The organism is Pseudomonas sp. KCJK9111 (assembly GCF_046231935.1).
Lineage (GTDB): Bacteria > Pseudomonadota > Gammaproteobacteria > Pseudomonadales > Pseudomonadaceae > Aquipseudomonas > Aquipseudomonas parafulva_B.
Genome location: NZ_JBJJMO010000022.1, coordinates 1 through 55,445 on the forward strand (window position 1 = coordinate 1; position 55,445 = coordinate 55,445).

Sequence of the window (55,445 nt, forward strand, 5' to 3'; positions counted from 1 at the left end):
TGTGATAAGCATTTATAAAGCTTTGCAACGTACAAACCTTGCAGAGCCTTAGGGTATACTCTCTCCCTCACGTTTCCGTGAGTGCTAATTCAGAAATTTATGGATTTGCACGGTGTCTATTCGCTCTGTCAGAATCTCAAGGTAGAAATCTCTCGTGAAGATCTTAGTAACAGGTGGTGCCGGCTTCATCGGCTCGGCAGTCGTGCGGCACATCATCTCCAACACCACGGACTCAGTCGTCAACGTCGACAAACTCACGTACGCGGGCAATCTCGAATCGCTCCAGTCAGTCGACCAGAGCGACCGTTACGCTTTCGAACGCGTCGATATCTGCGATCGTGACGCCCTAGACCGCGTGTTCCGTGAACACCAGCCTGATGCCGTCATGCACCTCGCTGCTGAGTCGCACGTTGACCGTTCGATCAGCGGCCCCTCCGAGTTTATCCAGACAAACATCATCGGCACCTACGCGCTGCTGGAAGCAGCACGTGGCTACTGGAGCTTGCTGGACGAGAACCGCAAGGCTGCCTTCCGCTTCCATCACATCTCCACCGATGAAGTCTATGGCGACCTGGAGGGGCCAGAGGATCTGTTCACTGAGACGACCCCTTACCAGCCAAGCTCACCCTACTCCGCCAGCAAGGCTAGCTCGGATCATCTGGTACGCGCCTGGGCGCGCACCTATGGGCTGCCCACGCTGGTGACCAACTGCTCCAACAACTATGGCCCGTTCCACTTTCCAGAGAAGCTGATCCCACTGGTCATCCTCAACGCCTTGGAAGGCAAACCCCTGCCGATCTACGGCAAAGGCGACCAGATCCGTGATTGGTTATACGTCGAGGACCACGCTCGCGCGCTCTATAAGGTGGTCACAGAAGGTGAAGTAGGCGAAACCTACAACATCGGCGGCCACAACGAAAAGCAGAACATCGAAGTGGTACGGACCGTCTGTGCACTGCTCGACGAGCTGCAGCCTGACTCCAAATTCCGCCCTCACGTCAACCTGCTGACCTACGTGCAAGACCGCCCAGGTCACGATCTGCGCTATGCGATCGACGCCAGCAAGATCCAGCGTGAACTGGGCTGGACACCGGAAGAAACCTTCGAGTCTGGCATCCGCAAGACCGTGCAGTGGTACCTGGACAACCCTGAGTGGGTTGCCCACGTGAAAAGCGGCAGCTACCAGCAGTGGATCGACAGCAACTACGCCAAGCGCACGGACAAAGCATGAAAATCCTGCTGCTCGGTAAAAATGGCCAAGTGGGTTGGGAGCTGCAACGGGCGCTGAGCGTGCTCGGTCAAGTCGTGGCGCTCGATCGTCATCATGCGGCTACGGACTATGGTGATCTGGCAGGTGATTTGTCAGATCTTGACGGTCTTCGGGATGCCATCCGCGCTGTTTCGCCTCAGGTCATCGTCAACGCGGCTGCCTATACAGCCGTCGACAAGGCCGAAAGCGAGCGAGAGATGGCCCACACCGTCAATGCGCTGGCTAGCCAGGTTATGGCCGAAGAAGCCAAGCGCCTCGATTCCTGGTTGGTTCACTACTCCACTGACTACGTTTTCGACGGTACAGGCTCCGCGCAGTGGAAGGAGACCGACGACGTTTCGCCGGTCAACCACTATGGTGCGACCAAACTCGAAGGCGAACGACTGATCCAGGCGTCGGGCTGCAAGTACCTGATTTTCCGCACCAGCTGGGTGTATGCCGCGCGGGGTAACAACTTCGCTAGGACCATGCTGCGCCTGGCCAAAGATCGCTCGACGCTCAACGTCATCGCCGATCAGGTCGGGGTGCCGACAGGGGCTGATCTGCTTGCAGATGTGGCGGTGGCTGCGCTTCAGCAAGCCCAGCATAAGCCTGAGTTGCGTGGTATCTACCATCTGGCGCCTTCGGGCGAGACAACCTGGCACGGTTACGCCAGCTACGTTATTCAGTTTGCTCGGAAACATGGCGAAGCGCTTGCGGTCGAAGCCGTGAATCCGATCGCCACGACCGAGTATCCTACCCCGGCCAGTCGCCCATTGAATTCCCGCTTGGATACCGCCAAGCTACGTCACTCGTTCGCACTGCACCTGCCTGACTGGCAATGTGGTGTCACCCGTATGCTCATGGAAGTACTGAATAAATGAACGCAACCAATCGTAAAGGGATCATTTTGGCGGGTGGCTCAGGCACTCGTCTTCACCCCGCCACCCTCTCGGTTTCCAAGCAACTGCTGCCAGTTTATGACAAACCGATGATCTACTACCCGCTGAGCACGCTGCTGCTCGCCGGCATTCGGGATATCCTGATTATCTCGACACCGCAGGACACCCCGCGTTTTGAGCAGTTGCTGGGGAACGGTCACCAGTGGGGCATCAATCTGTCATACGCTGTTCAACCTAGCCCCGATGGGCTGGCACAGGCGTTCACCATTGGTGCTGATTTCATCGGCAACAACCCTTCTGCGCTCGTGCTTGGCGACAACATCTTCTACGGTCACGACTTCCAGTCGCTTCTGCTCAGTGCAGACAAGCGCTCGTCCGGCGCGTCGGTGTTCGCATACCATGTGCACGACCCTGAGCGCTACGGCGTCGCCGAATTCGACGACAGCGGTCGCGTGCTCTCGTTGGAAGAGAAACCGGCGGTTCCTAAATCGAGCTATGCCGTGACAGGGCTGTACTTCTATGACAATCAAGTGGTCGACTTGGCCCGCGAGCTCAAGCCTTCGGTGCGCGGCGAGCTGGAAATCACTGACCTGAACAACCTTTACCTGCAGCAGCAGCAACTCCAGGTCGAAATTATGGGCCGTGGTTACGCGTGGTTGGACACCGGTACCCATGACAGCCTGCTCGAGGCCAGCCAGTACATCGCAACCATGGAGCGCCGTCAGGGGCTGAAGGTCGCCTGCCCTGAAGAAATCTGCTACCGCGCTGGCTGGATCACGGCCGAGCAAGTAGAGCGTCTAGCGCAGCCCATGCTGAAGAATGGCTACGGCAAGTATCTGCAAAATCTGCTGAAAGAAAAGGTGTTCTGATGCAGGCCGTCCGCTTGGCTATCCCCGATGTCTTGCTGCTCACCCCGAAAGTTTTCGGCGACGACCGCGGCTTCTTCTACGAAAGCTTCAACGCCCGTGCCTTCGAAGCCGCCACCGACCTGAACCCGGACTTCGTGCAGGACAACCACTCTCGCTCGGTCAAGGGCGTACTGCGTGGCCTGCACTACCAATTGGCACCCCACGCCCAGGGCAAGCTCGTGCGCGTGGTCCAGGGCGAAGTCTTCGACGTGGCGGTGGACATCCGTCGTGCCTCGCCGACCTTCGGTCAATGGGTCGGGGCCGTGCTGTCCGCCGAGAACAAGAACCAGCTGTGGATCCCGCCAGGGTTCGCGCACGGTTTCGTCACCCTGAGCGACACCGCCGAGTTCCTCTACAAGACGACGGACGTCTACTCGCCCGAGTGCGAACGCTGCATCGCCTGGGATGATCCGACCCTCGCCATCGAGTGGCCCATCGATTACGCACCCAGCCTGTCCGGCAAGGACCAGTTGGGCGTGGCGTTGACCGACGCCGACGTCTTCGAATGACGGACAGCGAGGCTGTGGCATCTGCCGCAGCCCCGCTTCGTCGACCGCGCTCCGTTTATCACGCCTTTCGATAGGGATAAGGCGCATTGACAGGGTCTTGCGCAGGGTCCAGCATTTCCCCCTTTGTCCCCGCCAGTGATCCCGCACATGCCCGCTGCATCCCCCTCGCCCGAACGGCTGTATACCCTCGATACCCTGCGCGGCCTCGCTGCGCTCAGTGTGGTGTTCTGGCACTGGCAGCACTTCTTCTTCGTCGGTGATAGCCCGGCCGCCTTCGAGGTCGCGCGCCAGCCTTTTTTCAGCCTGCTCACACCGTTCTACCAATACGGTGGGCTGGCGGTGCAGCTGTTTTTCTCCATTTCAGGGTTCGTGTTCTTCTGGCTGTTCGGCCAGCGCGTGGCGGCTGGGAGCCTGGGCGTGCGCAGTTTCGTCGTGGACCGCTTCAGCCGCCTTTATCCGTTGCATCTGCTCACGCTAGGTGGGGTTGCCGTGCTCCAGGCGCTTTACTCCACAGGCCATGGCACCTATTTCGTCTACCCCTTCAACGACGCCTACCATGCCGTGCTCAACCTGCTGCTCGCGCCCGCCTGGGGCCTCGAGCGGGGCTGGTCATACAACGCGCCCATCTGGTCGGTCTCGGTCGAGGTCCTGCTGTATGTCCTGTTCTTCATCCTCTGCCTGGCCGGTCGCTGGCGTTGGCTGCTGGCGGCCAGCGCCTGTGGTGCAGGGTTCGCGCTGTATCCAGGCAGCTACAAGATCGGCAGTGGGCTGCTGTGCTTCTTCGCCGGTGGGCTGGCCTATGGCGTGCTCTGGCAACTGCGGCGTAGGTGTGGGTCGGGCCTTGCGTTGCTGGTGTGTGGCTGCATCGCGTCAGGTGCATGGGCCACGCAACTGTGGTTGTGCGAGACGCTCAACGTCTACCTGGTGATGGGACTGTGTTTTCCTGCCACGCTGGCACTGCTGGCGGCGGCCGGGCCGCACTGGCCTGGGCTGTGGCGCCGTACTGGCTGGGTCGGTGATATCAGCTACTCCTCCTACCTGCTGCACTTTCCGTTGCAGATCGTGTTTGCGCTGGCCTTCGACCGTCTGGGCTTCGATCGCGCGGTCTTCTATCAGCCCTGGATGATGCTGGCATTCTTCGTGGTGCTGCTCCCCATGAGCCTGGCCTGCCATCGGTGGGTCGAGCGTCCTGCGCAACGCTGGTTGCGCGGCAGCCGTCTGGCAGATGTTCGACAACCTGGCGAACGGGCCGCAGTATAGCCCTGTGACACCTGACGTTCTCTGGTATCCTCAGGCGTTTTTTTCGGCAGGCTGCACCCCGATGGCAGGCAAGGGCCTGCACCGGGCTGGCATGCGTGCAGACGGCCCAGTGGCGTGCGCGTGATGTCCGTTGTCGTCCCCGAAGGCTTCGACACGGCCTTTGCCTGGTGAGTCATCGACCTCATCCCCTGTCTGTCGGCACATCGCCTCTTCCCGACCCTGAATCGGTGAGGACGACGGCTACAGCCACCCGCGAAGAAAACTGTCAAGCTGCCGGAGTGGACCCGGCAGCCGTTCAGCAGGTGCTGGGCAACCTCGGGCTGAGCGAAGAACCAACGCACTGAAACAGCGTCTCATGGCGCTCCAGTACCTTAAGAAAGGAGATCACATGTTTGGATTATTGAGAGGGCTATTCAGCTATCGCAGCTTTATCGCCACCTCGATCCGCAACGAGTTCGTTTCTCGATTCTCGCGGAGTAGCCTTGGCGGGCTGTGGATGATCATCAACCCCTTGGCGAACGTGCTGATCTACGCGCTGATCCTGTCGAACGTGCTGGCGGCGAAGCTGCCGGGCATCGACAACAAGTATGCGTATGCCCTGTATCTGATGGCCGGCACCCTGGCCTGGAGCCTGTTCTCCGAGATCGTCAACCGCTGCCTGACGCTGTTCATCGAGAACGGCAACCTGATGAAGAAGATGAAGTTTCCCAGGATCACCCTGCCCTTCATCGTCCTGGGTTCGGCGTTGCTCAACAATTTCCTGCTGCTGCTGTCCGTGCTGGGCGTGTTCATCTGCCTTGGCCATCTGCCGACCTGGCAGATGCTGTGGGCGGTGCCCTTGATCCTGACCGTGGCCGCGCTGGCGATGGGCGTGGGCCTGGTACTGGGCGTGCTCAACGTCTTCGTCAGGGACATTGGCCAAGTCGTACCCATCGTGTTGCAGATCCTGTTCTGGTTCACCCCGATCGTGTACCCGATCAACATCATTCCCGACGACCTGCAGTCGCTGATCGGCTACAACCCCATGCTGCCCCTGGTCACCGCCTACCATGACGTGTTCGTCTACGGCCTGTCTCCCGACTTCATGGCGTTGACCAGTACGATTGCGCTGACCCTCGTGCTCCTGGCATTGGGTCTTTACATTTTCCGCCGTGCGGCGCCTGAAATGGTGGATGCCCTATGACCCTGTTGAGCGCCAAAGACCTCGGCAAAGCCTACCGTACCTACCGAAGCGAATGGCAGCGTATCGCACGCTGGCTGGGGATCAGGATCGCCCCGCGCGAAGAGCACTGGGTGCTGCGGCACATCAATTTCGTCATCAACGCTGGCGAAGCGATCGGCATCGTCGGTCAGAACGGCGCCGGCAAATCGACCCTGCTCAAGATGCTGACCGGCACGCTGCAGCCCACCACGGGTGAGGTGAAGGTCAATGGCCGGATCGCGGCCATTCTGGAACTTGGCATGGGGTTCAACCCGGAGCTGACCGGGCGCCAGAACGTCCGTCACGCTGCCGGCCTGATGGGCTTCAATGCCCAGGAGATCGAGGCGTTCATGCCGGAGGTCGAGGCGTTCGCCGAGGTCGGTGAGTACTTCGATCAGGCGGTGCGGACCTATTCCAGCGGCATGCAGATGCGCGTCGCGTTCGCCGTGGCCACGGCACGGCGCCCGGAGATCCTGATCGTCGACGAGGCGCTCTCGGTGGGCGACAGCTATTTCCAGCACAAAAGCTTCGATCGCATCCGTGAATTCCAGGAGCAAGGCACCACGCTGCTGATCGTGTCCCACGACCGCAGCTCGATCCAGGCATTGTGCGATCGCGTGCTACTGATCGAAGGCGGCACCGTGATCAAGGACGGTGCGCCTGAAGAAGTGATGGATTTCTACAACGCCATCATCGCCGAAAAGGAAAACGCCACCGTTCAGGTCCACACGCTGGCCGACGGGACCGTGCAGACTCGCTCGGGCTCGGGTGAGGCGACGATCGAAAGCCTGGCCCTCTACAACGAAGTGGATGCGCCCATCGAATTCGTCAGCGTGGGGCAATTGGTGAACCTGAAGATCAAGGTCAAGGTGAACCAGGCGATCCCCGAACTGGTGGTGGGCTACATGATCAAGGATCGCCTGGGTCAGCCCATCTACGGGACCAACACCCACCATCTGGGCAAGAAGATGGAGCACCTGACTGCCGGCGCCGAGATGGAATACACCTTCACGTTCGAGGCCAACATCGGCGTGGGCTCCTATTCCATCGCAGTAGCGCTTCATACCGCCGATACCCACCTCAGTGCCAATTACGAGTGGCGGGATCTCGCGCTCGTGTTCAACGTCATCAATGCTGACAAGGTGCCCTTCGTGGGTTCGGCATGGATCCAGCCCACCGTGGAGTGCGCCCAATGAGCCAGTTCTATCGCGCTTTCGAAGATGAACACCGTGGTTCCCACGACACCATCAAGCAGCGCCTGCAGGTCTACCTGCCGTTCATCACACCGCTGCTGAAGCTCTACCCCGAGTGCCGGGCGGTCGACGTCGGCTGTGGCCGTGGCGAATGGCTGGAGACGTTGATCGAGAACGGTTTCGACGCCACTGGCGTGGACTTGGATGAAGGCATGCTGGAAGCCTGCCAGGCACGCTCGCTGCCCGCCGAGAAGGCAGAAGCTGTCGCCTACCTGCAATCCCTGCCCAGTGAGAGCCTGACCGTTCTGAGCGGCTTCCACATCGTCGAGCACATTCCGTTCGAGGCCCTAAAGGCATTGGTCAGCGAAGCGAACCGGGTACTGAAACCCGGCGGCTTGTTGATCCTGGAAACGCCGAATGCTGAAAACCTGATCGTCGGGACCCAGAATTTCTATCTGGACCCTACGCACGAGCGGCCGATTCCGCACATGCTGCTGGAATTCTTGGTGAAGTTCTGTGGCTTCCAACGCTCCAAGCTGATGCGTCTGCAAGAAAGCCCAAGGCTGGTCGACTCGCCCTCGCCGACCTTGATGGAGGTGCTCGGCGGCGCCAGCCCCGATTATGCGATCGTCGCTCAGAAAGCACCCGATTACGTCGACCTCTCCGCGTTCGATGCCGTGTTCGAGACCAACTACGGTCTGAGCCTGGCGGACCTGGCGCAACGCTATGAAGCGAGTCTGGCGACCAAGACCGAAGAGCAGCGACAGCGTTGGGATACCGATACTGCAACGCTCAGCCAGCGCCTGGACGCGCTGGAGTACGACAATGCAGGCCTCCATAAGCGGGCGGATTTCGTTGAGCACGAGAACACGGTGCTTCATAACCGTGTGGATTTCGTCGAGCATGAGCATGCGGCGCTGCTCACCCAGATGCATGACCTGAAGGTCTCGGTGTCGGACCTGCGATTCGATGAGCTCAAGCTGGCCAACGAAGCGCTCCAGCGCTCGTTGGACGAGTCCCTGAAGAATGCCCACCACTGGTATACCGAAGCGGTTGCTCATCAGCAGCATATCGCGGCACTCGGCGACGCCCACGCCCATCAGCATCAGACGGTCAGCGCGCTGACGGACCAGATCCAGCAGCTCAGGAAGAGCACCTCGTGGCGAGTGACAGCTCCAATGCGGCAGGGTGTCATCGTCACTAGGAAGTTGGTTTCCTCACCGAGACAGACGTCCAGGCACCTCGCTCGTACAGCAGTAAAAAAGATCCTGGACCGGCCAAGGCTTCGCACGCTCATCAAGAAGGTCCTGGTGCGCCATCCGCCGACCTACGCCCGCCTGCAAAAGCTGGCGGCGCGTTTGCGCGCCGCACCGGCCGCGCCCTTCCAGGGCGTGCCTTCCACGGCACCCCAGGCCTCTACGACAGCCGAGTCGGGTCATGCGCCGGCAGCGCCGGCCCATCTCTCCGCGAATGCCAAGGCGATCTACTTGCGGTTGAACAGAAACGAACCACGTAAGGATGTGAAGTGATGCGCGTAGTCATTGACCTGCAGGGCGCTCAAGCCGAGAACAGAAATCGGGGCATCGGGCGTTACGCGCTTTCCTTCACCAAAGCCTTCATCCAGAACGCCGGCGACATCGAAGTGTTCATCGTGCTCAATGGCCTGTTCGGCGAGTCGATCAATGCGATCCGCGACGAGCTGCACGGTGTGCTGCCTGAATGTCGGATTAGGGTATGGACACCGTGCAGCAAAGTCAGCGCCTTGCCGCCCGAGCACCGCTGGAGTACAGAGGCATCGGAGCGGGTGCGGGAGGCCTTCATCGGCGAGCTACATCCAGATCTGGTGCTGGTCACCAGCCTGTTCGAAGGCCTGGTGGACGACGCCGTGACCAGCATCAAGGCGCTGGACTCGACGGTACCGACGACAGCCATCGTGTACGACCTGATTCCGCACATCAACCCTGAGACCTACCTAAGTTCAGCGCCGGTCCGCCAGTGGTACGAAGCGAAGCTCAAGCACCTGCGCCGTGCCGATCTGGTCCTGGCCATTTCGAATTCGTCCCGCTCCGAAGTGATCGATCACTTGGGCTTCCTGCCCGAGCGCGTGGTCAACATCTCGACGGCGATCGACACGAACCACTTCAAGCCCACGCTCGATGATCTGCAGGGTGCAGCGCTCAAGGCTCGCCTGGGTATCGACCGCCCGTTCGTGATGTACACGGGCGGTATCGACCCGCGGAAGAACATCGAAGGGCTGATCAGCGCCTACGCAGCACTCGAGGCACCGCTGCGCCGCGCACACCAGTTGGTCATCGTCTGCAACATCCGTCCTGAGGATCGCTCACGTCTCGAAGGTCTTGCCCTGGCCAACGGTTTGAAGAAAGGCGATGTCTGCTTCACCGGTTTCGTCAGTGAAGAAGACCTGCTCGCGCTCTACAACCTGTGCACGCTGTTCGTTTTCCCGTCCTTGCACGAAGGCTTCGGCCTGCCTGCACTGGAGGCGATGGCCTGCGGCAAGCCTGTGATCGGCTCGAACACCTCCAGCCTGCCCGAAGTCATCGGCAATGCCGAGGCACTCTTCGACCCCTACCAGGTCACGTCCATCACGACGAAGCTCGAAGCGGTACTCGGCGACGAGGCCTTGAGAGCCCAGATGGCGTCGCTGGCGCTCGAGCAGGCGCGTCTGTTCAGCTGGGAGCAGACAGCGGTCACGGCCGTGGAGGCCGTTCACACGCTCCTCGGCGAGCTCACCCGCCGCTCCCATACCCTGCGCTCGACCAGACGTCCTCGTCTGGCATACGTGTCCCCTCTTCCGCCGGCCCGCAGCGGCATCAGCGACTACAGCGCAGAGCTGCTGCCTGAGCTTGCGCAGTACTACGAGATCGATGCCATCGTGGCCCAGGAGTCGGTTTCCAGCTCGGATGCCGGCATCAACTATGCCGTTCGTTCGGTGGCGTGGTTCGAGGAGAATGCGCATCGGTTCGACCGCGTCATCTACCACTTCGGCAACTCCTCCTTCCATGAGCACATGTTTAGGTTGCTGGAGAAGATTCCGGGCACGGTGGTGCTGCACGACTTCTTCCTGTCAGGTGTCGTGGCAGACATCGACGTCAACAAGGGGCAGTCAGGCTTCTGGACAGACGCCCTGTACCATAGCCACGGCTACAAGGCCATCGAGGAGCGCATCAACGGGCTGGACAGCGCCGATGCGGTCTGGAAATACCCGTGCAACCTGCGCGTGCTCCAACAGGCCGAGGGCGTCATCGTTCACTCGAACTATTCGATCCGCTTGACGCACGCCTGGTATGGCGAGCACATCGGCCGCGACTGGAGGGAGATCCCGCTGCTGCGCACGCCGCGGTTCCCCAACGCGCGCAAACGGGCTGCCGCCCGGGACACGCTCGGGTTTGGCGAGCACGATTTCATCGTCTGCAGCTTCGGCCTGCTCGGCCCGTCCAAACTGAACGACCGCCTGCTCGAGGCCTGGCTTGCGTCCGAGTTGTCGAAGGACGAGCGCTGCCACTTGATCTACGTCGGCCAGAACAATGAAGGCCTGTACGGCGAACGCCTGCTCAAGCGCATCAATGGCAGCCACTGCCGCGACCGTATCATGATCACGGGCTGGACCGATGCCGAGCTGTTCAAGGCCTATCTGGACATCGCGGACGCCGCCGTTCAACTGCGCACCTTGTCACGAGGCGAAACGTCGGCAGCCGTGCTGGACTGCCTGAACTACGGCATTCCCACGATCGTCAACGCCAACGGCAGCATGGCTGACATTCCTGAAGCCAGCCTCATCATGCTGCCCGACACGTTCGAGGATGGCGCACTGTCCGAGGCGCTGAACCTGTTACGCAATGACGTCTCCACGCGCGAGCGGTTGAGTGCTCAGGCGCAACGCCTGATTCATACCGACCACGCCCCTCGTGCCTGTGCGGCCCTGTACCGTGATGCGATCGAAGCCTTTCACGAAGACGCCACCCATTCCATCGCCGGGACGATCGAGGCGATCGCAGAGCTGGACAAGGCCCACTTCACGTTCGAGCACTCCGTGGCCCTTGCCCAGTCCATCGACGAAAGCCTCACGCCGCCGATGACGAAGCCACAACTGCTGGTCGATATTTCCGAACTGGTCAACCGGGATGCCAAGAGCGGCATTCAGCGGGTCGTTCGGAACATCCTGGGCATCTGGCTCTCGACGCCTCCTGACGGCTACCGTGTAGAGCCTGTCTATGCGACCGACGACAGCGCAGGTTACCGATACGCGCGGCACTTCACGCTGGGCTTTTTGAACTGCCCTCAGCATCTGCTGCAGGACGAGCCTGTGGTGGTGCGCCAGGGTGACCGTTTCATCGGCCTGGACCTGCAGCCTTCCATCGTGCCGAAACAGCGCCACGCGCTGGCAGAGATGAGGCGTCGGGGTGTGAACGTGCAGTTCGTGGTGTACGACCTGCTGCTGAAGAAGCTCTCGCATTGCTTCGTCGAGGGCGCAGCGGACGCGCTCGACCGTTGGCTGGACGTCGTCTCGCAATCGGATGGCGTCGTCTGCATCTCCAAGGCCGTGGCCGATGAGATGGAAGAATGGGTGGCCGAGCATCGGCCACCCAGCAAGCGTCCATTTTCCATCTCCTGGTTCCACCTGGGCGCCGACATCGTTGCGCCTTCGCAGTCCAAGGCTACCAACGTCATTCCAAAGCAGGTGCTCTCGCAGCTGCAGGCGCGCCCGTCTCTGTTGATGGTAGGTACCCTCGAGCCCAGGAAAGGCCACACCCAGGTATTGGATGCGTTCGAACTGCTCTGGGCCGACCAGAAGGACGCGAACTTGCTCATCGTCGGCAAGCAAGGGTGGATGGTCGAATCGCTCGTGCAGCGCCTGAAGAGTCACCCTGAGCAGGGCAAACGGCTCTTCTGGTTCGAAGGGGTCGACGACGACTATCTGTGCAACCTGTATGCACAGGCCGACGCGCTGATCGCCGCTTCGTTGGGTGAAGGCTTCGGCTTGCCACTGATCGAAGCCGCGCAAGCCAACCTGCCGCTCATCGTGAGAGACATCCCCGTGTTCCGCGAGGTTGCAGGCGATCATGCCTTCTATTTTGAAGGCGAGCAGCCAGAGGCGCTTTACGCGTCCCTCGTCACTTGGCTGGATCTGCACAATGCTGGCCGACACCCCTCGTCTACGGCGATGCCATGGATCACTTGGGAACAGAGTGCACAGCAGCTGTCTGCCGCAATCGAGGCAACGGTAAAGTAGCGCCGAAACCGGTGTCTCCCTCCTGGTCCAGGAAGGAGACACCGGGCTCCTTACACCGCTACCTTGACGCTAGCGACAGAAAAGTAGCGCTTTTTCATGTCCAGCGCAGGCTTCTCGACGAAGTGCCACGACGCGGCACCGACCAGCGCGGAGAGCGCCAGCGACAGGAATGTGAAGGCGTACACGTCGGTCAGGTCGGGGAACAGGCTGACCAGCATCTGCTGGATGACGAAACCGTACACATAGATCCCATACGAATAGTCGAACCGGTTCAGAAAGCTCATCTTCTTCGCCAGTACGCAGATCGAGATCAGGCAGTAAGGCCACAGCACCAGATAGAAACCTGCGGAGAAGTGCCAATCACCACCGTTGTTGAAGAAGGCCCATATGATGAGAGCCACGGCCGGTACCGTGATGAACCAAGACATGTAGACCTTGTCCTTCAGGTGCGCCAGCAGCGCGCCGTACAGGAACAGATAGCCCAGCTCGTTGAGGAACAGTTTGGACACGGTGAAGACGTAGCTGTCTCGCATGAAGGTGTCATGCAGGTGCAAGGTCAGCATCACCAGCATGGCCAACAGCACGAACCGCCAGTTGAACGCCTTGGTCCAGGCGAGCACCAGAATACCGAGGTAGCACAGCACTTCCAGGGGCAACGTCCACAGGCAGCCATTGATCACCTGCACGGGGTTTTCAGTGAACACGCCAGGTATGAAGGGGTGCAGGTCGAACAGAGTAGCGTTGCGCAGGTACTGCCAGGTTTCCCCTAGCGCCAGGTACTGCGAGTAGCTGGGCGTGAACAGACCGAGTACCAGCATCGTCACCAGTACAGACACTATCAGGCCGGGGAAAATGCGCGTCACGCGATTAGTGAAGAAGGTGACCAGGCTCTGGCCTCTGAGCATCGACAGCGTTACTAGATACCCGGAGATCACGAAGAAGGCATCGACGCCAATCTTGCTGAAGCCGATCAATCCATTTCGTTCAAAGACGTCACCGTGGTCCAGGCCGAGCACGACGTACGTATGAGTAATGATTACCAACGATGCGGCAATGAGCCTCACCATAGTAAAGCCATTTCTCTTATCAGTAATCACGTTTTCTTCTCCATCGGGAACCCTTAAAGATGCCTACCTGTGGCCATATTTCAACATGTGACCGTCAACACTCAGGCGGGGATCTTTATACGCACTTTGAAAGCGTCGGCCAACTGACGGCCGACGCAGGTTAACTGAGGGCGCTTATGTCCTCGACTAATCTGGGTTTCACGCAGCCCGAAGGTTGGCTTAATTTTTAATCAGAAACTCTATTTCGGCTAAACGCTGGATCGTCAGTGCCTCATTACCGCGGCTTTCCACGTTCAGGCGCAGCAGGGGCTCGGTGTTGGAGCCGCGCAGGCTGAAACGCCAATCGGCGAAGGCCACGCTGATGCCGTCGGTGCGGTCGACGCTGGGATTTTGCGGCAGGTAGTGGTTCAGGATCTTGTCGATGGTGCCTTTCACATCGGCCACTTCGTAGTTGATCTCGCCGCTGCACGGGAACTTGGCGATACGCTCGTCCACCAACTGAGCCAGGGTCTTGCCGGTCACGCTCATCAGCTCGGCCACCAGCAGCCACGGGATGTTGCCGCTATCGCAGTAGGCAAAGTCGCGGAAGTAGTGGTGGGCGCTCATTTCGCCGCCGTATAGGGCGTCTTCGGCGCGCATGCGCTCCTTGATGAAGGCATGGCCGGTCTTGCTCTGGATGGCCACGCCGCCGGCTGCTTCCACCTGTTCGATGGTGTTCCAGGTCAGGCGTGGGTCGTGGATGATCTTGCTGCCAGGGTGCTTGACCAGCAGCATCTCGGCCAGCAGGCCGACCACGTAGTAGCCCTCGATGAAGCGGCCCTGGTTGTCGAAGAAAAAGCAGCGGTCGAAGTCGCCGTCGAAGGCGATGCCCATGTCGGCGCCGGTGTCGAGCACGGCCTGACGGGTCAGGTCGCGGTTTTCCGGCAGCAGCGGGTTGGGTATGCCGTTGGGGAAATTGCCGTCCGGCTCGCCGTTGATCAGGGTGATGTCCAGGGGCAGGCGTGCCTTGAGCAGCTCGATCACCGGGCCGACAGCGCCGTTACCAGGGTCGGCCAGCACCTTGAGCGGCTTGAGGATGTCGAGGTTGACGTAGGTGAGCAGGTGGTCGATATAGGCGGTCTTGTCCAACACCTCGCGCACCTGGCCCGGCTGGGCGGCAGGCTCACCCAGGCTGCCGGCTTCGACGCGCTGGCGGATGTCGTTCAGGCCCGTATCGCCGCTGATCGGGCGCGACTGCTCGCGCACCAGCTTCATGCCGTTGTAACCCTTGGGGTTATGGCTGGCGGTGATCATCACGCCGCCGTCGGCCTGGTGGTGGCTGGTGGCAAAGTACACTTCTTCAGTACCGCACAGGCCGATGTCGATCACGTCGGCGCCGCCTTCGGTCAGGCCTTTGATCAGCGCCAGCGACAAACCGGGGCTTTCCAGGCGCATGTCACGGCCCACCACGTAGGTGCGCCCGCCAAGCTCGGCCACCAGGGCGCGGCCAATGCGGTAGGCCACGTCATCGTTGAGGTCAGCAGGCACTTGGCCGCGGATATCGTAGGCTTTGAAACAACGGGTCTGGATGGGTGGGTACATACGTCTCACTCAATGCGGTGGCGCCAGGGGCGCCGACAGTCTGAACAGGGATAGCCGGCCACGGTGGGCGACCGAAGACCGGCCCGGTGCCTGGCCAGGCACGACGGGCCGACGGGAAAGCCTGGACTCAGGCGTCGCAACGACCGTAATTGTCCTCGAAACGCACAATGTCGTCTTCGCCGAGGTAGTCGCCGCTTTGTACTTCGATAAGCACCAGGTCGATCACGCCCGGGTTCTGCAAGCGGTGCTTGTGACCGGCGCGGATGAACGTGGATTCGTTGGTGTTGAGCATCAGTTCCTTGTCATCGTTGACCACCACGGCCATACCGCTGACCACGATCCAGTGCTCGCTGCGGTGATGGTGCATCTGCAGGGACAGGGACGCCTTGGGCTTGACCACGATGCGCTTGATCTTGAAGCGCTCGCCGTCTTCCAGGGTGGTGTAAGTGCCCCAGGGGCGATGCACGGTGCGGTGCAGCAGGTGCGCCGAGTGGCCGTCGCTTTTCAGGCGCTTGACGATGTGCTTGACGTCCTGGGCGTGGTCCTTGTGGGCGATCAGCAGGGCGTCGGGGGTGTCGACCACCAGCAGGTCCTGCACGCCGACCAAGGCCGCCAGGCGGTCTTCGGTGGTGACGTAGTTGTTGCTCGACGCATGGGCCAGCACTTCGCCTTCGAAGCGGTTGCCCGATTCGTCCGGGGCGGTCAGTTCGCTGACGGCATTCCACGACCCGATGTCGCTCCAGCCAATGTCGCAGGGAATGGTCGCGACCTTGCGCGAGCGCTCCATCAGGGCGTAGTCGATGGAGATGTCGGGCACATTGGCGAAGGTGTCAGGGTCGAGGGCCATGCAGCTGTAGCCCTTGGAGGTGGTGTGGCGCGAGGCCTCCAGCGTCTGGGCCACGGCGTGCAGTACGTCGGGGGCGTGTTCCTGGAACTGCTCGATGACGGTGCCCACCTGGAAGCAGAACATGCCGGCGTTCCAGAAGTAGTTGCCAGCAGCCACGTAGGCTTCAGCGGTGGCGGCATCGGGCTTTTCGACGAAGCGGGCGACTTTCAGGCCGCCATCCAGCGCGCCATCGGCGGACGCTTCGATGTAGCCGAAGCCGGTTTCCGGGTACTGGGGCTTGATGCCGAAGGTGACCAGCCAGCCTTGCTCGGCCAGATGCACTGCACGGTTGACGGCTTGGGAGAAGGCCGCTTCGTCCTGGATCAGGTGGTCGGCAGCCAGCACCAGCATGTAGGCCTGCGGGCCATGCACCTGCTGGAGTTGCAGGGCGGCAGCGGCCACGGCGGCGGCGGTGTTGCGGCCGAACGGTTCGAGAATATAGCCCTGGGGATGGCCCTGGGTATTGATGGCGCGGTATTCGTCTTCGGTCTTGAACAGCAGTTCGCGGTTGGTGACGGTCAAAACTTCTGCAACGCCGTCCAGTTTGGAGGCACGCAGGAACGTCTTCTGAATCAGGTTTTGCCCATCGGGCAGGGTCATGAACGGCTTGGGGTGAGCTTCACGAGAAACAGGCCACAAACGGCTGCCAACGCCACCGGAAAGAATAACCGGGATCAATTCCATATTCGGATCCTTTTTAAGCCAGTTGAAGGTCTTCAATTGGCAAGCATGAGTCTTATTTCTGATCGTCGTCGCGCACAGCGCAACGCCGCTAAGTTACGCGCCTAGCGTGAGTAATCCCTGGCTATCCATAGGCTCGAGACGCAAGCATCACGGCGAAGAATACCAGAGAATACGCTTTGTAGCTTGCGCAGGCTGCGGCCGAACTGGCCGACATGCCCTACCTGGTGATCGCCTCGGGCAGGTCGCGCGAGGGGGTGGTGAGCCGTGGTGTGTATCAGACAACGTCGGCGCCCATCGTTCCGTGAATCGCTCGCATTATCTTGCGATTTCCACCTGGGTTGGCCAGCCAAGCGCCCGCGTGCGCCGCAGCAACGCCTGTGCCAGCGCAGTTTTTGCACCGGCCCGGCCATGCACCAGCAGGATGCGCGCCGGGGCACGCTCGCTGCCGGTGGCAAAGGCGACCAGGCCGGCCTGGTCGGCGTGGCCTGAATAGCCACCGAGGGTCAGCACCTTGGCCCAGATGCTGTAGTACTGGCCCTCCAGATCAACCTGGTCCAGGCCCTGCCCCCGCTCGCTGGATTGGATCACCGCCCCAGGCGTCCCCTTGGCCTGGTGGCCTACGAACATCACTTCATGCCTGGGGTCGCCCAGCATGCCCTTGAGGTAATTGACGATGCGCCCGCCCGAGCACATGCCGTTGCCTGCAATGACGATGGCGGGCCGGCCGGTGCTTTTTAGGTAATTGACCACCTGCTGGTGACGGGCGTGAGTGTCTACGCTGATCAGCTGGCCGAATGCGAGCGGGTCGCGGCCACCTGCCAAGCGCGCCCTGGCCTGCTCGTTCCAATAAGGGTGCAGGTCGCGGTAGGCCTGGGTGATGCGCTGGGCCAGGGGCGAATCGAGAATGATCGGCAGCTGCGACCAATCCACGGGCTCGCCTTGTGGGGAGGGACCCGTCTTGCCCAGCAGGGCCTTGCGGTGCAGGACATCTTCAAGATCATGGAGCAGTGCCTGGGTGCGCCCCAGGCTGAAGGCCGGGATCAGCAAGGTGCCGTGATCGGCCAGCGCGCGGTCGATGGCCGCTTCCAGTCGCTGGATGCGATCACCCGTGGGTGGGTGAAGGCGGTCGCCATAGGTGCTTTCCAGCACCAGCACATCGGCACGCTCCGGGGGCTGCAAGGGGCGCAGCAAGGGATCGTTGCCGGGGCCCAGGTCACCTGAAAATACATAGCGCGTGTTGTTTGGCCCGTGCTGGATGTCGCATTCGACGTAGGCAGAACCCAAGAGGTGACCGGCACGCTGCAAGCGAATGGCGCAGGCCACCTGCGGGTGCTGAACCACGGCGTGCCAGTGCCCGAATGGCAGGGGCACGATCAGACTGTGCACCAGGGCGATATAGCGGGCCACCTGGGCAGGTGCGCTGTCGATGCCAAGCTTGAAGGCGTCTTCGAGCACCAAGGGCAGTAATTTGGCAGAAGGCTCGCTGCAATAGATAGGGCCGCGGTACCCCTCGGCCAGCAAGGCCGGAATACGGCCTACGTGGTCCAGGTGCACGTGCGTGACGATCAGGGCCTGGATGCCGGTGATGGCGAACCCGAGCGCGCTGCCCTGCGCGCCCGGCATCACATCGGCGCCCTGCTCGGCACCGCAGTCGACCAGCAGGCTGACGCCATGGCCCAGATGAAGCTGATGGCAGGAACCCGTCACGCCGCGTACAGCGCCGTGGTGGGTTAGGCCGGGGTAATCCATGCTGCGCACTCTCGCCGGGGCTAAAACGAAGTGGGCAATTAGTCCATGGTGACCGTGGCTTTAATAGGCAGGCATTTCTTAAAGCACTATAAGAAAAATCCTTACTTGCCGCTCAGCGCCGCTTCACGGGCAGAAGCCCGGATTTTGCGCTTGCTGCGCTGCACGCCATAGGCGCCCAGCAAAGGCCCAACGGCCAGGCCAATGATCAACGCGGCCAGCACGACCACTGCCACCGGCACCTGTGGCGCAACCCAGCCAAACAGAGTCAAGGCTACGGTCTGCTGGTTTTCCAGCACGAAGAACAGCACTACAGCCGCCAGCAGCAGGACGAAGACAGCTGCCAGTGCACGCTTGAGGTTACGCATCGGGTTGCTCCTAGGGAATCAGGTGTGGGCCTCGTCTTCTTCATTGACCCGATCACGCAATTCCTTGCCGGGTTTGAAGTGCGGAACGAACTTGCCTTCGAGGCTGACCGACTGGCCGGTCTTGGGGTTGCGACCTACCCGTGGTGCCCGATAATGCAGCGAGAAGCTGCCAAAACCGCGGATCTCGATGCGATCACCGGTAGCAAGGCATTGTGACATCTGTTCAAGCATGGTCTTGATGGCCAGCTCTACGTCCTTGGACGAGAGTAGCCCTTGATGGGTGACAATACGTTCGATCAGCTCCGACTTCGTCATGATTTTCCCTTCGTTATCAAGCAGCTAGATCATTGCTTAACCAGTTTGTAGCACGGTGCGAAGGATTTGAACAGGTCGGTTCTTGACTTATTCGAAGAATTTTGGTCCAGCCTGCCGGGCAAGAGTGGACAGCAATGCGTCGTACCTGGGCGCAGCCAAAGGCCTGGGCCGATGTGCAGCATATAGATAGCACCGAGTGCCGTGGCACGCTTGGAACATTGTGGAAAGAACCCACAAGGAGCTCCACGCATGTCCTCTGCCCTCCCCCCTCCACCTGCACATGACCTCAATCGTGCCATCGCCCTGCGCTTTGCAAGCCGCCCCACCTTGCGCCAGGTGGTAGGCGAGCAACTGATGAACCTGATCATCGCGCATTACCCCAAGGTGGCTGTTCACCGCCCCGACATGAAGTGTGCCGAACCGCTGAAATTTCTTCGCTGGCACGTTGACGGCTACTGGACAGTCACCCCGCTGGTCGACGTTGTGCTGCAACGCTTTCTTGATGGCGAGCCGGTGGATTTTTCCAGCCAGGACCGCTTCAGCCTCAAACCACCGCTCCGCTTTTTTGCCATCCCCGATGCGCTCGAAACAGCCGATGATGACCTTGTCGACCCCGGCACGCTAAACGACGCATTCAATGCCTTTCTGCCGACCCTTCCTGCGTGCTTTGAACAGGCTCAGATCGATTACTGGAATGCAGGCTATGGCAATGATCACGACACCTGGGTTCAACAGGTGCTTCGCGCCGGGCTTCTGAGCGGGCTGACCGATCAGGCGTTGACCACCGATGAGCACCAGTGCTTGCAGGATCTGCTGCTCGAAAGAACCGAGGGTTTGGCCGTGCACACTGTATGCGTGCATTGGCGCCTGGGCGAAGACAGCACCCGTGAACTGCTGCCTGGCCTGCTGGTGAGCGCCAGTAGCAAAGTGGCCAAGGTGACACTCTGGTGCACGTCCGCAGGCGATGTGAAAGGCTTCCCTTCGCTAGACGCCTTTGGCACCTACTTGCAGACGCAGTACAGGCCGACGCAGAAAGACGACGGTTTTTCGTGGGCGCTGTACGAAGCTGACGGTAACGCGTTTGCCTTGTTGTCCGGCGTACTGCTTGAAATCCTGTTGTCGCGGTTGAACCGCGTACGGTTGAGCGATCTGAATACGGTGGATGAGTTGGCCTCTGCCTACCAGGCCGTGGTCGACCCCTCGCCGTTCTTCGCCCAATGGGCCGATCTGCCCACTCAAAAGCTGGCCATAGAGCTGCCTGAGAAGTTGTTGAACGCCGACTTCAATGGGCAGAGCCGCTATCTCCAGGCGCTGATAGATGTTGCCGTGCTGCAAGCCTCCCAGGCAAATGCTCAGCCCCTGACAGAACCGGATGACCTGCAAACCTATGCGCGGCGCACGTTGCGTGAACAGATGATGGCCGATCATCCTGCAGACGGCGCCTTCGACGCGGATGACATGATTCTTACCGTCAATACCTATGCCAATGATGGCCATGGGATGGGTTTCGGCCAGTTGATAGAACGCAAGACACTGACGTTGACCGAGTACGCCATCGGCCGCCTTGAGGCAACGGGTGCAAGCCCTGTGGCAGCAGTAGCCCATCGCACTCATGAAGAGATCCCTGCCTGGCTTGACCCCGAGTACTTGCGCCAACTGGTTGCCACTGTTGACATAGGCGGCAACTATCCGCGCTACCTCGATGGCTTACTCGGGGATGAACAGTACAAAGCCACGCACCTCAACGCCTTTGCGGCGCAATGGCGGATGGGCCTGATGCTCGATGCCGCCTACGCGCTTTGTACCGGGCATATTGACCCAAGCAGCTATGCGGCGGTGGCCAGCTTCTGCCGTGTACCAGCCAGCAATGAGCAAGCGTTGGCCATCGCGCCCCTGGCCTTCAAGCGCTCGCCCGACTCGCAATGGGTCGACAAGGCGCACGGTTTCTTCGTCATTCAAGTGGCCGATAGCGGCGAGCTGTTGCTGTATTGTCCGATGCACAAAGGTGCGCTCAAACAATTCAAGAACCGGCAAGCCCTCATGCAGGAGATCGCCCAGCCCGGCCGCGTGCAGGAAGGCGTACTGGCATGGCTCGACCAAACGCACCGCGCCGTGTACGACAACGGTGGTTTCAAGGAGCCTCACCTGCCGCACTGGGTGTTCGCCCCATACGCTCCCCTGGACAAACCAGCCCCTGTTGAGCTCGCACTGCCGTTCTGGACGCATGACATCGATGCGAACCTGTTCGAGGCCAAGCGCTCGATGCTCCTCGAACTGGCCGACCGCAGTGCCATGAGTAACAGCGAGGTACGCTGGCAGTCCATCAAGACGTTCGCCTGGCAGTTGCTGAACATCGCCGCCCCCGTTCTACCGGGGCCGATCTCTTCGATTGCCTTGCTGTACATCGGTATAAGTGCCGTAGCCGAAGACTTGAAATTGCTGCTTGAAGGCAGCGCTACGGATCGAACCCAAGCTGTGGTGGATCTGCTCAACAACACACTGATGGTGCTGATCCATGCACAGCTGCCTAAAACAGAGCCGACGCATACCGGGGCAACTGCGCTGACGGTCGATGCAGCTTCGGTCCGACTGGGCGGCGATACCGATCCGTTGCCGCTGCCTGAGCCGGGCAGTGTGGCTCCTGTCGAGGCACTGCAGGCCCAAGCGGCCACTCAACTCGACTTTTCGTGGCGGGGCGCCCAGGGTTTCAACGCGCTGCCCGGGGCTCCACGCACGCGATTGCAAGCCATGGCGGCCTTGGTAAGCCTGGAGGGCCGACCGGCGATCGGGCAAGGGCCTCTCGCAGGGCTGTATGAACTTGAGCATGGGCTCTATGTGCGGCTGCAAGGACAAGTTTATGCGGTCGAGTCTGCCGATGGGCTTACCCGCATCGTCGGGCCGGATGGCAGCCAGGGGCCACTGATCAGGCGTGATGAGCAAGATTGGCGTATCGATACACGGCTGCGAGGCGGTGGGGACCGACCCGGCTCAAGCACCCGGCAGCGATTGCGCGAACGCTTGGTAATCCGGATCCAGACGGCGCTGCAGGCGGTCGAGCAAAGCCTCGCCAACGCAGATAGAGGCGCTGCTGAATATGAAAGCCTGCGCCAACGCATTGAGGCTGCTCGTGCACAATGGCTGAAAGTGGAGGAGCGGCTCAAGCAACCGCCGCCGCAAGATCCTGAGCAGCATGCTCAATTCGAACGGGCAACCAGCCTGTTTGCCAAACGGCAAACGGAGTTGCTGGTCCAGATAAAAGACTTGCGTCGTCAGCGTATCGAATCCGCTGTAGGCATTTTCCAGAACTACCTTGAGGCCGAGCGCAACATAGTTGCGCTGCTTGATGACCGCAGCTACATGGCGAGCAACAACCATGCACCAGAACAGCGGCGGGCGTTGGCAGATGTAAGGCGCAATTTGATTTGTTATGCGCAGTTCATCATCGAAGAGCAGCTGTATACCGGCAGGTTCGCCGAGTACGATCGACTGACCACGGCGCTCAATGACGCCTCGCCGCAGGAGCGGCAAGCTGCGTATGAGCAGTACCGTGAGGTACTTGAAAGCATCGTTATCGACCAGCCTTTGATCATCGAATACACAGCGGCGCTTGATCGGCTGCTGGCTGTGACCGACCTGGAGATGACGGTACCGAGCATTCAAAAAACGGACAGGACCGTTGCCCAGATCATCGAAACGCGCACCACCACCACGCCAAACATACGGTTCTTCCAGGCCATGGGTTTGGTTGAGCTAGCGCTGCGTTTCGAGGCCTTGCAAGACTATTCGCACTATGCGGTGTTCAGAGCTGCGCTTGCTGGGGAGCGCCTGCGGGTAGCCGCTAATTCTCACCACCTGTCCATGTTCGCCGATCTGCAGACTGCTCAGCGTATCGACATTCTGCAGAGTGCCTGGGATGAATATTCGGCGGCCATCCTCAACAGTCAGCGCATTGCCCAGCTGGGCAGCGAACTTGTGGATATCGAGCGCCTGGAGGCCTATCGGCAGCAAATGGTCGAGCTCAAGACCATGGCGGGCGACGCGCTGGTTACCGCATTGCGGGAGCAGGCTGTTGGCCAGCAACACTCTACCACCCGTCCGGTATACCCCCGGCAGGCATTACAGGTGGCCACAACAGCGAACGGCCAGACGGTGATCGGTTCGGAGTCGATCGTAGAGGGGCAGCCTGTGCTGCAAGTTCGCGGGACCTTCAGCAAGACTGTACTGCATACCTTTACCCGGGAAAGTGGCACGTGGGTGGAAAAACTGCCTGCTGCTGGCACCGCATCGCCACCCAGAGCGCCCACACCGGAGAGCGAGCGTCAGGAACAAGCGCTGGCTGAAGGGATGCTTGCTCAGAATCAGAACGTACTTGCCAACGCGCGCAAGCTGGTTGAAGACGATGTCGATAGCCATTCATTGACGTCGATGCTCGATGCCCAGATCGGGGAAGTGCAGACACTGCGGGATCAGATCGCCGACAGCGAAGCTGAACCTGAACTGCTGCAACGCCTGGACGATGCCCTGGTGGCCTTGCGCGATGGAAAACGTGAAGTGCTGGTCAAACTGCACAGCACCACACGCTTTCCCAGCGCAGAAGGCTTGCACTACTTGCACAAGCAAGGGCTGTTACGTGTGACCTATCAGGGGCCGCGGCAGCCACTGGCCGAAGGTTATATGGATGAATACCGCATCGATGTGCTCGAAACGCCAGGCAGTGAGCGCGGCAAGCCGCTATGGGCCGCTCACTTTCATTTCAATGATGCGGGTGCAGCGCCGACGGCGTTCGGCAAAGGTCACCTGAAACTGTGGCCGCAGCGCAAGCTGGGTTACCGGGAACAGGTCAGAAGCGCTGCCAGGGGCGAGGAGTTACGTATCCACCGCGGCAACCTGACCTATGCTCAGGCACGTGGGGTGATCCCTTTCCACTGACCAGACGCGGGGTGCCTTGACGGCTGCGGGCACTCGGGGCTATTGCGCAGCCGGCTCGGCGCCCCGGCAAGGCCGCTCAGCGGTCGGAGTAGGCTGCTGAGTTTGGAATCTTGTAGGTACCACCCTCTGCTAAAGCCGTAAATGCTTGACGAAATTGCAAGGCCGATACCGGGCGTCGAGCTGTTCGGCAAGGATGCCTTCCCAGGCTGTACGACAGGCCCCGGTAGAGCCTGGCAGACAACAGACCAGCGTATGATTGCTCAACCCTGCCAGGGCGCGACTCTGCACAGCCGAGGCGCCGACATCCAGAATGGACAGTGCACGGAACAACTCGCCGAACCCGTCCACGCGCCGTTCAAGCAGGCATTCGACCGCCTCCGGGGTGCTGTCCCTGCCACTAAAGCCTGTGCCACCGGTGATCAACACCACCTGCACCTGCTCGTCGGCAATCCAGGTCGCCACCTGGGCGCGTATCTTGTAGACGTCATCTTTGAGCAGAACCCGTGCAATCAGGTGGTGCCCCATGTCCACCGAGCGGCTCGCCAGCAGTGCACCTGATGTATCGTTCTCGACAGTTCGGGTATCACTGACGGTCAAGACAGCGATGTTGAGCGGCACGAAAACCGCATCGGGTTGAACACGCACAGCACAGCTCCTTGCAGTGGGGTTACTGCCACGCTAGTAACACGCGCTGCCAGCGTCCAATCGATAGCGCAAACGGCTCGATCGATGGCATCTATCGCCACGGTACGTTACTGTCGGCGCAACCCTTTAGCAGGCGCAGGCATGGATATCAAGCAACTGAAGTTTCTCATCGCCCTGGACCAGACTCGCCATTTTGGCCAGGCGGCTGCGTTGTGCCACATCACCCAGCCCACGCTGTCCATGCGCCTGCGCAACCTGGAAGACGAACTGGACCTGGTGCTGGTCAAACGCGGTCAGCGGTTCGAAGGGTTCACCGAGGCGGGCGAACGCATTCTGGCCTGGGCGCGGACCCTGCTGGCCGCCCATGACGGTTTGCACGCCGAAGCTGCCCATTGCCGCGGTCAGGTGGTCGGGAGCCTGCGCCTGGGCACGGTGCCGCTGGCCAGTTTCAACCCGATGCAACTGCTGTTGCCGTTGCGGGCCAAATACCCGGGCCTGCACTTCGAGCTCAGTTCGCTAAGCTCCGAACAGGTGATCGACGGCCTGAGCCGTAATCAACTGGACTTGGGCATCTGCTACCTGGACCAGGTCAACACGCAGTTTTTCGACGTCATCGAGCTGGGTACCACTACCATGGGCCTGCTGCACGATACCCGGCATTTTCAGTTCGAGGCCCAAAACCTGCGCTGGGACCAATTGGGCGATACGCCGCTGGGCCTGTTGAGCAAGGGCATGCATTACCGGCAGTCGCTGGACTTGAGCTTCCGCAGCCGCGGCCTGGAACCGAACGCTGTACTGGAAAGCGACTCCAGCTTCCAGCTGATCCAGGCCATCACCACTGGCCTGTGCTGCGCCATCATGCCGCTGGGCTGCGGCCTGGAAGGCCTTAGCGAGCACCTGCGCATCGTGCCGGTTACCGATGCTGCCATCCACAGCCAGGTGGGCCTGTTATTGCGTCGCAGCGAGCCCCGCTCGGCGATTGCCGAGCAGTGCTTCGCCGAGGCGCAGGTGGCACTTCAAACGCCCTGACCGCGACCCTTAGCGATACCGTTCAAGCCAGTGTGCATAGGGCGCTGGCAAGGTCCATGCAGCTTTCTCCACCCCCAGCTCCTTGGCCGCGAAATAAGCCCAGTGTGGGTCAGCCAGGTGCGCACGCCCGACCGAAACCAAGTCCAGTTGTTGGGCACGTACGGCCGCTTCTGCCAATTCCGGTTTGCCAAAGCCCCATGCCGAGGTGACGGGGATACCCGCTTCGCGGCGCACGCGCTCGGCAATCGGGCCCATGAAGGCGGGGCCCCATGGAATGTTGGTGTCGGGGATGGTGAAGCCCACGCTTACGCTGAGCAGGTCCAGGCCGCCCGCCTTGAAGCGCCGCGCCAGCTCGATCGACTCTTCCAGGGTTTGCTCGTCACGACCATCGTATTCCAGCACCCCGAAGCGAGCGGTCAACGGCAGGTGCTCAGGCCACACTTCGCGTACCGCTGCCAGGGTTTCGAGCAAGAACCGGCTGCGGTTCTCGAAGCTGCCACCGTAGGCATCGGTGCGCTGGTTGGAGTGCTCGGAGAAGAAGCTCTGGCCCAGGTAACCGTGGGCAAAGTGCAGCTCGATCCACTCAAAGCCGGCGTCGCGTGCGCGGCGCGCTGCATCGACGAAGTCCTGCTTGACCCGAGCGATGTCGTCCAGGGTCATGGCGCGCGGCACCTTGGGCAGGTTGGCACCGAAGGCGATGGCCGACGGGGCGATGGTTTCCCAGCCGCGTGGATCATCGACCGCGATGTGATCATCGCCTTCCCATGGGCGGTTGGCGCTGGCCTTGCGACCGGCGTGGGCGATCTGGATGCCTGGCACGGAGCCCGCCGCCTTGATCGCCTGCACCACGGGCACGAATGCCTGGGCGTGGGCATCGCTCCAGATACCAGCGCAGCCTGGGGTAATGCGGCCTTCGGGCGATACCGCCGTGGCCTCGACCACCAACAAGCCGGCGCCGCCGCGGGCCATGCCAGCCAGGTGCACGTGGTGCCAGTCGTTGATCATGCCGTCTTCGGCGCGGTATTGGCACATCGGCGGGATGGCGATGCGGTTGCGCAGGGTGACGTCTTTGAGGGTATAGGGTTCGAACAGGGCTGCCATGGAACACTCCAGGATCATTGAATACCGTAGTTCGATCATAATCGAACTATGGCAATAATGAAAAGCCCCGGTATCATGCAGACCATGCGAGCCTACAAACATCCCAATCCTGATGATCTAATTCTCGAACGCGTGCTGTACGCCTTGAGCGACCCAGTGCGCCTGGGCATTGTCCGCCATCTTGCAGGGGTGACCGAGGCCAGCTGCGGCGAGCTGGACGGAGGGCGGCCCAAGTCGAGCATGTCCCACCATTTTCGTGTGTTGAGGGACGCCGGGCTGGTACACACCCGCAACGTGGGCACCACGCACATGAACTCACTGCGCAGCGAAATGCTCGGCGAGCGTTTTCCAGGGTTGCTGGACTGCATTTTGCGGCAGGCCTGAGTGACCTACGCCCTACCCAGGTTTCCCTAAGCGATCGCCTGGCGCACCATCAGGGCTGCCGAGTGCCTGCGCGGGCGCGATCTTGCCCAAGCCCTGCCTGTCTAACCGCGCAAAAAAAAACCACGAGGTTACCCCCGTGGCTTTCGATTACGTCAGGGCCGTGAGTTACAGGGCCATGTCGTTCTCGGGCTTGCTTTCAACCGGCTGGCTTGGCGCAACGACGCTGGTGCCGACGCTTTCGTCGATGACCGGCGGCTTGGCCAGCTGCAGCACTTCGGCCGTGTAGTTCCACTCTTTCTGCGTAGCAGCGGCCGAGTCGTTCAGCTTGGTGCCGTAGCTCGGGATGATTTCCTTGATCTTGGCCTGCCACTCTGGGGTAGCGACCTTCTCCTTGAAGACGGTTTCCAGCACGTTCAGCATGATCGGCGCAGCGGTCGATGCACCTGGCGAGGCGCCCAACAGACCGGCGATGGTGCGATCCTGAGAAGCCACTACTTCGGTGCCCAGCTTCAACACGCCGCCCTTCTCTTCGTCACGCTTGATGATCTGCACGCGCTGACCGGCCTGCCACAGTTTCCAGTCTTCCTTCTTGGCATTCGGGAAGTAGGTGCGCAGGGCGTCGAAACGGTCGTCGTCAGACAGCATCAGCTGGCCTGCGAGGTATTCCACCAGTGGGTACTGGTCGATGCCCACGCGGGTCATTGGCCAAAGGTTGTGGGTGGTGGTGCTGCTGAGCAGGTCCAGGTACGAGCCGTTCTTCAGGAACTTGGTCGAGAAGGTCGCGAATGGGCCAAACAGAATCACACGCTTGCCGTCGAGCACGCGGGTGTCCAGGTGGGGTACCGACATGGGCGGCGCACCAGTGGAGGCGATGCCGTAGGCCTTGGCCATGTGCTGCATGGCAACGGTTGGGTTCTCGGTCACCAGGAACGAGCCACCCACAGGGAAGCCTGCATATTCCTTGGCTTCCGGAATACCGGACTTCTGCAGCAGCTTCAACGCGCCGCCACCGGCCCCGATGAACAGGAACTTGGCATCGGTAGCCGACTTGCTACCGTCCTTCAGGTTCTTGTACTCGACGTGCCAGGAACCGTCCTTGTTGCGGCTGATGTCCTGCACTTCGCTGGACAGCTTCAGGTCGAAGCCTTGCTGGGTCTGCAGGTGACCGACGAACTGGCGGGTGATTTCGCCGAAGTTCACGTCGGTGCCGATTGGCGTCCAGGTGACGGCCAGCTTCTGCGCCGGGTCACGACCTTCCATCATCAGCGGGACCCACTTGGCGATCTGCGCGTGATCTTCGGAGTACTGCATGGGGCGGAACAGCGGGCTTGCCTGCAGCGCTTCATAGCGCTTCTTCAGGAACTTGATGTTGTCGTCGCCCCACACGAAGCTCATGTGCGGCGTGGTGTTGATGAACGCGCGCGGGTTCTTCAACACGCCCTGGCGTACCTGCCAGGACCAGAACTGACGGGAAATCTGGAAGGCTTCGTTGATTTCGATGGCCTTGGAGATGTTGATGTTGCCGTCTTTGTCTTCGGGGGTGTAGTTCAGCTCGGCCAGCGCGGAGTGACCGGTGCCAGCGTTGTTCCAGCCGTTGGAGCTTTCTTCGGCCACGCCGTCCAGGCGCTCGACCATCTCCATCGACCAGCTTGGCTCCAGCTCGTGCAGCCAGACGGCCAGGGTGGAGCTCATGATGCCGCCGCCGACCAACAGTACGTCGACTTTCTTGGTTTCAGCGGCGTGTGCGTGCATGACAGTTGCAGCGACAGCCAGACCCAGCAAGGTCTTGCCAGCTTTCTTGAACATTGATCAATTCCAGTCAGGAGAACGGAGGTGGGCCTGTGGCTGACCCAGGTAACGCGTGTTCTTCAGCGCAGGCTTGTTATTGATCATTGTTCAGCAGCCAGAGAACCGGAAAACGAATCAGGCTTTTGTCGCATTGACCTACATCACTGAATCGTTTTTCCGATTGTAACCGAAATGCCAGCACAAACAAATTGTGCGGCCAAGCGCAAGACGACAGGTTGTCTCAGGCTGACGGCGCTTCAGGCATTGATCGACTCGAAGGCGTGCATCGGCGCTGTCTTGGGGTAGAACTGAGGAAACTCCTCCTCCACGATCCATGGCTCTTTCATCACCAGGTACACATCGAGGTATTCGGAATACCCTTCCCAGATGTGCAGGTCGTTCGTCTCGGCCACGGCCCGCGACAGCACGCCCATGCCGCCGAAGCTCTTGATCATCGACACGCTGACGATCTCGCTGCCGGAATGGAACACGGTAGCAGCCTCGAGCCCGCCGCCCTGATGGTTGGCGAAACGCGAGAAAATGGAGGCGTACGGGCATTCGGGCAACGGCTTGATGACCACCGAAGGGGCGGTGTCGGCACTGACCGAGCAGGCCACCACCTCGATGCGCAGGCCCTTGAGCGAAACCGAGTAGAACCCCTCGGGCATGCTGTCGCCCAGGATCACCACCATGTCGGCTTCGCCCTTGGCCAGCTTGGTGAGGTTGTCGGGGGATTCGGAGCAGCTGAAGATGGGGCTGCACCCGGACAGATTGCTGGCCACACCGGCCATGATCTGCTGGTTGATTTCCATCGACAGGGTGCTGTTCAGGGCGACCCGCAAGGGCTGGCTCTGGCGCTCGCGCAGCTGTTTGATTTTCAGTTGCATGCGCTCGGAGCAGCGCACGATCTCCAGCACATGGGGCAGGATCCCGACCCCTTCCTGCGTCAACGACACGCCTTTGTTGGTGCGGTCAAAGAGCTTGAAGCCACAATGGTCCTCCAGTTTTTTCAACTGCGCCGCCAGCGCCTGCACCGTGACGTGGACCTGCTCGGCGGCATCGGTGATCGACCCCGTCCTCGCGACATTGGCGATGTTTCGCAGCACCTTGATATCCATTCGACACCCCTCCCAAGACGTGCTCAAGCCCGCATGCAACAAGGCCTGGGAGGATAACGCACAACCGCCGCCGCTGTCTGCTCAGTACGTCGGCTGGCACCAAGCGGCGGTTGAGGCACCTCAAAAAAAAGTGAAGTTTCTGCCATCATTTCGCCTGCTAGATTGGCGCCCAGATTTCAACGGGAAGAGATGCCAATGCTTACACTCAAACGGAATATTGATGACGCACTGCGCCTGAACAAGACAGTCAACGTGCTGGGCAACGACTTTGCACTCAATGGCGGGTTTGGCCATTTCGTAGCGTTTTCCAAGACCTGGGAAACCATGGGCGTGGACAAGTACTACGGCCAGGCCGACAAGGGCACCCGCTATCGCCGCTACAGCGATTTCGACTTCAACCCGGCGACCGGCGAGCTGCAGCAGCTCGAACACCGTGCCTATGAACAGTCCGAGGCCCATAACCAGTATGTGGGCGGCATGCGGCGCCACTTTGACGATGTGTCCAGCGATGTCTTCAACTCACCGGTGCTGCGCGCCCTGATCAAGCTGGACTTCGACGTGTACAAGGCCGTGCTGCCCGAAGAGCTGCACAACGTGCCTTGGCAGTGCCAGGTGCACCAGATCCGTATCGAGGTCAAACCCGGCGAGCAGATCGAAATCACGCCAGAAGGCATCCATTGCGACGGCTACCCTTTCAGCGGGGTGCACTTCTGGGGCCGCCACAACATCGAAGGCGCCACCAGCAAGGTCTACGACAAACAGTCGAACGTGATCGACTCCGGCACCTACCAGGAAATTCTCGACACCACGTATTTCCTCGACCGCGAGCTGCAGCACTACGTGACACCGGCCACCAACCCCAGCGAATCGGAAATGGGCTATCGGCAGATCATCGCCATCTCCTTCTCCCGGCCGGGGACCGAACATGACATTGTCAAATAGCCTTGAGCAGGCAACGCGCAGCGTTGCCGTGCCCGACCGCATGAACGGCCTGACCATCAAGAAGGCCACGCCGTTTCATGCCACGCGCCTGGTCAATTTCCTCAAGCGGTTCGACGAGATTGCGTTCTGCGACTGGCAAAACGAGGACCTGCTCAAGGGCCTGTTGAGCCATGACAACACGTTCTGCTACCTGGCGGAAAACCACAGCGGGGCGATCATCGGTGCCGTGGCCGGGGGGGCGATGGGTACGCGCGGTACCATCAACCACCTGGCCGTGTCGCCAGACTATCGCCACAGCCGCATCGGCACGTCGCTGACCACCTCGATCCTCAACGACTTCCGTCAGCATGGCATCCGCCGGGTGTTTCTGTTCATCGACCAGGACAATGCGTCGGCGGTGCGCTTCTGGAACCGGCAGGGCTTCAGCCAGACGCGCGGCGAGATCACCTGCGAGGTCGATCTATGACCGACCTCGCCTTGCACCCGGTTTCGCGCAGGGAAAGCTTCGTCGATGCCTTGCCGGTAATCACCGGCTACTTCGTGGTGAGCTTCGTGTTTGGCGTGATGTGCATCAATGCCGGGCTGCCCTTGTGGCTCCCGGTGGCGATGTGCGTGTTCGTCTACGCAGGCGCCGCGCAGTTTGCGGCGCTGGCGTTGATCACCTCCGGTGCACCGTTGCTGACCATCGCGTTGTCGACGCTGCTGATCAATTCGCGGCACATGCTCATGGCCATGTACATGGCCAAGCAGAGCGATGGGCTGGGCATCTCCAGGTCGCAAAAGCTGATGTATGCCTTTGGCCTGACCGACGAATCGTTCGCCTTGCACAGCCAACGGCTACAAGCCGGCAAGTACACCCCGCCTGGCTATCTGCTGCAGTTCAACACCTGGTGCCATGCCAGCTGGATTGCCGGCGCCCTGCTCGGCGCCGTGGCCTCCGATGCGCTGAGCCGCTTCTCCGCGTTCAAGCTGGACTACGCGCTGACCGCCATGATGATCTTCGTGCTCGTGTCGCTGTGCAACAGCCGGCCCAAGCTGATCGTCGCCCTGGTGGTGATTGCCGCGACCTGCCTACTCAACGCGCTGTACCCCTCCCCTTTGAATGTGTTCGTGGCTACGGCCGTGGGCTGTGGAGTAGGCCTATGCCTGAAGAAAAATACCTGATCGGCGCGGTGGCCTTGATGATGGCCATCACCTACTTCACCCGGGCCACGCCCCTGCTGTTCCGAATGCAGGGCACGCCCAAGGTGTTCAACGATGTCATCGAGTACCTGCCTGTGGCGATCATCGCCAGTATCACCGTGCCTGCGTTGCTGATGGCCAAGGACGGCTCGCTGATGGCAGTGAACGCCGACATGCTGGCCGCAGTGCCGGTGGTGATCGTGGCCTACTTCACCCGGAGTTTGATTTTCAGCGTGGCGGCAGGCATCGCCGCGCACGTCGCCATCACGCTTGTGGCGTGACGTCGACCTCAATTGCACCTGTGCCTGAGCGCATCGAATCTACAAGGACACCGGCATGAGCCCTGCTCGTAAACACGTGACACTGGAAAACCTGAGCGAGTTTGCCCGCCTCATGCCCAAGGGCTTGCCACAGGAGCAGGTGATCGCGGCACTGGGCGAGCTGTCGCTGGAATGCTCGCTGAACTACCAGCTGAGCAAGACGTTTCTGGCCGACGGCTTGATCGTGGAGTACCGACACCTGCGCGCTGCGGCCCGGCTGAGCACCATCAACGACCTGCTTTTGTTCGCAACCGCCGGTGGCTTGAGGGTCATCAAGGCCGATGGCACGCAGCAGATGATGAAAAGCGGCGACCAGCTTCTGCTGGCAGCGGACACCCAAGTGACGGTATGGCCGGAGGGCGAGGATGGAAATGCGAGTCTGATTGCATTGTCTGTTGAGCTGGATTTGGGGCAGGTGCTTGAAGATGTGGGGGATGAGCGGGTTTGGTAGATGAGTGACGCCGGGGGGGGTAACGGCCGCGATAGACCGCAATGCGGTCTCGGCAATGTTAGCCGCGAGGCTCCAATCCTGGGGCTGCTGCGCAGCCCATCGCGGCCGGTCCGGCGCCCCGGCGAGGCCGCTTCTACAGTGCCCTGCGAACCCTTTAACTCAGGCGCCATGCAGTCCGTGTGTGAGCGGCCTTGCCGGGGCGCCGGACCGGCCGCGATGGGCCGTGAAACGGCCCCGGCATGCTTGCGGTTTGCACAAGGCCCGCCCCGACAACGTCCTAGTTCGTCTCCAGCTCATACGCCTTGCTCACGAACAACGCGGCGTACAGGCTCTTGCCTTCCTTGAAGGTGTAGGTTTCCTCGAAGTCGTCCCCGGCCGCCAGCTTCTGCGCAATGGCGCATTCCGAATCGCTGTGCTGCTTGGCCTTGGTGCCAAAGTCGCTGCTCCAGGTTGAAAGCCCTACTTCTTGGCAGAAGTCGGCGAACTTGGCGTTGGGCGTGGTGTGCTGGAAGGCTTCGAATGCCGTACGCATGGGCTTGAACCCGCTGTAGCTGACCTCATAGCGCTCCACTTTGGCCTTGCGCGCCAGGTCCGACACTGCGCCGCTGAACATGGCCAGGCCAGATGGCGGGCTGAAGGCGGCGACGATCTGGCCGCCCAGGGCTGCCTTGAACTGTTCCTGCACATCATCGAGTTCGGGCATGGATTGCAAGGTGGCCTTGCGCACGATTTCGCCCACCTTCGAACCGTCGTTGCGGTGAGTGACCACGAACGTCATCACGCCCTCGCCATCGCTTGAGCGCTGCAGCGTGAGGTCAAGATCGATCTTGGTCCCGAATTGCCCCGTGCTGTTGACCAGGAAAGCGCCCGTGACCGGCTGGCGCGCCGCCAGGTTCACACCCCAAGGCATCTTCGCCTGGGACGCGCGCCCGTTGGCCGTCAGCTCGGCGCCCGGCTGGATTTCGTCGCTCACATCGGAGACACGGACGATGTCCTGGCCTTGGGCCGCGATATACGGATCGGCCATCTGCATGCCCAGCAACTGGACATGGATTTCGCCATCCTTGCTGTCACCGCTGTGCGACAGTTTCAACGCATCAGCCTTTAGAAAAACGCCGGTCACGTAGCGTGATTCGAGTGCGTTCATCTGGTACTCGGCCCAGTTGCCCAGGCCCTCCTGCATGTCCATGCCACGCATCGAGGCCACTAAGCCGGCCATGCTGCGCATGAACTGTTGCGCGCCGTTGGTCTGCACGGCGGCCACACGGATCTCCGGGTCGGCCACTGTCAGGTTACCGGAAAGTGCCGAGTACGAAATGTCGCCTTCGGATAGCACGTCTTCGAGGAAGTAGCGTTCCTTGAAGTCTTCGTAGTAGGCCATGGCTTGCTTCTTGCCACTGCTCGAAACCACGGCATAGGTGACGCCGAGCGCTACCGCCACGACCGCCACACCGCCAATCAACTTCTGCTTTGCGTTCATCTGCTTGATCATGGGTTATGCCTCACTGGACCTGTGCCGACGCGTTGTTCCAGTCGTTCACAAACTGTTGGGAGACTTCGGGCGTCCAGTTGGAGTCGATGCCTGCATTGGGGAATTCCTTGGCCAGCACGGCGCCATAGGACACGCGGTCGGCGCAGCGCTCCTGCTCGCAGGCCTTCGGCTCGCCTACGCTGTAGGCGCGGTAGGTAGGAATGGCGCGACCGTCTTCGAGCGGGTAGTAAGGGGTAGCGTTGGCCACCTGGGCCACGTACCAGCCTTCGGGGTACTGCTGCTCGGCAACCAGGCGCCCTTCGCCTGGGTAGTCGAGGGTGTAGAACTCGCCCTTCTTGCCGGTGACATGCACCATCATCGGCGTCACGTTCTGCGACGACGTAGGGTCCTGCTGCTGCAGCGGCGAAGGGTAACGCACCTTGATGCCGGCCATCTGCGCCAGTGCCTCGGTTTCACGCCCCTTGAATTCCCCCATGCGCTCTTGCAATTGCTGGTAACGCTCAAGCACACGGGTGTGTTCCCAGGCCAACTGCTGCTGACGATTGCGGGCTTCCCGCACGCGCTGCTTCTCACGCTGCTGCGCCCAGTTGGCGCCGCTGCGCACATCGAAGTACAAGCCCTGGCGGCTCATGCCGATGCGGTTGCGCACGATCTTCTGGTCATCGTTGCCCCAGATTCTGTTGGAAATGGCCGACAGGTCCTTGACGATGAGCAGGTCTGCCACGTCGGTGGTGCTCGGCGATGCGTTCTTGATCAGGTCGAAAACCTGCAGCGCAGTCTCCTTGTATTTCACCGGGTCCAGGGCGAAGGCGTCGTCCGGGGTTACGGCGACGTAGTACGGGTCGGCGAGGAAAGGCCCCACAGCGCCGTAGGTAGGCCGGGAGAACGCCAGGTACACCTTCATGTTCCGATCGGGAATTTCGCCCACCAGTAACGCCACCTGGTCCGCTTCGGCCGTGAGGTAGCTGACCGACTTGTCCTTGACCGCCGCCTCGTAACGCTTGCTGAACATCAAGGCACTGGGGTGGACGTAGATACGATTCCAGTCGTTGCCGCGGTAGGTGCCTTCGGCTTTCCAGCTGATCTTTTCGAAATTGCCTGCACCAAAGCCAGAAGCCGGACAGGGCATGGCCGGCGTGGTGCCGAACGTAAGGGTATCGCCCTCACTGATGATGGTGCTATTGAGCACCCACTTGCAGCCCGCCGCATCGGTGATCTGCATCAGCTTGCTGTTCTTCAGCACCACTGAACGGCCATAGTCCGAGGTGGGGGCGGCCGCGACGGCTGCGCCGGCTACCTTGGGCGCAACGGCAGGTGCTGCCGCCGGTTCAGGTGCGGGCGCTGGGGTTGGGGTGGGGACAGCGGCCGGTTCTGGCTTGTTGGTCGGCGCTGGGGCAGCCGCCACGGCCGGTGCTGGGGCCTCGACAGGCGCAGGCGTAGCGGCAGGTGCGGATGCCTCTGCTGGTGCTGGCGCAGATGATGGCGCTGGCGTTTGAGCCTGCTGGGGAGCTGGCGCCGTGGCTGCGGCAGGTGCAGCAGCCAGGTTCATCAGGCCCAGGTTGCTGGCAGTGCCAGCGCCGCTGGCATACAGCGTGCCTTTGTCATCGACCGCCTTCCAACTGACCTTGGCCGTGGAGCAGTCCTTGGCGAACACGAACGGCAACTTGTTCAGCAGGCCCGAAAGCATGTCCGGGTTGTCCCAGGCAGGCCGGGTGATGGTCAGCTCGACTTCAGGCTTGCACCAGGTCGCGGCCTCACCGGGCACTTCGACCTTGATATTGTCCTTTTTGGAAAACGCCAGCTCGTGGGCGAAAGCCTGCGGTACCAGACCGCAAGCACCGATCACGGCGAGCGCAAGGGCGTGCTTTTTCATGGAGGTCCTCAAATCAGTTCCCAGGTGCCATTAGCCTGTTTGCAGAAGGTGTTCTGTTCCTGTTCGGTCTTGCCTTCCTTGGACTTCAGGCTGACCGTCACGGGGCGGCAAGCCGCTTCGGCAGCGACGGTCTGGGTAGGCAGGTTTTGCAGCGTATCCAGGTCGAAGCCTTGGGTTTCGCTACTGGCCGCCACGTCCAGCTCATCCAGGTTCACCGCCGGGGTGACGCGCTTGGCCACGGCCTGTGCCTTGGGCTCGACATAGTCCTTGTGCACGTAACCGACCGTCACGCCTTTGCGTCCTACCAGCACCCAGTCGCCCGTTGAACCGACGGCCGTGAATTCGGTGTGGTTCTTCAGGCTGCCGACTTTCTCGCCCTTGGCGTTGGGCGCCGCGCGCACATTGAGGTTATCGCTTGTGGTCACGTAGGGTTCGTTGATCAGCTTCATCGACGGAACGGCCTGGATCTTCGGCGCACGCTTGACCTCGACCTGCTTGGTCTTGGTGTAGGTCTTGCCAGTGACGATCTGCGCGGTGGCGCCGGAGTGGTCGGACTTCCAGGTCACCGGCTGTGCACTGGCCGTGGCCTGTTGCTGGCTCAGCACTTCCTGGGTGCGCAAGGCCAGGGCCTGCTGGTCTTTTTCATCGAGCATGTTGCCGATGCGGTTACCCACGTAGGCACCGATGCCGCCTGCGATCAAGGCGGCTGCCAGCTTGCCGTTGCCGCTGCCCATGGTCGAACCGATGGCAACGCCCGCCAAGCCGCCGATCACGGTGCCTGCCTGTTCCTTGCTGATGCCAAGCTGGGCGCAGGCGGTGGTCGAGGCGATGGCGACGGCCAAGAGGGAGGCGATGAATTTCTTATGCACGTGGATCACTCCATTTTCCATTGGACGCACAGCCGTGAACCGCAGCCTTCGGGCAGCAGCGTGGGCGTGGTGTGGTGGGTTTGCAGAGGGGCGCCAGTGGCAGCCGCAGAGGGCGACGCCACAGATGAGCGAACAGCGATGGGTAGGTATAGCGAAGCGCAAAGCATCCAACGAATCCATGTCAGGAAGCGTTCATCGCCTGGCGCACGTAGTCATTACGGCGTGTTGTCCGGGCGTGAGTGGCGAACAGAGGGCGGCATTGTAGCGCAGGTGGTGAATGGCAGATCAAGACAAAATGTTGCGGAGGGCTGAGCGGCAGGGGATCGTTTTGATCGGTACTTTTGGGTCTCCGAACTCAGATTAATCCCCTTACTTGTAGGCCGTTTCCGAAACATACTGCCCCGCTGCTCAAACGGTTGCGATGGAGCAGGTCGCGTTCTAGTCTCGGCGGGTCGTTGCAGATCAACGACCGGCTTTGACAGGCCGACCCTTCTCCCCACACGTGCAACCCTTATGGCGGTGGTACGTGGGGCACCTTGTGTGCGCTGAGTCTCCGGAGTCCTCGGTCTGTCAACCCGCGTATCGCTGCCACCCTCTTGTTTGACAGCAAGGCTGTAGCAGCCCGACTGACTCTGTTGAAGCGATGAGTTGTCACAATCCTTCGGTTGACCCAGCGGTGCAGGGAACAGGAATACCGACTGAGGAATTTAGGGATCCTATGGATTCAAGGAAGCCCGCTTAGAGGCTCAAACCAAATATGAACCACTCAATCAGACTCGCCAACCTAGCGGATATTGATGCGATTTTTGATATTCGAACCAGCGTGCACGAAAATCACCTATCCCGTGAGCAGCTAGCCGCAATGGGAATTAGCCCCATTACGGTAAGGCAGGCCATTTTAGAGGCCCCCTGTGCTTGGATTGCCGAGGTCAATGGTGCCCCTGTAGGTTTTTCTATGGCCGATGTCGAGGACGGGTGTGTGTTTGCCGCTTTCGTTCTACCCGGATTTGAGGGAAACGGGCTGGGCCGCAGACTCATGGAGCAAGCAGAGACGTTCCTCTTCCAACACCATCAAACGATCTGGTTAGAGACAGCTGAAGCGAGCCGTGCATGTGGCTTCTATCGGCACCTTGGCTGGCAGCCTGTGAAGAACTTGACTGAGGGTGATGTCCGCTTTGAAAAGTCTCGGAGCTAACAACCAATAAAGGTGCCCTAGATCTCACACCTGGGCGGGCATCCGCCTGATCACGCAAGCTGTGTTCGACAGACGCCTACTGGACTTGCTTGTACAGCCCATCTCGCAATCCTTAGAAAAGCTCACAACAGCACTGCCACCACCCTAATGATAAATACCATGAGACTGAAAAGCCCTAGCCCGATTAGAGGCCTAAAAAACATTGTCCTAAAATGGCCTGCTGCGCACTGGAGGGTGAAGTTGCTGCCCAAAAAAACCAAGATTTTTCGAGCAATAATGAAAAAGCCCCCGAAAACTCAACATTTTCGGGGGCTTTGACTACTTCGCGTATGGCGGAGAGATAGGGATTTGAACCCTAGGTACTGTTGCCAGTACAACGGATTTCGAATCCGTCCCGTTCGACCACTCCGGCATCTCTCCAATGCCGCGCATCATACCAGCGAATTCTGAAAACGCAAACCTTTATTTTCAAAAAAACCGCGTGGTATCAGGCGCTTGCGTGTGCGGGCGCCTTACAGCGGCACGCCCAGACGCTTGGCAACTTCTTCGTAGGCTTCGATCACATCGCCCAGGCCCTGACGGAAGCGGTCCTTGTCCATCTTCTTGCGGGTTTCCTTGTCCCACAGGCGGCAGCCGTCGGGGCTGAACTCGTCGCCCAGCACGATCTGGCCGTGGAAGACACCGAACTCCAGCTTGAAGTCGACCAGCAGCAGGCCGGCGTCGTCAAACAGCTTGGTCAGCACCTCGTTGACCTTGAGCGACAGCTTCTTCATTTCGACCAGTTGCTCGGCGGTGCCCCAGCCGAAGGCGACAACGTGGGATTCGTTGATGAAGGGGTCGCCCTTCTCGTCGTTTTTCAGGAACAGCTCGAAGGTGGACGGCTCCAGCTTGATGCCCTCCTCCACGCCCAAGCGCTTGACCAGGCTGCCGGCTGCGTAGTTACGCACAACGCATTCGACCGGGATCATGTCCAGCTTCTTGACCAGGCACTCGTTGTCGCCCAGCAGTTTGTCGAACTGGGTCGGCACGCCGGCTTCTTCGAGCTTCTGCATGATGAAGGCGTTGAACTTGTTGTTCACCGTGCCCTTGCGGTCCAGCTGCTCGATGCGCTTGCCGTCGAAGGCCGACGTGTCGTTGCGAAACAGCAGGATCAAGCGGTCGGCGTCATCGGTCTTGTAAACCGATTTGGCCTTGCCGCGGTAGAGTTCGTCGCGTTTTTCCATGATTGGGCTCCGCTTGCGTGAGGGGTGGGCTAGGCGATGGCGCGCCAGTCGAGCCCGTGTTCCTGATTTGCCACCTCAAGCCAGTCAGGGTCGCACCCAAGGGTGTCGACGAAGCACTGGCGGGCCAGGTGTGGCAGGTTATTCTTGCTGCTGAGGTGGGCCAGCACCAGATACTGCAGGGTATTCCAGCCCAGCTCATGTACCAGGCTCGCAGCCTGGTGGTTGTTCAAATGCCCGCGCATGCCGCCGACCCGCTGCTTGAGAAAGTAGGGGTAGTGACCACGCGCCAGCATGTCGCGGCAATGATTCGCTTCGATCAACAGCGCATCCAGGTCGCGATAGCCGTCCAGCAGCCGCGCGTCGTACGAGCCCAGATCCGTCAGCATGCCGAAACGGCGTGTGCCGTCGCTGACCACGTACTGCAACGGTTCATGGGCATCGTGCTCTACGCGCGATGCCGTAACCTCCAGGCTGCCGACGCTCAAGCGCTGGCCGCACGCCAGGAAACCGGCCACTTCCACCGGCTTTCGAAGCCCGCGCAAAGTGCCCTGGCTCAGGTAGACCGGTACATTGTAGCGCTGCGACAGCAGGCCAACCCCATGCACGTGGTCGGCATGTTCATGGGTGACCAGCACAGCGCTCAGCTGGGCTGCCGACACACCGAGCAGCGCCAGGCGCCGCTCGGTCTCGCGCAGGGAAAAGCCGCAATCGACCAGGATGTAGGTATCACCACTGGCGATCAGCGTGCCGTTTCCCTGGCTACCGCTTCCAAGTACGGCGAAGCGCACTTAACCCAAGTGGTCCTGAATGGCACTCAGCACACGGCGAGCGACATCGGCCGGAGCCACGGTGTTGATGTTCTTCTCGACCGTGACCTGCACGTTTTCACCCACTTTGCTCAGGCGCACCTGATAGCGCTCGGCACGGGCTTCGCGCTCTTCCTTGGTGGGCTCGCTGCCGAACACACGACCGAAGAAGCCAGGCTTGTTCTCTTTGTCCTCGGGTTTTTCGGACAGGTTGATGTAGTACAGGCCCAGGCTGCGGTTGATGTCCTCTACCCGCCACTGGCCACCCTGCTCCAGGGCACGGCCAACGCTGGACCAGGCGCGATCCAGGTCGGCGCCAACGTTCAGGACCGGGTTGCCGCTGCCGTCTTCGCTCAGGCTGACGCGGTTTGGTACATCGAAATCACGTTCGGCCAGCAGCGACACCGAACCGCCCTTCTCGGCGCTGCGGTTCATGCTGGCGAGCAGCTCGTCGACCAGCAGTGCGTCGGCGCCGGTGTTGGTGGAGCTGGACGGGAAGTCGGGTTCGGCGCTGCTGCCAGTCGGACGCTCGACAGTGACCACGTACACCTCGGAGGTGTTGCGCTGCACGCCGGGCTCCATGCGCACCCGCACGCGCACTTCGCTGTCGTTGCTGCTGGCCGTGCTGGCCAGGCGCTGGCCAAGGGAGGCCGAGAGTTCGTCGAAACGCTGCCAGGTGGTGCTGAATTCGCCCGTCTGCGGGCGCTCCTCAGCAATACGGAAGCCGTTGTCCTCGAAGAACTGACGCGCCACCGGCCAGACTTCAGCCGGGGCGTGCTGGGCCAGTACCCAACGGCTGCTGCCGCTGCGCTGCAGGCTGTAGTCGTTCGCCTGGCCCGCACCGCCGGTCAGCGGCTGAGGGCGCGGCACTTCGTACTCGCCGCTGACGTTGTCGTCGGCAACATTGCGCGGGATGGGCAGCAGGGGGTCGAGGCGCTTGACGCCGCTGACGTCCGAAGGCAACTGCATGGGCGCGGTCGAGTGCGCCTGCAGGTAATCGCTGCCGCGGTCGCGGAAATAACCATCCTCGCCCCACAGCCAGCCGCACCCACTGGTGCTGGAGATGATCAGGGCAAGGGCAGAAAGGCCAGCCAGTCGCTTCATGCAGGGTACTTCCTCTTAAACCAGTACGCCGGACTGGCGCAGGGCAGTACGGACTTTGTCGTGGCAGCCTTCGCTAAGCCAGGTCAGTGGCAGGCGAATGCCTTTTTTCATCAGGCCCATCTCGACCAGCGCCCATTTGACGGGGATCGGGTTGGACTCGCAGAACAGGTCTTTGTGCAGGGGCATGAGCGTGTCATTGATTGCGCGGGCCTTCTCGGCATTGCCCTCAAGGGCGGCCTCGCACAAGTCGGCCATTTGCCGCGGAGCGACGTTGGCCGTGACGGAGATGTTGCCCTTGCCGCCCATCAGGATCAGCTCGACGGCGGTTGGATCGTCACCGGACAGCACGATGAAGTCGCTGGCAACGCCCTCGATGATGGCCTTGGCGCGGGCCATGTCACCGGTGGCTTCCTTGATGCCGATGATGTTGGGCACCGTCGAGAGGCGGATTACGGTTTCGGCCTGCATGTCGCAGGAAGTGCGGCCTGGCACGTTGTACAGGATCTGCGGGATGTCGACCGACTCGGCAACGTGCTTGAAGTGCTGGTACAGGCCTTCCTGGGTGGGCTTGTTGTAGTACGGCACGACCAGCAGGCAGGCATCGGCACCGGCATTCTTGGCGTTCTGGGTCAGGTGCACGGCTTCGGCAGTGGAGTTGGCACCGGTGCCGGCGATGACCGGGATCGGGCTCTTGCTGCGCTTGACGCGCTCGACCACGTGCTTGATGACCAGGATGTGCTCTTCGACATCCAGCGTGGCGGACTCACCGGTGGTGCCGACGGCGACGATGGCGTGGGTGCCGTTTTCCAGGTGGAAGTCTACAAGTTTGTCGAGGCTGCCCCAGTCAACACGCCCTTGTGCATCCATGGGAGTGACCAGTGCCACCATACTGCCCGCAATCATGTATCTGCTCCTGCCGGAAAAAGAGAGCGGTAATGGTACTGGGGGCATCGGCCTTGCACAAGCGAAGCAGGCGGGCGGAGCATTCCCCTCAGCGCCTTATTTCGCTACCCTTGATGCTTTGATCGGTGCAGCACGGCCCGCCGGGCCGTAGACCCTGCTCCCGGCCAGTGCCCCGGCCCTCGCCTGCGAGGGCCGAGCGCTGCCTACAGGAGGCTTTCGCCCGTCCTGCATCGACCGCTCATCGCTTTAGGAATGCTGCATGTCCACCCCCACTGTCCGCGAACAATTCCTCGTCATCAGCGCCTTGGGGCCCAACCCCATGGAGCTGGCCAATGTACTGAGCCGCGCTGCCTTCGAAAACCGCTGCGCGGTGGTCACCTCGCGCCTGAGCCGCCATGGCGAGACCAGCGCACTGGTTTTGCAGGTCGGCGGCAGCTGGGATGCCCTGGCGCGCCTTGAGGCCATGCTCCCCGGCCTTGGCAAGAAGCACGGCCTGACCCTCGACGTGGTGCGCAGCGCCGACCAGGAAGTACGTCCGCAGGCCCTGCCCTACGTGGCCTATGTCAGCGCCGCCTACCGGCCTGACATCATCAACGAGCTGTGCCAGTTCTTCCTTGACCACCGTGTCGAGCTCGAAGCCATGACGTGCGACACCTACCTGGCACCGCAGACTGGCAGCAGCATGCTCAATGCCCAGTTCACGGTGATCCTGCCGGCCGGCACCCAGATCAGTTGGCTGCGCGACCAGTTCCTGGATTTTGCCGACGCGCTGAACCTCGATGCCCTGATCGAGCCCTGGCGCCCACAAAACCCTGTCTGAGGAGGTTCCCATGGCCGTTGCACTCGACCAACCTGTCCCCGACTTCACCGCCCAGGCCACCAGTGGGCAGACGGTCAGCCTGTCCGCGCTCAAGGGCCGCCAGGTGGTGATGTACTTTTATCCGAAGGACAGCACGCCAGGCTGCACCACCCAAGGCCAAGGCTTTCGCGATCAGCATGGCGCCTTCGAAGCCGCCAATACCGTGGTGCTTGGCGTCTCGCGCGACGGCATGAAGTCCCACGAGAACTTCAAGGCCAAGCAGGGCTTCCCGTTCGAGTTGATCAGCGACAAGGACGAGGCCCTGTGCCAGCTGTTCGATGTGATCAAGCTGAAAAAACTGTACGGCAAGGAATACCTGGGCGTGGACCGCAGCACCTTCCTGATCGATAAGGAGGGCGTGTTGCGCCAAGCGTGGCGTGGGGTGAAAGTGCCTGGCCATGTGGATGCCGTACTGGCAGCGGCCCAGGCCCTTAACGAGGCCTGATCGGATCAGGCTGCGTCGGTCATCGGCGCAGCCCCATGGCTATCAGAGCAAGGGCGATACACTGGGCTCCTGACGCGGCCAGGCGTCCAGCACGGCCTTGATCAGGGTCGCCAGCGGAATGGCGAAGAAAATGCCCCAGAACCCCCACAGCCCACCGAACAGCAAGACCGCGCAGATGATCGCCACCGGGTGCAGGCTGACGGCCTCGGAGAACAGCAGCGGCACCAGCACGTTGCCATCGAGCGCCTGGATGATCGCGTAGACCGTCATCAGGTAGATGAACTGGTCTCCCCATCCCCATTGAAACAACGCGATCAGTGTCACCGGCACGGTAACCACCACCGCCCCTACATAGGGCACGACCACCGACAGCCCAACCAACAGTGCCAGCAACGCGGCGTAGTTCAGGCCCAGGGCGATGAACGCGATGTAGGTGGCGATGCCACAGATCAGAATTTCGATGCCCTTGCCCCGGATGTAGTTGGCGATCTGCCGGTTCATCTCGCTGCCCACACGGTTGAGCAAGGTGCGCTGACGCGGCAGGTAGCCACTGACCCAGCGGCCGATCAGCTCGCGGTCCTTGAGGAAGAAGAACACCAGGATCGGCACCAGTACCAGGTAGATCATGGCGTTGACCAGCAGCGGCAGGCTGGACAGGGAGAACGTCAGGGCCCATTGCCCGAACTTGCCGATCTCGCCACGAACCGACTCGATGGCATGCAGCACCTGCTCGTCCGACACCAGGTGCGGGTAGCGCTCTGGCAGCAGGAGCAGCAGTGACTGCCATTTGCCAAGCATGCCCGGTAGCTCGTTGAACAGGGTGATCAGCTGGTGCCACAGCAGCGGCACCAGCACCAGCATGAACACCGCCAGCGCGCCCATGAACAGGGCAAATACCAGCATGACCGCCAGCCTCGAAGGCACTCGCAGACGCTCCAGGGCGTTGACCAACCCCTGCATGAGAAATGCCAGCACCATGCCGGCCAACACTGGCGCCAGCATCCCGCCCAGCGTGAGCACCGCCGTGAACGCCAGAAACAGCAAAACCGCCAGCACCACCGCTTCTTCATCGGAGAAGTAGCGCTGGACCCAGTCGCGTAGCACTTTGAACATGAACGATCCTTGTAGGACTCAGGCCTTGCGCAGCCAGTAGGTGTAGGTACCGGCCTCGGCCGTTTCGTGCAACAGGCTATGACCGGCCAATTTAGCGAAGGTGCGAAGGTCGCGTTGGGAGCCTGCGTCGGTGGCGATGACCTTGAGCACGGCACCACTGGCCAGGCCATTGAGCGCCATCTTGGCCTTGAGCAGCGGTAACGGGCAGTTCAGCCCGCTGGCATCGAGTTCGGCGTCGCAGGTCAGGGGGGGACTCATCAACGGGGCTCTCCAGGGCAATGCCGGTTACGGCCTGATCGGCCGCCTAGGATAGCGCCACTGGTCGCCAACGTGTGAGCCCGCTACAGTAGCAATCTTTGACCGACGCGAGCTTCGTGCATGAATCTACTGCGCCCTACCCTGCTGACGCTGGCCTGCCTGATGGCCCTGCCTGGCCATGCTGACGACCTGCCGTCGCTGGGTGACGCCAGTTCGGCGATCGTCTCGCCACAGCAGGAACATCAGCTTGGCCGCGCCTGGCTGAGCCTGCTGCGCGGCCAGGTCAACCAACTCAACGACCCGCAGCTCAAGGACTACGTGGAGACCAGCGTGTACCGCCTGGCCGAAACCAGCCAGCTGCAGGATCGTCGCCTGGAGTTCATCCTGATCGACAGCCGCGAACTCAACGCGTTTGCAGCGCCAGGCGGCATCGTGGGTGTCAACGGCGGGTTGTTCCTCAATGCGCAAACCGAAGGCGAGTACGCGTCGGTGCTGGCGCACGAACTGGCGCACTTGTCCCAACGGCACTTTGCCCGGGGCATCGAGGCCCAGCAGCGCATGCAGTTGCCGATGATGGCAGCGTTGCTCACCGGTATCGTGCTGGCGGCCGGTGGCGCCGGTGATGCCGGCATCGGCATGATTGCCGGCACCCAGGCGGCGGCGATTCAGGAACAGCGCAGGTTCTCCCGGCAAAACGAGCAGGAAGCCGACCGCATCGGCATCCAGAACCTGGAAAAGGCCGGCTACGATCCGCGCAACATGCCGACCATGTTCGAACGCCTGGCGCGTCAGTACCGTTATGACGCCAAACCGCCGGAATTTCTGTTGACGCACCCGGTAACCGAGTCGCGGATCGCAGACACCCGTAACCGGGCAGAGCAGGCGCCAAAAGGCGGTGTGGAAGACAGCCTGCGCTATCAGCTGATCCGCGCCCGGGTAGCGCTCACGTATGAAGGTACGCCGGGGCTGGCGGCCAAGCGTTTTCGCGCCCAGCTCGACGAAGACCCCAAACTCGATGCGGCGCGTTATGGGTTGGCGCTGGCGCAGATCAAGGGCGGTCAGCTCAACGAAGCACGGGAGATGCTCAAGCCGCTGCTGGCCAAGGCGCCCAACGACATTACCTACAACCTGGCGCAGATCGACCTGGATATCACCAACAATCGTCTGGCCGATGCACAGCAGCGGGCCGAGCGCATGCAGGGGCTGTACCCGGGTAATTACCCGCTCAAGCAGGTGCGCGCCGACCTGCTGGTCAAGCAGAACAAGCCGGCCGAGGCGGAGAAGGTGTTGAACGACCTGATCAAGAGCCGCCCGGATGATCCGGACGTCTGGTACGACATGGCCGAGGTGCGCGGGCTGTCGGGCAATACCATCGGCCTGCACCGGGCGCGGGCGGAATACTTCACCTTGGTGGGGGACTTTGATCAGGCCATTCAGCAGCTCGACTACGCCAAGCGCCGCGCCGGGGGGAATTTCCCGCTGGCGTCGCAGATCGACCAACGCCAGCGAGAGGTGCTGGAGCAGCAGCGCATGGTGCGGGAGATGATGGGGCGCTGAGGCGCTTCAGGGTCTGGGGCGGTACCGCTTCCAACGTTGAACAGCATGCCTGAGCGGTCTCGCCGGGGCGCCGGACCGGCAACGTCATACAGCGGCCCTAGCTGTTAGGCAAGTCATCTGCGACGGGCATGACACCAGGACCTGCATTTCAGCCAGCGCTTACCTCACGCGTTTCCGGAAAGCTTCAACCTGGCCGCCTGGGTGAAATCCAGCATTCGGTTCAGCGGTTTGATGGCCTTGGGCACCAGGGCTGGGTCGACGAAGATCTCGTCCCCGCCGCTGCGCAGGCAATGCAGCACGCGCTCCAGGGTGTTCATGGCCATCCATGGGCAGTGGGCACAGCTGCGGCAGGCCGCGCCGTTGCCGGCAGTGGGCGCCTCGATGAAGACCTTGTCGGGGCACAGCTGCTGCATCTTGTAGAAGATGCCGCGGTCGGTGGCGACGATAAAGGTCTTGTTAGGCAGCGTCTGGGCAGCCTTGATCAACTGGCTGGTGGAGCCCACCGCATCGGCCAGGTCGATCACCGACTCCGGCGACTCGGGATGGACCAGCACCGCGGCGTCCGGGTACAGGGCCTTCATGTCGGCGAGCTGACGCGACTTGAACTCCTCATGAACGATGCAGGCACCGTCCCACAGCAGCATGTCGGCACCGGTCTGCTTCTGGATGTAGCGGCCCAGGTGCTGATCGGGGCCCCAGATGATGGTCTCGCCGTTATCCATCAGGCTTTCGACGATCTCCAGCGCGCAGCTGGAAGTGACCACCCAATCGGCCCGTGCCTTCACGGCAGCGGAGGTGTTGGCGTAAACCACCACGGTACGCTCGGGGTGCTGATCGCAGAAGGCAGAGAATTCTTCGATGGGGCAACCGAGGTCAAGCGAACAGGTCGCTTCGAGCGTGGGCATCAATACGCGCTTGTGAGGGGTGAGAATCTTGGCGGTTTCACCCATGAAGCGCACGCCGGCCACGATCACCGTCTCGGCCGGGTGCTGCTTGCCAAAGCGGGCCATTTCCAGCGAGTCGGACACACAGCCGCCGGTTTCCTCCGCCAGCGCCTGGATGACTGGGTCGCAATAGTAATGGGCAACCAGCACGGCATTCTGCGCCTTGAGCTCGGCAGCGATGGCCGCACGGTATTCGGCCTGCTGCTCGTCCGTCAGCGGGTTGGGCTGCTTGGCGTCGAGGTGAGCCTGTACCAACAGGCGTTCGGAAATCTGGGTCATGATCGCTGGACCTGCAAGCGCGTGCGCGCATCAAATCGAGTGTATCACCCGGCCCTGGCAGATCGGCTAAGGGCGCCGGACGGCGCAAGCCGCCACGGCCCTCTGCGGGCGCGGATTATTATGGAGGCCGAAGGCTACAGAGAAACCCAAGATTTCTAAAGCGGTTTTTATCCAGCCATTACCCGCCCTCGTACCAGCGGCTCAAGGGCAGGTAAAGCCGGGCACTCAGCGTTGCGGCGAAAGCATTGCCAGCCGTGTATTGACGAACGCGGCAAAGGCTTCGAGCGTCATTTTCTGGCCATTGAAATCGACCATGCCATCGGCATAGTGCAACGAGCTGATCACCTTATCGCCTTCCACCGTAGCCAGGCCGCTCTGCACGCCCATCAAGCCGACCATCTCTCCTGCCTGGCCAGACTGCGTGGCGATGGCCTGGGCATCGGTCTGACCGTCGAGCAGGGCCTGCAAGGTCGCCAGGTCTCCTAGCATCGGCTTGGACAGGGACAGTTTGCTGGTGACCTGCGTCACCATCTGCTTCAACGCCTGATCTTGTGGCAAGTCGAAGGAAGACGGCGCGTCGAAGTCCATGGCCAGGTTGAAGTGGCTCTCGCCATTGGCGGTCTTGAGGCTCAAATCTTCGAGCGCCACCTTGGGTTTTGCGGCCAGCAGCGTGCGCAAGTCACCTTGGAATTTAGCCTTTTCAGCTTCGGTCATGTTGATCTGTGGCGCCGACTGCCCGGCATCTGCCGCTGCCTCGAACTCAGGCAAATGCGCCGCATACCAGTTACTCAACGCCTGCAGCGCGGGCGCATGAATGGACTTGAAGCCGACGATCATCTGGGCCTTGCCGACCGCTCGCCCATCCCAGCTAATGTCCCCAAGTTTGTATTCGACACGCCCGCCAAAGGTGTCGGGACCTTCGAGGCTTTGCAGGGTACTGAGCTCTCCCCCCTTGATGACCAGCGCCTGCTGCCTGGGCCCGAGGGTAACCTTGGTCTCGGCCAGATAAAGGTCAGCGTTGCCCGAGAACAGGTTGTCATGCGCAGTCGCCGCCAGCTTGCCACCCAACTTCAGCCCATTGAGCTCGAAGATGACGGGAGGTTGGTCTTCGCTCACCAGCTTCATCAGAAAGTGATCGGCTTCGCCATGGAAGCGCGAATCCTTGCCGTCGCGATCCCCGCTGACCCCAAGCTCCATGCCCGAGAACGCCAGGCTGGTGCCGTTGGCATCGTCGAGCTTGACCGGCGCCAGGCGAACCTGGCTGTCGACACTGCCGCCGTACCCCATGCTGGTCTGGGCGCTGAACGGCACGCGGTCCCCGGCTGCTGCGTACCAGGGCGCCGTGACCTCGTCCTTGTCGAGCGTGGTGTTGCTCAGCGCCAACACTGGCAACAACCTGAAAGTCTTGACGCGAGACCATGGGAACGGGCCGTGCTCGATCTGATCGGTCACGCCCACGTCAAAATTCATGACCTGCTGGTTGCTGGCACGCACATCGCGAGCGACCACACGGTAGTGTGCCGTGCTGCTGAACCAGCGCTGGTCCAGCGATACCAACTCGATGCGTACGCTACCCCCTGTGTTCACCAGTGACTTTTGCAGCTGCGCGTTGCTCAGGGCCAAGGCATGGTCCAGCTCACCCGGCAGTTGCTTGCCGGTGTACCAGGCTCCGCCAACGACCACTGCGGCAACGACCACCGCTACGCCGGACAGGATTGCTACTGAAGTCTTCTTCATGAATAAAACCGATTGATGTCCATAAAGGCTCGCACATCGCCTGCGCAGCCAGGAAAATGCAGCATATCACCGAAGGCCAGGCAGGTTGGCGGCAGTTCCAGGCAGGAAATCGTGCAACCCGTTGCACAAGCCCACTTCAAAGATGTCAATTTTTACGAACACGCTTATGGCCTTGGCAGTGAAAATAGAGACTACAGAAACGCTTGAATGCGTGAATTCCTCGATAAAAAGCGGACCCTCGAAACACCTTGTCATGTTTAACTTGACACCTGAGACCCTATCGTTTTTTATTTTGATCACTTGCGTGATCCAGTCACGCCTCTGCTGCTCCTACATAAAGGTGAACAATATGGAGCCCACCCGCTCGCCGCTGCTGCTTGCGCCCTTCGCTGTGCCTGTCTTTCAAGCCCTCGCCTTGGAGCCACGCCAGCATGCAGCCTGAACCCTACGCACCCGGAGCTGGCCAACTGCGCAAGACCTTGCGTTTATGGCATGTGATCATCATTGGCCTGGCGTACCTGACGCCCATGACCGTGTTCGACACCTTTGGCATCGTGTCAGGCATCACCGCAGGGCACGTGCCGAGCGCCTATATCCTGGCCCTTGCCGGGATCCTGTTCACGGCCGTCAGCTATGGCACCCTGGTCAAGCGCTTTCCTCAGTCGGGCTCGGCCTACACCTACACCCAGCGTGCCATCAATCCACACGTAGGCTTCCTGGTGGGCTGGTCCTCTTTGCTGGACTACCTGTTGCTGCCCATGGTCAACGCCTTGCTGGCCAAGCTGTACCTGTCTGCCATGTTCCCCGAGGTGGCGCCGTGGGTCTGGGTCGTGGCCTTCGTGACCCTGATCAGCCTGATCAACATGCGCAGCGTCAATCTGGTTGCGCATTTCAACCTGCTGTTCGTCGGCGTGCAGGTGGCGATCATCGCGGTGTTCATCTACCTGTGCATACGCGGCCTGGACCAGGGCGAAGGGCTGGGCACGGCATGGAGCCTGTTGCCCTTCGCCGACCAGCAGACCCACCTGAGCGCCCTGGCGGCAGGCGCAACCATTCTGTGCTTCTCATTCCTGGGTTTCGATGCGGTCACGTGCCTGTCCGAAGAAACGCGTGACCCGGGCAAAACCATACCGCGGGCCATTTTCCTCACGGCATTGATCGGCGGCGTTGTATTCATCACCGTTTCCTACTTCATCCAGGCTTATTTCCCCACGATGGCACGCTTTCACGATCAGGAAGCGGCGCTGCCGGAAATCGCCCTGTACGTGGGCGGCAAGCTGTTCCAGTCGGTCTTCATCGCGTGCACGGTAATCAACACCATCGCCTCGGGGCTGGCGTCGCAAACCAGCGTGTCGCGCCTGCTGTATGTCATGGGCCGTGACAAGGTCATACCCGCGAGCGTATTTGCACGGTTACATTCACGTTACAAGACACCCGTACTGAACATTGCCGTGGTAGGGGTGATTTCGCTGTCGGCCATCTTCTTCGACTTGGTCACCGCCACCTCCATCATCAACTTCGGTGCATTGGTGGCATTCAGCTTCGTCAACTTGTCGGTGATCAATCACTGCTACCTGCGAGAGGGCAATCGCCGAGGGCTGGCCAACCAACTGAAGTACCTGGTACTGCCTACCACTGGCTTCTGTATCATCGTTTCGCTGTGGCTGGACCTGAACGTGCACTCGCTGTTGTTCGGCGGGATCTGGGCCACGCTGGGCCTGGTGTACCTGGCCTGGTTGACCAAGGCGTTCCGTGCGGCGCCGCCCAACTGTATCGCCGAGGGATGACGCGTACCGACCATGCACAGCTCAACCACACCCGGTTTCTTCGACATCACCACTGAGCAGGGCCTGCTGCGCACCTCGATCGCGGTCACGCTGTTCATCGCCAGCATCGGCATTGCCTTTGGCTTGGCGTCGGGCTCGTTTTCTATCGTGTTCGACGGCGTCTACTCGCTGGTCGATGCCAGCATGAGCGGGCTGTCGCTAATGGTGGTCAGGCTGATCACCTCCCATGCCAGCAGCCTGCAGATGTCGCGCAAACTGCGTGAGCGCTTCACCATGGGCTTCTGGCACTTGGAACCCATGGTGCTGGCACTCAATGGCATCCTGCTCAGCGGGGTCGCCATCTATGCCCTGATCAACGCCGTGAGCAGCCTGCTGGAGGGTGGCCGTCACTTGGAGTTCGGTATCGCCATGGTCTATGCGGCGCTTACCGTCACCGCCTGCGTGACCATCGCGGTGATCGAGGACAAGGCCAACCGCAAGCTGCGCTCGGATTTCGTCGCCATGGACGTCAAGGGCTGGGTAATGTCCGCCAGCATCACGGCAGCGCTGCTGATCGCCTTCTGCTTTGGCTATGCCGTGCAGGGTACCTCGCTTGAATGGGTATCGCCCTACATCGACCCGGCGGTGCTGGCACTGGTGTGTCTGGTGATCGTGCCGCTGCCGATGTCGGTCGTTCGCCAGGCGTTGGCGGATATCTTTCTCGTCACGCCGGGCGATCTCAAGCAGCATGTGGATGTGGTTGCGCAGGCTTTCGTCGAACGCCATGGCCTGCAGTCCTACCGCGCCTATGTGGCCAAGGTGGGGCGCTCACGGGAGATTGAGCTGTACTTCATCGTGCCGCCGCAGATGGCGGCCAAGACCATCGAGCAGTGGGATGCCTGGCGCAACGAGATCGGCGACGCCATCGGCGGTGAAGGGCCCAACCGCTGGCTGACGGTGGTGTTTACCGGCGACCCCGAGTGGGCCGAATAGCCATCAGCACTCAGCCACGCAGGCGTTCGATCAGCGGCAGCGCTTCGATTTCTGGCCGGGCGAAATAGTAGCCTTGCATCAGCTCGATACCCAGGGCTGCCAACGCCTGGCACTCGGCTTCTGTCTCCACGCCTTCGGCGACCAGCAGAATGTTCAGCCGCTGCGCCACCAGCACGATGCCTGCCACGATCGCCTGGCGCACCGGGTCGGCGCCGAGGTTGCGTGTCAGCGCCATGTCCAGCTTCAGCAGGTCCGGTTGAAACTCGGCAAGCAGGTTCAAGCCCGAGTAGCCTGACCCGAAATCGTCAATGGCCGTGGTGAAGCCCTGCCGGTCGTACTCGCGAAAGATGGACTTCAGGTGTTCGGTGTCCTCGACCCGTTCGCCTTCGGTCACTTCGAAGATCAGCCTGTCGGCCGGAAAATCGAACTGCCTGGAGGCCTCGAGCGTTGCGCGGATACAGGTGGCGGGACGGTACACGGCGTTGGGCAGGAAGTTGATGCTGAGCTTGCAATCCTGCACCCGATTGAGCCCTAGCTCGGAGGCTTTTTCGATGGCCTTGACCCGGCAGGCCTGGTCGAAGCGATACAGGTTATCGGGTGTGACCTTGGCCAGCACCTGCGCAGCTCCCTCCCCCGCTACCCCTCTGACCAGCGCCTCGTAGGCGTACGGTTTACCCGAAGGCTGGTGAACGATAGGTTGGAAGGCCATGGTGATACCGAAGCCGAGGTCAGCCATCTCACGGCATTGCTTGCAACCCACAGCTTCGAAAGGCTGCGCAAAGATCAAATCGGCCATGGTGTCTCCGGCAGCTTGATGAAGAGAAAGTAGCGCTGGAATAACACGATCGTTAGAACGTCAGGACAGCGTTGTAGGCACTTTGACAGCATGCTCGCCCAGAGGTGCGGTGCGCAAGGTGAAGACCAGACAAAAAGGCCTGGCAGCTCGGATTCATTGGGCTTGAGCGGGCAACTCGGTACACTGGCGCCCGATATAACAGCTGACGACACGGACAACTTCGACATGAATGTCTTCAACCACCGGGGCGGCGAGTACCTCACTGTCGGTGATGCACGCCTTTATTACGAACAGCTGGGCGCACCTGACGCACCAGCACTGATCCTGCTGCATGGCGGCCTAGGACATAGTGAAACCTTCAACGCCATCACCCCGCATTTAGCCCACCGCTGGCGCGTAATCGGCATCGACAGCCGCGGCCAGGGCATGTCCACCCTGGGCAGCGCACCACTCACTTATGAACGCATGCAGCACGACGTAGAGCAGGTGATCGATCACCTGGCGCTTGAACGCGTCAGCCTGATCGGGCACAGCGATGGCGGAATCGTCGCGTTGCGCATGGCTGCCTCGCAGGCCGTGACGGTCGATAGGCTCGTCACCATCGGGGCTCACTGGGCGCTGGGAGAGAACGACCCTGCGCGGGCCCTGTACGAGGGAATTACCGCCGCGAAGTGGCGCGACCTGTTTGCCGAAGAGGTAGCTCGCTATGAGGCGATCAACCCGCAGCCGGACTTTGCAAGGTTGCTGGAGGCCGTGCGGGGGATGTGGCTCGATGACAGCGAGCACGGGTATCCCGCCGCCAACGTCGGTCGCATTACCGCGCCATTGCTGGTGGTGCGTGGCGATCGTGATCGCCTGGTTTCACGCGCCAATGCCCTGGAGCTGGTAGAGCAAGTGCCTGGGGCGCAGCTGTTGAACCTGGCGCTGGCTGATCACTCACCTCATGAAACGCACCCGCAATGGCTACTGCCTGTGGTGGCAGCTTTTTTGAATCAGTGATGACGAGAGGCGAAAGCGATCATCGCTTAACGCCCCTTTGCCCGGTACCTGCTTCCCACCACCGGGCTACGCTTTGGGCGCCATGTCGATGACCGCACAGCGACCATTGGCCCTGACTTTCTGCACCACGTGCGCCCTGTCGACAAAGACGTTGATTTCGCAACTGCCTGAATGCTCGACATCCTGCCAATACTCGCGGTGTACCAATTGGCCATTTTCAGGGCCGGTGTAGGTGCCCGCAGCCTCCCGGGAGATATACGTGCTGTCGCGCACGTACCTGAGCACCACCATGTCCTGATCAGGTGCCACCATGATGACCCTGGGCACACCGAAATAGTCGATCAGCTCACCGACTGGGCGGCCTTTCCATGCACTGGTTGCCTCAAGTGACGAGCAACCACCAAGCAGGACAGCCCCTAGGCAAAACACGAGCAGGCGGATCATGGCTTCTCTCCTTGGTGGCCAGTTACTTGGCAGGCATCTGTGTGAAGGCGTGGTCGATCTGCCTGATGATCTCGGCCCTGAGCGCTTCGCGGTTCAGTATCTCGAATAGCTGGGGGCCAGAGCGGCTCAGCTGCGAAGCTGACATCACGCCCAGGTGCTCCATCTTGAGGGCTTGGCGCTCAGCTGGCTTGCAGATGAAATCACGACTTCGCGCCAACCACGGTTGTTGATCGCCCTGCCATCGATTGGAGAACTTGGCCTTGCGCAAGGTATTGGCCACGCTGCTGAAGTCGAGCGCCCCCCGTGACCCTTGCCCGCTTGTTCCTGCAATCGACTTCGACGTCGTAGACTGTGAAATCGGGCTTGCCGGGCTGCTGGTCAAACAGATAGACGCCCAAGGATTTGGCGCCACCGGGGCGCTCGTAGATGTTACTGGGGTCGCCATCTGCAAGGTACACCTTGCTCTTGCCCAGGCTGGCTTGATGATGCACTACCCAGTAGTCGCCCTTTTGGGCAGTGTCCGCATGGACGGGTAAAGCACCCAACAAGAGTGCAAGCGACAGCAGCTGTTTCACTGGGGAGCGCATGACTGGCCATCTCTCTGCCCATTACTTAGACGGAAAATTTCCCCATCCGCAGTAGTGGGCAAAGGGCTATCTAGTACACCTGGACTAGGGGTCGCCTGCTGAGACTTCATCAGAGGCCACCTTGCACGTGAAACACTGCCCATGAATGAGGCAGTGTCACTGCAGACAGACTACGGCCCCAGCACTTTGACCAG

49 protein-coding genes and 1 tRNA gene are annotated in these 55,445 nt (G+C 61.0%); 24 read left to right on the forward strand and 26 right to left on the reverse strand.

Annotation, left to right across the window (positions count from 1 at the left end; translation table 11 throughout):
• The first annotated feature begins 154 nt into the window (after positions 1-154).
• The 9 genes from rfbB (at position 155) to ACK59L_RS10135 (ending at position 12,473) form a co-directional block, all read left to right on the forward strand.
• Positions 155-1,231 (forward strand): dTDP-glucose 4,6-dehydratase, encoded by a 1,077-nt coding sequence (rfbB, locus tag ACK59L_RS10095; RefSeq protein WP_409273357.1) that lies wholly within the window; start codon positions 155-157, stop codon positions 1,229-1,231.
• On the forward strand, positions 1,228-2,133 hold the full coding sequence (gene rfbD, locus ACK59L_RS10100; RefSeq protein WP_409273359.1) for a dTDP-4-dehydrorhamnose reductase: 906 nt from the start codon (positions 1,228-1,230) through the stop codon (positions 2,131-2,133). The genes rfbB and rfbD overlap by 4 nt, the downstream gene beginning before the upstream one ends.
• A complete protein-coding gene (rfbA, locus tag ACK59L_RS10105; protein WP_409273361.1) occupies positions 2,130-3,020 on the forward strand; it encodes a glucose-1-phosphate thymidylyltransferase RfbA in 891 nt (296 codons plus the stop codon). Before rfbD ends, rfbA begins: the two co-directional genes overlap by 4 nt.
• Positions 3,020-3,568: a dTDP-4-dehydrorhamnose 3,5-epimerase gene (gene rfbC / locus ACK59L_RS10110; protein WP_409273363.1), complete on the forward strand. Its 549-nt coding sequence runs from the start codon at positions 3,020-3,022 to the stop codon at positions 3,566-3,568. The genes rfbA and rfbC overlap by 1 nt, the downstream gene beginning before the upstream one ends.
• Positions 3,569-3,715: 147 nt before the next feature.
• Complete coding sequence (locus ACK59L_RS10115) at positions 3,716-4,828, forward strand: acyltransferase family protein (RefSeq protein WP_409273365.1); 1,113 nt, start codon at positions 3,716-3,718, stop codon at positions 4,826-4,828.
• A 388-nt stretch (positions 4,829-5,216) separates the two neighbouring features.
• Positions 5,217-6,011, forward strand: a complete 795-nt coding sequence (locus tag ACK59L_RS10120) for an ABC transporter permease (RefSeq protein WP_409273367.1) — start codon at positions 5,217-5,219, stop codon at positions 6,009-6,011.
• The gene (locus tag ACK59L_RS10125) at positions 6,008-7,225 is read left to right on the forward strand and encodes an ABC transporter ATP-binding protein (protein WP_409273369.1); all 1,218 of its coding nucleotides are present in this window, start codon (positions 6,008-6,010) and stop codon (positions 7,223-7,225) included. Before ACK59L_RS10120 ends, ACK59L_RS10125 begins: the two co-directional genes overlap by 4 nt.
• The gene (locus tag ACK59L_RS10130; RefSeq protein WP_409273371.1) at positions 7,222-8,751 is read left to right on the forward strand and encodes a class I SAM-dependent methyltransferase; all 1,530 of its coding nucleotides are present in this window, start codon (positions 7,222-7,224) and stop codon (positions 8,749-8,751) included. Before ACK59L_RS10125 ends, ACK59L_RS10130 begins: the two co-directional genes overlap by 4 nt.
• The gene (locus ACK59L_RS10135) at positions 8,751-12,473 is read left to right on the forward strand and encodes a glycosyltransferase (protein ID WP_409273373.1); all 3,723 of its coding nucleotides are present in this window, start codon (positions 8,751-8,753) and stop codon (positions 12,471-12,473) included. Before ACK59L_RS10130 ends, ACK59L_RS10135 begins: the two co-directional genes overlap by 1 nt.
• A gap of 50 nt (positions 12,474-12,523) precedes the next feature.
• Here ACK59L_RS10135 and ACK59L_RS10140 read toward each other — a convergent pair whose 3' ends face one another.
• The 6 genes from ACK59L_RS10140 to ihfB all read right to left on the reverse strand — a co-directional run bounded on the left by ACK59L_RS10140 (position 12,524) and on the right by ihfB (position 19,120).
• Positions 12,524-13,540 (reverse strand): acyltransferase family protein, encoded by a 1,017-nt coding sequence (locus ACK59L_RS10140; protein WP_409273375.1) that lies wholly within the window; start codon positions 13,538-13,540, stop codon positions 12,524-12,526.
• 219 nt (positions 13,541-13,759) lie between these two features.
• On the reverse strand, positions 13,760-15,121 hold the full coding sequence (locus ACK59L_RS10145) for a phosphomannomutase (RefSeq protein WP_409273377.1): 1,362 nt from the start codon (positions 15,119-15,121) through the stop codon (positions 13,760-13,762).
• Positions 15,122-15,248: 127 nt separating this feature from the next.
• Complete coding sequence (locus ACK59L_RS10150; protein ID WP_409273379.1) at positions 15,249-16,691, reverse strand: mannose-1-phosphate guanylyltransferase/mannose-6-phosphate isomerase; 1,443 nt, start codon at positions 16,689-16,691, stop codon at positions 15,249-15,251.
• A gap of 315 nt (positions 16,692-17,006) precedes the next feature.
• A complete protein-coding gene (locus ACK59L_RS10155; RefSeq protein WP_409273381.1) occupies positions 17,007-18,440 on the reverse strand; it encodes an MBL fold metallo-hydrolase RNA specificity domain-containing protein in 1,434 nt (477 codons plus the stop codon).
• Between the two features lie 101 nt (positions 18,441-18,541).
• Positions 18,542-18,805: a lipopolysaccharide assembly protein LapA domain-containing protein gene (locus ACK59L_RS10160; RefSeq protein ID WP_023536255.1), complete on the reverse strand. Its 264-nt coding sequence runs from the start codon at positions 18,803-18,805 to the stop codon at positions 18,542-18,544.
• A gap of 18 nt (positions 18,806-18,823) precedes the next feature.
• On the reverse strand, positions 18,824-19,120 hold the full coding sequence (ihfB, locus tag ACK59L_RS10165) for an integration host factor subunit beta (RefSeq protein WP_056807345.1): 297 nt from the start codon (positions 19,118-19,120) through the stop codon (positions 18,824-18,826).
• Between the two features lie 249 nt (positions 19,121-19,369).
• Here ihfB and ACK59L_RS10170 point away from each other — a divergent pair, with 249 nt between their 5' ends.
• Positions 19,370-24,049 carry a dermonecrotic toxin domain-containing protein gene (locus ACK59L_RS10170; protein WP_409273384.1) on the forward strand — a complete coding sequence of 1,560 codons (4,680 nt, stop codon included), beginning with the start codon at positions 19,370-19,372 and terminating at the stop codon, positions 24,047-24,049.
• A 129-nt stretch (positions 24,050-24,178) separates the two neighbouring features.
• Here the strand turns inward: ACK59L_RS10170 and moaB are convergent, their stop codons facing one another.
• Positions 24,179-24,694 carry a molybdenum cofactor biosynthesis protein B gene (gene moaB, locus ACK59L_RS10175; protein WP_409273386.1) on the reverse strand — a complete coding sequence of 172 codons (516 nt, stop codon included), beginning with the start codon at positions 24,692-24,694 and terminating at the stop codon, positions 24,179-24,181.
• A 141-nt stretch (positions 24,695-24,835) separates the two neighbouring features.
• Between moaB and ACK59L_RS10180 the strand changes: the two genes are divergently transcribed.
• Positions 24,836-25,723, forward strand: a complete 888-nt coding sequence (locus tag ACK59L_RS10180; protein WP_409273388.1) for a LysR family transcriptional regulator — start codon at positions 24,836-24,838, stop codon at positions 25,721-25,723.
• A 9-nt stretch (positions 25,724-25,732) separates the two neighbouring features.
• Here the strand turns inward: ACK59L_RS10180 and xenA are convergent, their stop codons facing one another.
• Positions 25,733-26,824, reverse strand: coding sequence for a xenobiotic reductase XenA (xenA, locus tag ACK59L_RS10185; RefSeq protein WP_409273390.1), 1,092 nt, complete (start codon positions 26,822-26,824; stop codon positions 25,733-25,735).
• Between the two features lie 48 nt (positions 26,825-26,872).
• On the opposite strand from xenA, the gene ACK59L_RS10190 reads away from it, so the two are divergent.
• Positions 26,873-27,208, forward strand: a complete 336-nt coding sequence (locus ACK59L_RS10190) for a helix-turn-helix transcriptional regulator (protein WP_144967170.1) — start codon at positions 26,873-26,875, stop codon at positions 27,206-27,208.
• A gap of 165 nt (positions 27,209-27,373) precedes the next feature.
• Here the strand turns inward: ACK59L_RS10190 and mqo are convergent, their stop codons facing one another.
• Positions 27,374-29,014, reverse strand: a complete 1,641-nt coding sequence (mqo, locus tag ACK59L_RS10195) for a malate dehydrogenase (quinone) (RefSeq protein ID WP_196135210.1) — start codon at positions 29,012-29,014, stop codon at positions 27,374-27,376.
• Positions 29,015-29,253: 239 nt separating this feature from the next.
• The gene (locus tag ACK59L_RS10200) at positions 29,254-30,114 is read right to left on the reverse strand and encodes a LysR family transcriptional regulator (protein ID WP_144967166.1); all 861 of its coding nucleotides are present in this window, start codon (positions 30,112-30,114) and stop codon (positions 29,254-29,256) included.
• Between the two features lie 195 nt (positions 30,115-30,309).
• Between ACK59L_RS10200 and ACK59L_RS10205 the strand changes: the two genes are divergently transcribed.
• The 5 genes from ACK59L_RS10205 to ACK59L_RS10225 are packed head-to-tail and all read left to right on the forward strand — an operon-like array spanning position 30,310 to position 33,009.
• A complete protein-coding gene (locus tag ACK59L_RS10205) occupies positions 30,310-31,056 on the forward strand; it encodes a 2OG-Fe dioxygenase family protein (RefSeq protein WP_182139795.1) in 747 nt (248 codons plus the stop codon).
• Positions 31,040-31,522, forward strand: coding sequence for an N-acetyltransferase (locus tag ACK59L_RS10210; RefSeq protein ID WP_145129942.1), 483 nt, complete (start codon positions 31,040-31,042; stop codon positions 31,520-31,522). Before ACK59L_RS10205 ends, ACK59L_RS10210 begins: the two co-directional genes overlap by 17 nt.
• Positions 31,519-32,220 (forward strand): AzlC family ABC transporter permease, encoded by a 702-nt coding sequence (locus ACK59L_RS10215; protein WP_027914243.1) that lies wholly within the window; start codon positions 31,519-31,521, stop codon positions 32,218-32,220. The genes ACK59L_RS10210 and ACK59L_RS10215 overlap by 4 nt, the downstream gene beginning before the upstream one ends.
• Entirely contained in the window at positions 32,199-32,519 is a 321-nt protein-coding gene (locus ACK59L_RS10220) for an AzlD domain-containing protein (protein WP_023536306.1), read from the forward strand. The genes ACK59L_RS10215 and ACK59L_RS10220 overlap by 22 nt, the downstream gene beginning before the upstream one ends.
• 55 nt (positions 32,520-32,574) lie before the next feature.
• The gene (locus tag ACK59L_RS10225) at positions 32,575-33,009 is read left to right on the forward strand and encodes a hypothetical protein (RefSeq protein ID WP_409273395.1); all 435 of its coding nucleotides are present in this window, start codon (positions 32,575-32,577) and stop codon (positions 33,007-33,009) included.
• Positions 33,010-33,286: 277 nt separating this feature from the next.
• Here ACK59L_RS10225 and ACK59L_RS10230 read toward each other — a convergent pair whose 3' ends face one another.
• From ACK59L_RS10230 to ACK59L_RS10240, 3 genes are read right to left on the reverse strand one after another with little or no spacing between them, the layout of a single operon-like run.
• Entirely contained in the window at positions 33,287-34,501 is a 1,215-nt protein-coding gene (locus ACK59L_RS10230; protein ID WP_144967158.1) for a hypothetical protein, read from the reverse strand.
• Between the two features lie 10 nt (positions 34,502-34,511).
• Positions 34,512-36,374, reverse strand: coding sequence for a hypothetical protein (locus tag ACK59L_RS10235; protein WP_409273397.1), 1,863 nt, complete (start codon positions 36,372-36,374; stop codon positions 34,512-34,514).
• A gap of 8 nt (positions 36,375-36,382) precedes the next feature.
• On the reverse strand, positions 36,383-37,243 hold the full coding sequence (locus ACK59L_RS10240; protein ID WP_058604344.1) for an SH3 domain-containing protein: 861 nt from the start codon (positions 37,241-37,243) through the stop codon (positions 36,383-36,385).
• Positions 37,244-38,000: 757 nt separating this feature from the next.
• Here ACK59L_RS10240 and ACK59L_RS10245 point away from each other — a divergent pair.
• A complete protein-coding gene (locus ACK59L_RS10245; protein ID WP_409273399.1) occupies positions 38,001-38,438 on the forward strand; it encodes a GNAT family N-acetyltransferase in 438 nt (145 codons plus the stop codon).
• Positions 38,439-38,768: 330 nt separating this feature from the next.
• On the opposite strand, the gene ACK59L_RS10250 is transcribed toward ACK59L_RS10245, so the two are convergent.
• The 5 genes from ACK59L_RS10250 to dapA all read right to left on the reverse strand — a co-directional run bounded on the left by ACK59L_RS10250 (position 38,769) and on the right by dapA (position 42,474).
• Positions 38,769-38,858: transfer RNA gene (locus tag ACK59L_RS10250), tRNA-Ser, on the reverse strand.
• A 92-nt stretch (positions 38,859-38,950) separates the two neighbouring features.
• Positions 38,951-39,661 (reverse strand): phosphoribosylaminoimidazolesuccinocarboxamide synthase, encoded by a 711-nt coding sequence (purC, locus tag ACK59L_RS10255; protein WP_016498342.1) that lies wholly within the window; start codon positions 39,659-39,661, stop codon positions 38,951-38,953.
• 29 nt (positions 39,662-39,690) lie between these two features.
• Positions 39,691-40,449 carry an MBL fold metallo-hydrolase gene (locus tag ACK59L_RS10260; RefSeq protein WP_409273401.1) on the reverse strand — a complete coding sequence of 253 codons (759 nt, stop codon included), beginning with the start codon at positions 40,447-40,449 and terminating at the stop codon, positions 39,691-39,693.
• Positions 40,450-41,571 (reverse strand): outer membrane protein assembly factor BamC, encoded by a 1,122-nt coding sequence (gene bamC, locus ACK59L_RS10265; RefSeq protein ID WP_409273403.1) that lies wholly within the window; start codon positions 41,569-41,571, stop codon positions 40,450-40,452.
• A gap of 15 nt (positions 41,572-41,586) precedes the next feature.
• Positions 41,587-42,474, reverse strand: a complete 888-nt coding sequence (dapA, locus tag ACK59L_RS10270; RefSeq protein ID WP_100851039.1) for a 4-hydroxy-tetrahydrodipicolinate synthase — start codon at positions 42,472-42,474, stop codon at positions 41,587-41,589.
• A 259-nt stretch (positions 42,475-42,733) separates the two neighbouring features.
• Here dapA and ACK59L_RS10275 point away from each other — a divergent pair, with 259 nt between their 5' ends.
• Together ACK59L_RS10275 and ACK59L_RS10280 are read left to right on the forward strand one after the other, a co-directional pair.
• Positions 42,734-43,294 carry a glycine cleavage system protein R gene (locus ACK59L_RS10275; protein ID WP_023536329.1) on the forward strand — a complete coding sequence of 187 codons (561 nt, stop codon included), beginning with the start codon at positions 42,734-42,736 and terminating at the stop codon, positions 43,292-43,294.
• A 10-nt stretch (positions 43,295-43,304) separates the two neighbouring features.
• Positions 43,305-43,778, forward strand: coding sequence for a peroxiredoxin (locus ACK59L_RS10280; protein ID WP_409273406.1), 474 nt, complete (start codon positions 43,305-43,307; stop codon positions 43,776-43,778).
• A gap of 42 nt (positions 43,779-43,820) precedes the next feature.
• Here the strand turns inward: ACK59L_RS10280 and ACK59L_RS10285 are convergent, their stop codons facing one another.
• Positions 43,821-44,891, reverse strand: coding sequence for an AI-2E family transporter (locus tag ACK59L_RS10285; protein WP_058638493.1), 1,071 nt, complete (start codon positions 44,889-44,891; stop codon positions 43,821-43,823).
• Positions 44,892-44,909: 18 nt separating this feature from the next.
• The gene (locus ACK59L_RS10290; RefSeq protein WP_409273408.1) at positions 44,910-45,149 is read right to left on the reverse strand and encodes a sulfurtransferase TusA family protein; all 240 of its coding nucleotides are present in this window, start codon (positions 45,147-45,149) and stop codon (positions 44,910-44,912) included.
• A 120-nt stretch (positions 45,150-45,269) separates the two neighbouring features.
• On the opposite strand from ACK59L_RS10290, the gene ACK59L_RS10295 reads away from it, so the two are divergent.
• Positions 45,270-46,706, forward strand: a complete 1,437-nt coding sequence (locus tag ACK59L_RS10295) for a M48 family metalloprotease (RefSeq protein WP_058604302.1) — start codon at positions 45,270-45,272, stop codon at positions 46,704-46,706.
• A gap of 164 nt (positions 46,707-46,870) precedes the next feature.
• On the opposite strand, the gene nadA is transcribed toward ACK59L_RS10295, so the two are convergent.
• The gene (gene nadA / locus ACK59L_RS10300; RefSeq protein ID WP_058604303.1) at positions 46,871-47,929 is read right to left on the reverse strand and encodes a quinolinate synthase NadA; all 1,059 of its coding nucleotides are present in this window, start codon (positions 47,927-47,929) and stop codon (positions 46,871-46,873) included.
• 225 nt (positions 47,930-48,154) lie between these two features.
• Entirely contained in the window at positions 48,155-49,666 is a 1,512-nt protein-coding gene (locus ACK59L_RS10305) for a YdgA family protein (RefSeq protein ID WP_409273411.1), read from the reverse strand.
• 431 nt (positions 49,667-50,097) lie between these two features.
• Here ACK59L_RS10305 and ACK59L_RS10310 point away from each other — a divergent pair, with 431 nt between their 5' ends.
• Both ACK59L_RS10310 and ACK59L_RS10315 read left to right on the forward strand, forming a co-directional pair.
• Positions 50,098-51,453, forward strand: a complete 1,356-nt coding sequence (locus ACK59L_RS10310; protein ID WP_409273413.1) for an APC family permease — start codon at positions 50,098-50,100, stop codon at positions 51,451-51,453.
• Positions 51,454-51,465: 12 nt separating this feature from the next.
• Entirely contained in the window at positions 51,466-52,425 is a 960-nt protein-coding gene (locus ACK59L_RS10315) for a cation diffusion facilitator family transporter (RefSeq protein WP_409273415.1), read from the forward strand.
• A 10-nt stretch (positions 52,426-52,435) separates the two neighbouring features.
• On the opposite strand, the gene ACK59L_RS10320 is transcribed toward ACK59L_RS10315, so the two are convergent.
• Complete coding sequence (locus tag ACK59L_RS10320; protein ID WP_196135239.1) at positions 52,436-53,221, reverse strand: EAL domain-containing protein; 786 nt, start codon at positions 53,219-53,221, stop codon at positions 52,436-52,438.
• Between the two features lie 225 nt (positions 53,222-53,446).
• On the opposite strand from ACK59L_RS10320, the gene ACK59L_RS10325 reads away from it, so the two are divergent.
• Positions 53,447-54,220, forward strand: a complete 774-nt coding sequence (locus tag ACK59L_RS10325; RefSeq protein ID WP_409273417.1) for an alpha/beta fold hydrolase — start codon at positions 53,447-53,449, stop codon at positions 54,218-54,220.
• Between the two features lie 66 nt (positions 54,221-54,286).
• On the opposite strand, the gene ACK59L_RS10330 is transcribed toward ACK59L_RS10325, so the two are convergent.
• From ACK59L_RS10330 to ACK59L_RS10340, 3 genes are read right to left on the reverse strand one after another with little or no spacing between them, the layout of a single operon-like run.
• Positions 54,287-54,664 carry a hypothetical protein gene (locus tag ACK59L_RS10330; protein WP_100851035.1) on the reverse strand — a complete coding sequence of 126 codons (378 nt, stop codon included), beginning with the start codon at positions 54,662-54,664 and terminating at the stop codon, positions 54,287-54,289.
• Between the two features lie 22 nt (positions 54,665-54,686).
• Positions 54,687-54,809 carry a hypothetical protein gene (locus tag ACK59L_RS10335; RefSeq protein ID WP_409273419.1) on the reverse strand — a complete coding sequence of 41 codons (123 nt, stop codon included), beginning with the start codon at positions 54,807-54,809 and terminating at the stop codon, positions 54,687-54,689.
• 55 nt (positions 54,810-54,864) lie between these two features.
• A complete protein-coding gene (locus ACK59L_RS10340) occupies positions 54,865-55,239 on the reverse strand; it encodes a hypothetical protein (RefSeq protein ID WP_409273421.1) in 375 nt (124 codons plus the stop codon).
• Positions 55,240-55,445: the final 206 nt, after the last annotated feature.

Excerpts from the sequence above, each read along its gene's own strand:
- ACK59L_RS10170 (WP_409273384.1), top strand. The coding sequence starts at position 19,370 with ATGTCCTCTGCCCTCCCCCCTCCACCTGCACATGACCTCAATCGTGCC.
- ACK59L_RS10280 (WP_409273406.1), top strand. The coding sequence starts at position 43,305 with ATGGCCGTTGCACTCGACCAACCTGTCCCCGACTTCACCGCCCAGGCC.
- ACK59L_RS10310 (WP_409273413.1), top strand. The coding sequence starts at position 50,098 with ATGCAGCCTGAACCCTACGCACCCGGAGCTGGCCAACTGCGCAAGACC.
- rfbC (WP_409273363.1), top strand. The coding sequence starts at position 3,020 with ATGCAGGCCGTCCGCTTGGCTATCCCCGATGTCTTGCTGCTCACCCCG.
- ACK59L_RS10135 (WP_409273373.1), top strand. The coding sequence starts at position 8,751 with ATGCGCGTAGTCATTGACCTGCAGGGCGCTCAAGCCGAGAACAGAAAT.
- ACK59L_RS10200 (WP_144967166.1), bottom strand. The coding sequence starts at position 30,114 with ATGGATATCAAGGTGCTGCGAAACATCGCCAATGTCGCGAGGACGGGG.
- ACK59L_RS10190 (WP_144967170.1), top strand. The coding sequence starts at position 26,873 with ATGGCAATAATGAAAAGCCCCGGTATCATGCAGACCATGCGAGCCTAC.
- ACK59L_RS10220 (WP_023536306.1), top strand. The coding sequence starts at position 32,199 with ATGCCTGAAGAAAAATACCTGATCGGCGCGGTGGCCTTGATGATGGCC.
- ACK59L_RS10150 (WP_409273379.1), bottom strand. The coding sequence starts at position 16,691 with ATGGAATTGATCCCGGTTATTCTTTCCGGTGGCGTTGGCAGCCGTTTG.
- ACK59L_RS10125 (WP_409273369.1), top strand. The coding sequence starts at position 6,008 with ATGACCCTGTTGAGCGCCAAAGACCTCGGCAAAGCCTACCGTACCTAC.
- bamC (WP_409273403.1), bottom strand. The coding sequence starts at position 41,571 with ATGAAGCGACTGGCTGGCCTTTCTGCCCTTGCCCTGATCATCTCCAGC.
- nadA (WP_058604303.1), bottom strand. The coding sequence starts at position 47,929 with ATGACCCAGATTTCCGAACGCCTGTTGGTACAGGCTCACCTCGACGCC.
- ACK59L_RS10230 (WP_144967158.1), bottom strand. The coding sequence starts at position 34,501 with ATGATCAAGCAGATGAACGCAAAGCAGAAGTTGATTGGCGGTGTGGCG.
- mqo (WP_196135210.1), bottom strand. The coding sequence starts at position 29,014 with ATGTTCAAGAAAGCTGGCAAGACCTTGCTGGGTCTGGCTGTCGCTGCA.
- ACK59L_RS10130 (WP_409273371.1), top strand. The coding sequence starts at position 7,222 with ATGAGCCAGTTCTATCGCGCTTTCGAAGATGAACACCGTGGTTCCCAC.
- ACK59L_RS10290 (WP_409273408.1), bottom strand. The coding sequence starts at position 45,149 with ATGAGTCCCCCCCTGACCTGCGACGCCGAACTCGATGCCAGCGGGCTG.
- ACK59L_RS10245 (WP_409273399.1), top strand. The coding sequence starts at position 38,001 with ATGAACCACTCAATCAGACTCGCCAACCTAGCGGATATTGATGCGATT.
- ACK59L_RS10320 (WP_196135239.1), bottom strand. The coding sequence starts at position 53,221 with ATGGCCGATTTGATCTTTGCGCAGCCTTTCGAAGCTGTGGGTTGCAAG.
- ACK59L_RS10275 (WP_023536329.1), top strand. The coding sequence starts at position 42,734 with ATGTCCACCCCCACTGTCCGCGAACAATTCCTCGTCATCAGCGCCTTG.
- ACK59L_RS10155 (WP_409273381.1), bottom strand. The coding sequence starts at position 18,440 with ATGGATTACCCCGGCCTAACCCACCACGGCGCTGTACGCGGCGTGACG.
- ACK59L_RS10315 (WP_409273415.1), top strand. The coding sequence starts at position 51,466 with ATGCACAGCTCAACCACACCCGGTTTCTTCGACATCACCACTGAGCAG.
- ACK59L_RS10330 (WP_100851035.1), bottom strand. The coding sequence starts at position 54,664 with ATGATCCGCCTGCTCGTGTTTTGCCTAGGGGCTGTCCTGCTTGGTGGT.
- dapA (WP_100851039.1), bottom strand. The coding sequence starts at position 42,474 with ATGATTGCGGGCAGTATGGTGGCACTGGTCACTCCCATGGATGCACAA.
- ACK59L_RS10285 (WP_058638493.1), bottom strand. The coding sequence starts at position 44,891 with ATGTTCAAAGTGCTACGCGACTGGGTCCAGCGCTACTTCTCCGATGAA.
- ACK59L_RS10180 (WP_409273388.1), top strand. The coding sequence starts at position 24,836 with ATGGATATCAAGCAACTGAAGTTTCTCATCGCCCTGGACCAGACTCGC.
- ACK59L_RS10160 (WP_023536255.1), bottom strand. The coding sequence starts at position 18,805 with ATGCGTAACCTCAAGCGTGCACTGGCAGCTGTCTTCGTCCTGCTGCTG.
- ACK59L_RS10235 (WP_409273397.1), bottom strand. The coding sequence starts at position 36,374 with ATGAAAAAGCACGCCCTTGCGCTCGCCGTGATCGGTGCTTGCGGTCTG.
- purC (WP_016498342.1), bottom strand. The coding sequence starts at position 39,661 with ATGGAAAAACGCGACGAACTCTACCGCGGCAAGGCCAAATCGGTTTAC.
- ACK59L_RS10335 (WP_409273419.1), bottom strand. The coding sequence starts at position 54,809 with ATGTCAGCTTCGCAGCTGAGCCGCTCTGGCCCCCAGCTATTCGAGATA.
- ACK59L_RS10210 (WP_145129942.1), top strand. The coding sequence starts at position 31,040 with ATGACATTGTCAAATAGCCTTGAGCAGGCAACGCGCAGCGTTGCCGTG.
- ACK59L_RS10205 (WP_182139795.1), top strand. The coding sequence starts at position 30,310 with ATGCTTACACTCAAACGGAATATTGATGACGCACTGCGCCTGAACAAG.
- ACK59L_RS10325 (WP_409273417.1), top strand. The coding sequence starts at position 53,447 with ATGAATGTCTTCAACCACCGGGGCGGCGAGTACCTCACTGTCGGTGAT.
- ACK59L_RS10305 (WP_409273411.1), bottom strand. The coding sequence starts at position 49,666 with ATGAAGAAGACTTCAGTAGCAATCCTGTCCGGCGTAGCGGTGGTCGTT.
- ACK59L_RS10140 (WP_409273375.1), bottom strand. The coding sequence starts at position 13,540 with ATGGTGAGGCTCATTGCCGCATCGTTGGTAATCATTACTCATACGTAC.
- ACK59L_RS10225 (WP_409273395.1), top strand. The coding sequence starts at position 32,575 with ATGAGCCCTGCTCGTAAACACGTGACACTGGAAAACCTGAGCGAGTTT.
- rfbA (WP_409273361.1), top strand. The coding sequence starts at position 2,130 with ATGAACGCAACCAATCGTAAAGGGATCATTTTGGCGGGTGGCTCAGGC.
- ACK59L_RS10145 (WP_409273377.1), bottom strand. The coding sequence starts at position 15,121 with ATGTACCCACCCATCCAGACCCGTTGTTTCAAAGCCTACGATATCCGC.
- ACK59L_RS10115 (WP_409273365.1), top strand. The coding sequence starts at position 3,716 with ATGCCCGCTGCATCCCCCTCGCCCGAACGGCTGTATACCCTCGATACC.
- ACK59L_RS10215 (WP_027914243.1), top strand. The coding sequence starts at position 31,519 with ATGACCGACCTCGCCTTGCACCCGGTTTCGCGCAGGGAAAGCTTCGTC.
- ACK59L_RS10295 (WP_058604302.1), top strand. The coding sequence starts at position 45,270 with ATGAATCTACTGCGCCCTACCCTGCTGACGCTGGCCTGCCTGATGGCC.
- rfbD (WP_409273359.1), top strand. The coding sequence starts at position 1,228 with ATGAAAATCCTGCTGCTCGGTAAAAATGGCCAAGTGGGTTGGGAGCTG.
- ihfB (WP_056807345.1), bottom strand. The coding sequence starts at position 19,120 with ATGACGAAGTCGGAGCTGATCGAACGTATTGTCACCCATCAAGGGCTA.
- xenA (WP_409273390.1), bottom strand. The coding sequence starts at position 26,824 with ATGGCAGCCCTGTTCGAACCCTATACCCTCAAAGACGTCACCCTGCGC.
- ACK59L_RS10120 (WP_409273367.1), top strand. The coding sequence starts at position 5,217 with ATGTTTGGATTATTGAGAGGGCTATTCAGCTATCGCAGCTTTATCGCC.